This is a genomic window from Cytobacillus sp. (genome assembly GCF_032154635.1).
Lineage (GTDB): Bacteria > Bacillota > Bacilli > Bacillales > Cytobacillaceae > Cytobacillus.
On the sequence record NZ_JALDXW010000026.1, the window covers coordinates 1 to 57,671 of the forward strand.

The window sequence follows — 57,671 nt, forward strand, 5'->3', positions numbered from 1 at the left end:
CAACCTTACAGTTAGAGAAAATTTGGAATTTTTCGCTAAAATTTACGGCTTTCAAAATGAAAATACTTGCATTTACAGAGCGTAATTATAAAGAAATTTTACGTGATTCATTAACCGTTTTATTAGGGATAGGCTTGCCAATTATTATCATGTGGCTATTTTTTACTTTACAAAAAAATATACCCCAAATGCCCTCTGATTTATTTCGGATTGAGAACTTAGTACCTGGTGTAGTCGTTTTTAGTTTTTCATTCATCACGTTATTTTCTGGAGTACTTATCGGGAAAGACAAGAGCAGTTCATTTTTAATGCGCATTTTTGCCTCACCAATGACAGCAAAGGATTATATTGTCGGGTACACACTTCCTCTACTATTCGTTGCGATTCTACAAACATTCATATGTTATATAACTGCCTTTATTTTCGGTTTATCCATTAGTATAAACCTATTTGTTTCCATTTTCGTACTCCTCCTAATTGCGTTTCTTTATATTGGATTTGGCATTTTACTAGGAACATACTTAACAGATAAACAAGTCAGTGGGGTTTCCGCACTATTCGTAAACTTTTCCGCTTTTTTAAGTGGTACATGGTTTGAATTGGATATGATCGGGGACACATTTAAAACAATCGCTTATCTTCTCCCCTTTTCACATGCGGTTGATGCTACAAGAGCAGTGCTAGCTGGTGAGTATGGAAATATGATTGTACCTTTACTTTGGGTCATTGGTTATACCATTTTGATTTTCTTTATAGCCATTATGGGCTTTAAAAAGATAATGAGAGGATAGATGTCGAGACTTGGAAGAGCCTCTTAGCAAGTCAGCAGCCAAATTAGGGGTTAAAGCACTTCTATTCAAACTTACAAATCATAATAAAGTTCAATGATCATTAGATAAGTGAATGAAAAAAAACGATTTTCTTGAGACAAAGAAAATCGGATTTTTTCATTCGTTATTACATCTTCTTAAAATTAATATTTCTTACCAACTAATATTTCCAAATCGACGGTTATTTGAGCTGAATTTGCTTCTAAGAGTAATTTAGCTTGACTCTCCGTTGCCGCCCATGATAAAGGAGTCATTTGAACCAGGGTTTGAATGGATGGATTATTAAGTGTCACTGTATAACATAGTCTTGAATGATCCAATAATTGGAAATTCGCATTAAATCGTTCAACAGTAGTCACATTAGAATAAGATTGTTTATCAGATTCATCAAATATAACTTCTCTTAATTCTTTTAAATAGCCACTTTGGGGAACTACTTTCACTAGTAGTCCATCAGCTTTAATCAGTCTGTTAAATTCTGCATTGTTTGAAGGCGACAAGCAGTTCAGTATAACATCAAATTGCTTATCCTTAAATGGTGTATTGGCAAGGTCAGCAACAGCCCAAATTTTATTGGTGTAGTTCTTCGCAGCTACCAATATGCCTTCTTTAGAAAGATCGATTCCTACTCCTGTAATTGTTTTATTATATTTTGAACTAACAATATCGCAAATAGAGGAGATGTGCGAACCCTCTCCACATCCCATATCAATTAAAGATATTGCTCCTTTTCTAATAATATACTTATTTATAATTTCAGCAATTGCTTCGCTAAGTGGTTTAAAAAATCCAACCTCTATAATCAGTTTCCTTCGTGCTTCGAAAAGATCCTTGCTGTACTTAGTTTTTATCTGGTGAGTCGTCAAGTTTATATATCCTTACTTGGTCAAATCAAATGTATGGTTATTTGAGCAGATTAAACTTTTAAACTCAAAAACCATCATTGAGGAATGACAAACAGGACACTTAAAAATGGATTCAAAATTACTTAAATACTCCGCACTCTTCATTCTTTTATTCATTTTAAACAAAGAAGTTCACCTCATTCATTCGTTTTTAGATAAATGAAAAAGGCATAGACAAATAAACCCTCCTCATATTTTAATAAAAATATGAATCGGATCAGAAAATAGTCTATACCTGATACTATCTATAACGAATGAATTGAATAATCATGGTCATAACTCCTTTGGGTAGGTTTACAGGAACTTAACCCATAAGTTACATTACCATGTTAAACTTTTCGTTGCAAATTTATATTTAGCTTTCTAAATTAACAATAGCTGATGTTATATCCATGTGTTTACAATGCAACAATTTCAGCACAGCCGTCTGAAATTAAATCGATTGTGGCGAATGTAATTGGGTTGGGAATATGGTCTCCCAACGAGTACAGTCCAAATTCCATGCCTTCTGATGGATTGATTCGATATTGTTCCAACAATTAATCCCCCTCAATTGGTTGTAACTTTTCTTCAATTTCAGCACGACGACCTTCTAAAAAAGGCGGTAAATCTAATTTTTCTCCCAGTGTTTCAATATCCCCATCAATTGTAAAACCCGGTCCGTCTGTAGCTATTTCAAATAGAATACCGTTTGATTCGCGGAAGTATAGGCTCTTAAAGTAGAATCGATCCACAATGCCCGATGAATGAAAACCACGTGCTCGTACTTGTTTATCCCAGTAAGCAAGTTCAACCTCATCTTTAACACGAATGGCTAAATGATGAATACTGCCACGTCCTGGCTTTTCAGAAGGACCATCTAAAGATTTCACAACGATTTCTCCTAATACTTGGCCCTGTATCGATTGGAAAATTGCTTCATTTTTCATACGTGATACTTCTGTATAGCCAAAAACTTGAGTAAGTGTATCAGCTAATTTATCCAGTCGGCGAACAGTTATTTCCACGGAGCCCATCCCCTGAATTTGATATTCTATTGGTACGTTTGATTTTTGCCACGTCTCCCAATGCTGGGCTTTTTCACCGTCCGACACAAGTAGCACCAATCGAAGGCCTTCAGAATCTTCAAAGTGAAGAGCTGGTTTATTGGCATACGTTGTGATGTCACTGTGTTGTACGCCGTATTCCTCGAAACGGCCTTTCCAATAGATTAAGCTCTCTTCTGTTGGTACAAGCAAACCAATTAGGGTGATAGCATTTGTGCCACGGTATGTGCGTCCAGCAAGTGGCATCTCAAAGAATGATAGTTCTGTGCCGGCACTTCCTGTTTTATCTCCGTAGAATAAGTGATACATCGACGGATCATCTTGGTTTACCGTTACTTTCACACGCCGTAATCCTAGTACATCGCGATAAAAGTAGTTATTTTGTTTTGCATTTTTTGTAATCATTGAAATATGATGATGTCCTGGAATTGTGTTCATAAGTTTTTCCTCCTGCTAATCATTTGATTAATCAAGTGATAGGGTAAAAAAATTACCTTTTCGGCAATTTCTTTTCTACACTATTTTTTTGGACACGTGACATGAGCGAATACAACATTTTTTGTTCCTTTTCTGATAAACACTCATCAAAGAATGAGGATTGAAATTCAAGCTGATCTTCAAAGGCGTTGTCTAATTTTTCGCGTCCCTTATTCGTTAACAAGATCGTTTTCGTTTTCCACTCTTGCTTGCGTTCAATGAGTCCTTCTTTTTCAAGTCGAGCGAGCATACGCGAAATACCGCCTTGTGTCACTGTGACTTTTTCAGCAAGCTCACTTTGTGTTAATGGTTCATAAGTTGAAATTTGCATTAATACATCAAATTGTGCAGTTGTTAAATCAAATTGCTTTAAAAAGTCATTTGATAGTAAATTACTTTGATGTGTGAATCGAGTAAGCCTCAACCAGATTAAAGACCCGCGAGTATTTTTTCGCATATTGTTTATCACTCCCTTTCAGTATAATCACTTTACCACTCAATTGACAAAATCACAAGAGAAATATCTCGAATTCGAAACACTTTATTGTTTTTCTATCCTCAACAAAACCATCATCCCTCCATCTTGCGTTACGTACACCTGGATGAATTCCTTGCGTAGACAAGTTGATTATTAAGGGGATAAACACTTTGGGATATGCTTCGAGCAATTGCAGATGGCGAAGATGATCCTGAGAAGCTCGCAAACTTCGCTCGTCGAACAATGAAAAAGACAAAAGAGGAACTTGAATTAGCACTTCAGGGCTACGTTAACCCAGATAAACGCTTAGTGCTCAAAACAATATTAATCCACATTGATTTCCTAACTGAGCAAATGGAACTGTTAGATCAAGAGATTGCCCAACGAGGCAGCTCCACATGCGATATCACGGATCGCATAGTACCTGTTTACCAGAAAAGAAATATATGTAGACATAGGTGAAGACTACTTTGATAAACAAAGATAGGTATCTATTGTATGCCATTCGGTTTCGAAGACTAGAAAACTTAGGTTATTCGGTTACAATAACAGAGGCTTCCTAATCCATTACTCTCCTTATTATCATCAACAATCAGACGCTCTCCCCTTTTAAAAATACGAATGAGCTGCGTCTATCTAAGTATTGCCATTTTTCGGATCTTACAGAAGTTAATTTTCATGGTAGTTGAAGAAGAAAAGTTGCTTATTCAACTAACGTTCCCGATTACTATATTTATGAGTGAATTTTTCAGTAAAATCCCTTTGTCTGGAATAAGTGTATTAAAAAAAGAAAAAAACGTTTTTTGTTTCTTTCATTTGAATGCCCCACTAACTTAAAGGGGATTCGCAGTTTAGGGGGCTAGTTAGGCGATAATCCCCTTTAATGTGTTATGCCCCATCTGAAACATTGCTGCAGACATGATAAACAGCACCTCCAATTAATAGTTACAGTTATAATAACACGCCGTTTTCTGAATAGAAGTAATATTTACAATACACCATTCATTTGGCCAAATACATGTAAAAAGGCGTTCCTTCACAATCTTACATAAATACCAGTTTTGTTTAAAGTCTTATTCCATTAAATAGCCCGATTGTGGAATAAGAAAAATCCTGTATATCAACACAGGATTTTTAATCAAACTCTTTTAAAAATTAGTAATCTTTGTTTTAAATGATCAATTGTTAATTTAAAATAAAGATGCGACGAAATAAGGAGCATTCGAAATTTACTTAGAAAGGGAGAAGAATTGAATTGACCGAATATATGAATATGATAGAAACTGCTCTGACAGACAGTCATCCTTTAAAACTTATTTTAAAAGGATGGATGGAAGATGGAGCAGGCATTGTCGCTGTAGTTTATGCAACTACAGATCCTAACAAAGCTAGAAGTCGTATTGAGGAGCTAACTTCTGTAGAGAATGATGAAAATTTCTATATGGTTTATAGTGTTCCTTTTGATGTAGATTTAACTCAAATTGGGCATTACCCCTCAATCGCAATTTCTAAAGAAGATTTTGAATAGATGGTATTCACATGTCAGTTCCTGTAGGTTTAAAATAAAAATGAGATTGTTTATAAAAAAGTCACGATGAATCTAGTTTCAATTTTTATAGAAGTACTGATTTAATAGGTTGCTTAAAGATTTTTAATTAAGCTTATTTATAAAAATATTAGCAAAAAAATTAAAACTCTCGTATTTTCATCAAGCTTTATTTAAATATAGGAGTTTTAAATTTTTTAGTATCAATATATTCAACTTATTATTAATTGAGCTTTATTCTAAAGGGGCAACATTCCTGTAATAAATGAACTTTTAAAGGAAATTTGTGAAGAAATGCACTTAAATTAAACCAGCTAATAGATTTTTATTGACAATCTATTAGCTGGTTTTGTGGAAGATCATAAGTACATGTCTTGTTAAACTAAACGCACTCGTAAGTTGAAGAAGGTTCATTTTATTCTTTTAAATTACCAGTAGTTTTTTTCAAAAAAATTATTTATTTCATCTTTATAATTAAATCTATCATTGAGCTTTTGTAATAATTCAATATCATGGGTATGAGTTTTTCCTGTCTCGAGCATTTCTCGATATAAGTTAATATAAGGAAGTTTATTACTGCTAGCGTTTTTTAATTCCTTTTCTACATCATAGGAAATTTTTTTAAATCTCACCTCAGCAATTCCAGTATCGTCAATTTCAAGAATCGCATATTGAGCACGTAGGTCAGAACATAACTTGTCCCATCTGTAAAAAGGCTGTCCAATAGTTCCTGGGTTAATAATCAATTGATCATTGCTACTATAACGTAACAATTGGTGATGGGTATGAGCATAAATAGCAATATCGTAATCATTCTCAAATAACTGATCAAAATTTCTCTGATTATTAGTAGGCCATAACTCTCCCCCATAATTTTTATTTTGTAGATTATGACTAATACTGATAGATAGATTATTAACTTGTTTTGTTAGGTGTAATGGTAAATTCTTAATAAGATTAATATGGTTTTTATCCAAATTTTCACACTGGTACTGAACTAACCTAGAAACATAGATATCAGTAGCGTTATCAAAATCAATCTTTTTATTGAGTACGTCAAGGAAGCTGTCTTCCCAGTTTCCTTTAACATAAGCAGTAACTTTAATACTATCTAATATTTCAAACAAATCATTTGCTCCGGGCCCGGGCATGATTAAATCTCCTAAAAACCAATAGTCAGTGACATTTTCTTTGACAGAATCTTCGACAACTGCTTTTAAAGCACTTGCATTTCCATGGACATCTGCTAGTAAAGCAATTTTATGTTTCATGTATTTCATTTTCCTCCCCATAAGATTGACCGTACAATCAAAATAGAAATCATATTCCTACTTTATCATTTTGTGGGATTTGTGGAACTTGTTCAACTAAACTCCCTTTCGTTAGTGCCGATAGCAGCTATTTCGGGGTCTTGATTTTTTATTCATTAAAATTGGTGGTTCTTCATAACATTTTTATTTAAGTAGAAAGAATATCTGATAAAAATAAGTGCGAGTATAACGAATAATCCACCAATCCAGCTTAAATTTACTATATTCGTATATTGAATAATGATTCCTCCTAATGCAGAGCCTAGCATCATTCCCACATTCATTAATGCGGTATTAAAACTGAGTACTGTTTCAGAGGATTGTGGTTTTAGTGTTATCAGATAAAACTGCTTTGCTGGTGTCGTTGTCCAAGTTGATACTCCCCAAAAAGCTAGTGTGACAAATACACCAACTGTTGAGTACTGTGTTAATGCTAGTACACATAAAGAAATGATATGAAAACATAAACTTAATGATATCGTTCGATTAGGTCCCCATCTGTCTACCGCATATCCTCCAAAGCGTGAGCCAATAAAAGCAAAAGTGCCTAAAACAAATAAAGCTACACTTGTTATTTCTATAGAAAAACCAGCAGTATGACTTAATAATGGAGCAATGTAGGCAAACACCATAGTATATCCTAAAATCCAAAAGATCGTTGTCATTAAACCAGTAAAGATCCGTTTATCTTTAATAATTTGTAGCTGTTGTTTAAATGACAGCAGTTGGTTTCCTTCTATATCTGGTAATAATTTGTAAAGTCCTATTAATAAAAAAACTGTGCCAAGCGCAATGATTAAGAAAATATAGTGCCAATCAAAATGTCCAGCTAAAAATGTTCCGATAGGCACTCCAAGTACTAATGAAACAGTGAAACCTGTAATGACTGTTGCCATAGCGCTGCCTCTTTTTTCTGGAACCGCAATTTGAGCGGCATAATTGGTGGCAACAACAATATATAGCCCTCCACTCAACGCCATAATGACTCTGGATATCATAAGATTGACAAAATTGTAGCTGAAAAATGCAACTAGATTTCCTAGAATAAATATAGTGATGGCATATAAAAGCACTTTCTTACGGTCAAATTTAGACGTTAGCATGACCAATACCAATGCTCCAATGGCATAAGATAAAGAATAAATTGTAATTAACTGACCAGCTATTGAAATTGAAACATCTAATTCAAAAGAAATCAGTTCTAAAATTCCAGAAACAATAAACTCTGCTGTTCCTGTTACAAAAGCTCCTAAAGCTAAAAGTATAATAATTAGCTGGTTTATATTTTTTTTCATTTTGTACATCTCCTTATACTTGAAACGTTGTATTAATCTTAAGTCTTATGTTAACATGAGTAAAATTGATATTTTTAATATAGGAGATGAGTAATCACTCATGACTATTGTGCGATACGAGGTCATTGCAAAAGTGGTCGAGCTAGGAAGCTTTACAGAAACTGCAGAAAAATTAAATATGACTCAATCGGCTGTGAGTCATGCAGTTGCAAGTTTAGAGTCTGAATGGGGTGTCTCTTTATTAATTCGTGATCGTAAAAAAGGAATAACACTTACAGAGATTGGGCAAAAAATCCTTCCGCATCTTCGAGAGATATTAAAAAGAGTGGAAATCATTAACCAGGAAATTGCGTTAACAAACAATTTGGAAACGGGGATTATTCGTATCGGTACTTTTGCAAGTGCATCTTCCTGTTTATTGCCTAAATTGCTTGCAAAATTTCAGAAAAAACATCCCAAGATCGAATTTAAGTTTTTCGAGGGAACTTATGAAGAGATTTCGGAATGGTTGAGTTCAGGTATTATTGACATTGGGTTTGTAGTAAAAGGAAAATCAAATTCGGATTTTGATTTAGTTCCTCTCATAAGAGACAACATGGTGGTAGCTTTTCATCCAGAACACAGATTTCTGTACAAAGAAACAGTGAATATGGAAGACTTACTGGAAGAATCTTTTATTATGCCAACAGGGATGTATCAATCACATGTCGAGGAATTATTTGAAGAAGCGCAATTGAAACCATCCATTCTTTTTGAAGTGCATGACTGTACAACCATCGCTAATATGGTACAGGAAGGACTTGGCGTTACTATAGGTCCAGAACTATTTTTAAAGACTCAACAAAATATTAAGGTTAGCAAACTAAATATTAAAAATAGCCGTGAAGTTGCACTTGCTTGTCATTCTATTGCAAATGCCTCCCCAGCAGTAAAGGAATTTCTTCATGTTGCGAAAGACGTCTTTCACTGAAATAAAAATGGTGGAAAGGAAGCATGTTAAAAATTAACTATTAAATATTTGCAAAATAACTCTTTATAGAAATTTCAAGTAAACCACAGTTATAGTAACTTGGTATTTCTATCTTTGTACTTTTTTTCAAAAAATAAATATATAATGAATGAACGGGAAAACCTAACCATTTGTTTTCGGGTTTTTAGAAAGGTTCGAAAAATTGCGCTGTTGAAAGCTGAACTCCCTTCTACTAAAAAACGAGATAACATAGGATGTTAAGAAACCACTCCATTTAACAAATCACAGGCTTATCCCTTTCTTTGCAAGAAGTAGCCTGGTTTGCTTATACTTTCCCTTGGCGATTGACTAGCTTAGCTTCTTGCGGGGAAAGATTTGAGTGTCCTACCGGCCGGAAGCTTATTCGGCTTGCCCTGTTTTACGATTCGGAAGGTAAAAGGGAAAATAATTAAAAAGACCTCTCAGATTTCTGAGAGATCTTAGACTGACATTTTTAGATTAATATAGTCATTTACTATGAAAATTAACATAGCATTATTAAAATTTTAAAGATATAAATGTTTGTCAAGCTAACTATTTTTAACCTCTTTTATATATTCCCATGTTTGACCTTTATCTTTTGATTGATAAAGTGCACGACTATTACCATTATAGTCTCCATCGGATCCCTGTCCCATCAACAGATTAAACACTCCATCTTCTTCATAAGGCATGCCTGGAGAATCAAAAGGGCTTATCGATTGTCCATTATCTAATTTCACTTTATGAGGTGTAAAATTTACCTTCTTAAATGAAGTACCTCCATCGTCCGTACGATATAATGCTCCTTCATTGCCTGAAGGATTGACTGCTCCTAAAAATCCAAGTTTGTCATCCAAAAAAACTATTCCTGAGGCACTGCCGATTGTCCCGCTAAATGGGTCATTATTTATAACAGTCCATGTTTTTTCCCCATCCATGGTCTTGCTTAGTGAGTAAAACGTACTTCCTAATGCTTTATCTGTAACATTTAGTTTAAATCCGACTTCTTTAGATAGATAAAATTGTTCCTTAGTATTCTTTAATTCACTTTTCTTCTCATTAGAATTTGCATGATTTTGAGTAGTAGATGGCTTACTCCAATTCGGATCTCCTATTAAGTTATATCTAGCAGGAGTAATCATTTTTTCCTTCCCAGGGATGAATACTGATACCGTATATCCAATTATCTCTGAAGTTGCAACTTCCGGACTATACTCTTTTCCTTCCTTATCAATATTAATGATTCCATTTGTATTATATCCCCAGTTTCTTTTTCCATAATAAACCAACCCATACTGATGTTCGTTCCACTTACTAACTACTTGTTTAATCGGAATAGCACTAACTGTTTTAACTAAAGGCTCTACCAACATATCCACATTATAAGTGGGCCCAGCATAACCATTTAATATTAAAGTAATATTTTTTGATTTATTTTTATCAAAAGTTATTAGGTAACTCTCTTCTTTTCCATCTTCATTTTTCCCATATACAAATGTATCAAATGATGTAATTGTTCCATCTGAATTAAATTTAAGTGAAAAATCATTTACCATATATAATTCTTGGGGCAAAGTATGGTCTTTATTTATATCTTCAAAAATACCTTTTACCCCATATTTATATATATTGTTATGTTCAAATTTAACTGACCTTTCATTTTTTAATCGTTCTATATACCATGCAAGTTTACCTCCGTAATTTGTTGCACTTTTATAAATGTTCAATCCATATAATAATGTAATTGCAACAAAGATGATAATCGAAATATATTTCCATGACTTCAAATTAGTTAAACTTTTTAATTTATGTTCACTTTCTTTTATCATTTTAATTGTAGTAAACAAAATGATCGATAATAATAAGACTATGCTTAATAATAAAATATATAGATTATTATTCATTCTTCCATACTTGCATATTGAAGCTAACTCATGTCCAAAAATCCAGTATCCAATTATGAAGATTGGATTTGTTAATAATGAAATAAGTACTTTTTTTACATTTCCCCTAAATATGTAGATCCCCCCTATTTCATCTTATTTATCTATATTGAGTATACTTTGTTTTATTAGATTTTTGCATGATTCGTGATTATCATGTTATACATGAAGGTCCATAAAGCCCAAAAGAGTATCACGGCTTCACCATGAAGTAGCTCCCAGGAATGTGATACCTTCCACAGTATGTTCAACCTTCACACTGTTTTTATAGGGCATTTTTTTATCCAAGAACATTTGAATCTGACTTTCACCTTTAGCTACATCCAGACCAACAACTGGATTCAAAAATTATCTCCTCCTAGTATAGTGGATTGACCGGTAACCTCTATCTACCTTGTTATTCATATCCTCGCTTGTTATACGGGATCACCATGTCCCAACTAGTTGGATAGACAAATGTTTAAAGAGAGATTATTTAGTAAAGTCTGTCTTAAAAGCTGGTGTGGAGGAAATTGCACAATTTATTGATAAGCATTGTAAAGCACGTTCATTTAATTTGGCGCATGAAAGAGCAGAGGGATTAATCAGTTATTTTCGATTTAAAAGGTTTTTCTTGACAATCTATTAGCAGTTTCTAAATGGAGAATATTGCTGTTCTTTCAGCATCTACAAGCACTACTTTAGTTTAGTCTGGGGAGTGCTTTTTTTATGTGTAGAAATGATTGATCCCCAGTTACTTGCTTCGAATTCCCTATTCAATGCCTCTAAGTGTATCCTTTACTTAGAAAGTTACTTAACAGTCAGCTGTGAGAAAAAATAATTCATTAAGTATGATAGATTTCCGACATTTTTTACGAATATATAGGTGAACCCATCTAGAAAGGAGGGGATATATTGGAAAGGAGGGGATATGTTGGAACTTAATGATAAACGGATGATAAAGTTGCTCAAGAAAAAAGATGAAGCCGGTATAAAGCTCTTGCTTCAAACATATGGAGGCTTAATGAAAAGCGTTGCACGTAGGCATTTATATGATTTAGATAGTCATGTTGACGAGTGCATGAATGATGCTTTGTTAGCAGTTTGGCATAATATTGAAGACTTTGATCATGCACAATCCTCTTTCAAAAACTGGATGTTAACTGTCACTCGCTTTAAAGCCATTGATTTATTACGCAAACATGCAAAAGAACGAGATAACACAACATTTGATGAAGCGCATCAAGTTGTATATGAAGATAAGCATGAAACATTATGGCAAAGTGAGTGGGCGGATTTGATTAAAAACTTAAATGAAAAGGATCAGCAATTGCTGACGCTTATTTATGTGGAAGGCTATTCAGCCGAAGAGGCGGCTCAAATCATGCAGACAAATAGAAACAATGTATATAACCGAATTTCAAAAGCAAAGAAAAGATTAAGGAGGTATAAAAATGAACAAAATATATAAGCACCTAAACCGTATTAATATTGAAGAAGATTATGAAGGCGAGGCACTTAGTAATGATGAAGTGAACGATTATTTTCAGCAGTTTAAATCAAATAATAGGATAAAGAAAAAGCCGAAAAAAGCCCGTAAATCTTTATTTGTCACAGCCGCGGCAATCTTATTTTTCATGACATCTGTTGCACTGAATGATGATATTCAAGCAAGTGTTTCAACATTTTTAGATGATTTCAGCTATAATTTATCCAACATCATTTCTCCAAATGCAACAGAATATGCGACAGAAGTAAATCAAGTAATCAGGTTTGAAAATGCGGATCTTAAGCTCACTGACATCGTCATAGATGACCAATTTGTGACGTACAATGTGTTAATTGATGCCCACGATGATATTAAAGTGAACGGTTTATACTCAAAGCCACTTAAAATTAACGGAAAAACATACACAGGCGGTGGCTCAGGACAACTTGGTTTAATTGATGAAGTAAATAATGTTTACTCTCTGGTTATGACTGAACGATTAGAAGATGCCATACCTGAAGGAGATTTGAATATTAGACTTGCCTTCACTGAGCTATCTTATTTTAAAGAAGGTACAGAGTTAAGAAAAAAGATGAATGCAGTATACGAATTTACAGCATCTAAATCATTACTTGCGCAGAACACAAATCAAGTTGCGTTAAACCAAACATTTAGTATTGGTGATTTTGAGATTACCCTTGAAGAATTTATCATAAACCCAGTGACAGCACGATTTGAATCATACGCTTTCAACGCAAATTTAGTGTATGATATTCTCTTAATCGATCAGGAAGGGATGACATACCTTTTTAATTTAACAAGCAAAAGACCAAGTGAAACAAGCGAAAGGTTTGATGCAATATTGAGTTTTAATCCAGACTTTTCAACCGGTACTATCGATGACTTGAAAAATGCTGAATATTTAATCCCTGAGTTTAAGCTCTCCTATACACCAGAGAAAAGCGGTGAAGTACAAAATTTGGAAAGTCCGTCGGGTGAATACGAAAAAATCATTTTAAAATAATTCTGGTGTCGCTCCCTGAAAAATCTTGTTTCAGATAGAAATGTTCCACGAACTAAAGTGAGATTCAAAATAATATAAAGGTTCGTCCTGTACAGAATTTACGGGACGAATTTTTTCACTTTCTGAAATAAATCTGTTTCTTTACTTTTAAAAGTCAGGATCGGAGGGTTATATGAGTTGTGTTTTTTTGTATAGCATGAAGTTATTTTTGGTTTACGTTCTAAATATAGATAAATGCGGATTTACAACGCTAAGGAAATTTAATGTGAAAAAACCGGATTCCAATGGCTATGGAATCCAGCTTTCATGAGGGCTTCTAATAAAACTCGTTATTCAACTATCGCATGTTCGTTAGCTTAAGGTACTTCCGCGATATGAGTAAACGAAGCAAACGAGGTCATTATTTACTTTTATTTAAAGGTACGACTAATTCTAACTCCTTTATTTCTTCACTAAATCCTTCACTATTTGTTCGACTTGGCTTGAGTGTAAATGATTTTGGTATCGTATTCATTGGAGGCAAAGTCAGTACCATCTGATGACCATAGTTTCCAACACCCATGCCTGCTTGTAGTTTTAGTTTATCATATACATGACCATTATCATCGACTACAGAGAAATCAAACCATGGCCAACTATCGTTTTCATCCATTTCAGTAGGGTAATCAATCGTTAGGTCTATTCTTGTTGATAGAGGTGAAAATGTTACTTTATCGGCTGTTAATGTATATAATTCATCAATTGTTTTAGTTGTAGACTTTGGATAAAACTCAAACACATCGCCTTTTATTTTTTCAAGCGGGAAAGCCACCTTCAATTTGCCCTCATAGCCAAATAAATCTTCTCCATGAACCTCAATCTCAATATTATCACCATATTCATTATACTTAGAAAAGGTAAATTGATGATGTTCAATTATTGTTTTCGAGTTTATGTCATCTTGCCCTATTGAACCAATCGCTGGTTTAACTTCTTGTTGTCCATTAATTGTTATATAGCTAAAGCCGGCCTTTTCTTCTTTCATCGAAAGTTCTTTTTGACCTGTGTAAACAACTGTTACGATTAACCGGCTGCCATCATAAGCTGCTTCTTTTACAGTCATTGTTAAGCCGTTTTTACTATCCTGTTTATCAATTACTGTCGTAAGTTGATCGTGTTCAATTTTATCTGAGGCAATGTCTCTAAAATCCTTATAAATTGGACCGATCAGGGGGATATTTGATAAGGCTTCTGCCATGCCTGTTGAAACAAATCCAGAACCAAGCAAAGTTATACATAACCCACATGCAACCATGATTGACTGTTTTGCAGTTCTTCCTACTTTTCTTTTTTTCTTAGCTTGAAAGATAGCCGTCTTCTCCCTCACCATTAGCTTTTCGACAGGTACATTTATGTTGTCGATAGATCGATTGAATTTGTCTTTATTCATATAGATAGCCCTCCTTTAAAATCGGCCTTAGCTCTTTTTTCGCTCTATTTAAGTGGGATTTCACGGTTCCTTCCGGATAATTCATGATGGTGGCAATTTCCCTAATGGGTAAATCGTGATAATATCTCAACAAAATAATGGTCTTAACAGTAGGATTTAAGAATTTAAATGCTTCTGATAAATCCATCGAATGCATTATAAATTCAACATTTTCAGAAGCGATTAATTCTGTAAAGATTTCCTCATTATCTGTAGTAAAATGGTGGGACTCTTTACGAATAAAATCAATGGATTTAAATACTAGAATTTTTGTAATCCAACTCGAAAAACTTTCAGGCTTTTTTAATGTCTTTATGGAAATATAGGCTGTATAAATTGTTTCCTGATAGACATCAAGAGCATCTTGTTCATTTCTAACATATGCATAGGCTGTTCGGTACAGCTTTTGTCGAACAGAACCAATCAGGTTTTCAAATGCTTCATCATCACCTTTTTTTGCTTTTTTCACTAATTTTACTAGATCCATTTTGGTTCTCCTCTCCGTTACACAATAAAGTCGAATACGGAAGTAGATCGGTTGCAAAATAATTAAATGCATTAAACTTTTTATACATTATTTTTTTCCATTTCCTTTAGCCTACGATAAAATGCCGCCTGACTGATTTCTGTAAGTGCACATATCTCCTTTACTGTTTTATCGGTAGTTTTACGTAATTCAATGGCATGATTCATACCTTGATGCTTATCTGTATATTTTTTAACCCTTCCTCGATATTTCCCCTTTTGCTTGGCTAATTTAATTCCTGAACGTTGCTTCTCTTTAATCATTTCTCGATCTAGATCACTAAAGGCAGCCATTACCGTTAAGAAGAATTTACCGGTTGGTGTTCTTCAAACGATTGAAAAGGGATTAAAAAACATAAAAGTCCCCCTTCAGGTAATTAGTTTGTTCAGTGGGACAGGTATCATGGATAAGGGCTTTGTCGAGGAAGGGTTTGACATTTCATTTGCTCTTGAAATTGGACGAAGATGCAGTTGCTATATAGCGAGCAAACCACGGCTACCATGTGGAACAAGGAGATATAACTACGTTTGATAAAGAGCGTTTTAATCAGATTGGTTCACCAATCATGATCGGGGGATCACCTTGCCAGGGATTTTCTTCTGCTAATAGACATTCTAATTTCTTGAATAATCCTATTCATTTAACGGTGAAAGAATTTATTGAATCGATAAAAGCTAATTCTAATTGTCAGGTCTTTGTCTTAGAAAATGTTCCAAAACTTTTTCGGCTGGAGATGGAAAGGTCAAACAAGAAATTTACGATGAATTAAGTGATTTTGAAATTACTTCAGGAGTTTTAACTGCGACAGACTTTGGAGAAGCCCAGGAACAAAAACGAGCTTTTATTATAGGTTTAAAATCGGAAAAATAGATTTACCTAAACCTACTCATACTCCTGATCATTATGTAACAGTTAGAAAAGCATTAGAAGGGCTTCATGAAGATGTTCCTAATCAAATGGATTTTACAAAGCCAAAACTATCAACTATAGAACGTATGCAAACAGTTCCGGAAGGTGGAAATTGGCTTGATTTTCCTGATGAATTTAAAATCACTGGTAAGACTCATAGCTCTGTTTACAGGCGTTTAGCATGGGACCAACCATCAATAACGATAGCGAATCCGCGTAAAAGCAATCTTACACATCCAGCCGAAAATAGAATATTATCCGTGCGAGAATGCGCTAGATTGTTTGGCCAGAAGGATGATTTTATATTCAAAGGAAGTTTATCCTCAATGCAACAGCAAGTTTGTAATGCGGTTTCATGCGATATAACATTAGGATGCATTCAGATAAATTTGAGTTAGTTTAGGCTCTCGTTACTATAAAATGATAATAAAATTTAATTTAGGCTGTTTTCGCATAAATTGTTGAAAAGCCGTCAATGGACGACTTTTAAAATTTAGATTTGAAATTTAAATGTAAAAATTTAGTTTGCTTTTTTATTCCTGTTGAATAAAAAGAACGATAATGTTCCTAATAAAATATATATTATGACTGGAGTAATCAAACTACCCATATTATACCAAATTGAAATTGGTATAATAATCGCAAAAGATGAGAACAAAAATCCAAGTATCAAATTTCCTTTTAATTTTGAACAAATATATCCTTGAATGATAAACATTAACGGAAAGAATACATATATTCCTAATAAAATATATTTACTTTCAGGAAACATTGAATCTATCCATATAAATATAAAAATTACTATACTTGGAAAAATTACAGAAAACAAATTCTTCATAGACATCAATCCTTTCAGTAAAATTTTTCACAGTCAATTGAAATTAAAAACATTAAAACTATTACTTTCTAAATTATTATGTAAATGGACTAGTCCTTTGTTTATTTTAAAAATCTATCTTTCAGTGTAATTTTACACTAAAAAGTCGAAAAGTCAAATAATGTATTGTTAAATATTTCATATTTAGAAACCACAAACTTTACGAAAACAGCCTTTAAGAAAGATACAACTTCAGATATATGAGTTGGATTTGCTAATGTTTGTTGCATCTTTATCCTCCCTCGTAACACTTTTTAAGAAATAAGGGATTTATATATCTCTCCTATAATCCCCTTTAATTGATGAACGCCTAATTCTGCATTCGTCATGATAACGGCACCTTTTTCTAATTGTGGAAATGCAAACATCATACATTGGAATCCTACTCCCCAATCCTTAGATGAAATTTCTAATTCTTTATCAGAGCCTTCAAGAAATACACCTAGTCCCGTCCAACTTTTTCCTCTTTGAGAAGTTATCATTTCTTTTGCTAAACTTTCTGAAATACCGGTTTTACTTTCTCCTTTAAGAGCATTCATTAACTCAAGAACGAATGAAGCCAAATCTAATGAAGTTGTCCATAGTCCAGAAGCAGCTGGATAAGGATATAAAGGATATTTTCCATCCACTAATTCACCATTTTTGTTATGACCACAAGAGAATTCATTTTTTTCCATCTCTAATGGCTTAAATATGAACTCATTTACCACTTGATAAAATGGGTTTTTCGTTACATCTTCAATTAGTTGTTGAATAACGCAGAAACCTGCATCTGAATAGTGGAATTCACTCTCTGGCTCGCATTTTACTGCAATAGGAACTTTACAATAAGGAGTTTTGAATGGAATATTTTACTGCTAATAATAATGGGATCATAATTTGTGGCAGTAAAATGATTATCTATGTATGAAAAATGCAGATTTACAACGCTAAGCACATTTTCGAGACAATGGTCTTAAAGAAACTAATGAGACCATTGTCTCGGAATTAAAATGGGATTCTCCTAGCAAATTAATATGTTCCCAACCGCAAGATCTTATCCCAATGGTTTCCATAGGTAGTTTCGTTAAAAATGATTTCGATGCTTAACTAAGAATAAGCTGAAGTTTTTGTCGAAAAATTTTATAGTTAATAGCATTTACAAAAAATAGAAAAAGAATTATCATGACAGTAGTGTCATATGACACTACTGTCATTTACTTGGAGGGATGATCAGGATGCCAACACAAACCTTCTTTAATTTATCTGAAGATAAAAAAAAACTAATTATAGATGCCGCAGTGGATGAGTTTTTTGAAAACGGATATGAAAAAATGAGTATAGCTAAGATGATTAATAAAGCTAGAATTCCTCGAGGGAGTTTTTATCAGTACTTTGAGGATAAGCAAGATCTTTATACATTTATTATCATCAATATCGTTGGTAGTAAAAAGCATTCTTATTTTGAAAATAGTAATTTTGATAAGATGAAATTCTTAGACATAATGAAGGAGCTATTCGTAAGTGGAGTCAATTTTTATAAGGATGAACCTAAGCTAGCCTCAATTGCAACAGAATTTCTCAATATCAAGGATCTCGAGTTGAAAAGGAATATTCTTGGAGACAGTCAAAAGTTAGGTCATGAATTTTTTAAAAATCTTATAGAAAATCGAAAAAGTCGCGGGGAAATTTCAAAGGATATTGACACGGAAATGCTAATTTATTTTATTAATACAATCAACTCTTCTTTTGTGGAGTATTTTATTGAACATAAGAATCTAACAATTGAGAACAATGATTTATTAATTTATTTGGATAAAATGCTCTTTCTTTTAAATAATGGACTTCAGTCTAATAAATAGAGAAAGGTTGAATAGAATATGTCTTTAAAGAAGTATGATAAAAAGGTGGCCGTTATATTTGCTATTCTAACTATGCTATTTTTTATAGCTGCAATTACAAGCAGGGATTTTCTTGATTGGTCGTTTACTCGGCACCAAAATCAATTAAGCTGGTATATTAGACCACTTTTTCTAATACCTTTTTGCTTTTTTGCTTTTAAGAAAAGTTGGGCTGGAATCTCGATTACTATTTTCTGTATATTCACTAGTATGTTCTGGTTTCCTGAACCTCAATCGGTGAACAAGCAAGTCGAACAATTTTTGGCATACGAGATTGATTATTTAACTGGTGACTGGAACGTTGCAAAGATTATGATGACTCTTTTAGTCCCAATATCCCTGTTCTTATTAGGTATGGGATTTTGGAGGAAAAGTTTATGGATTGGCTTATCTGTTCTTATTATGATAGCGATTGGAAAAATAATGTGGAGCATTCTGTCTGCGGGTGAATCTGGTAATTCTATTATAATTCCTGCCATAATAGGGCTACTTATTTGTGTGGTATTAATCTATTGGGGTTATAAGAAATTAGGTGAACGGGACAAAACGATTAGTAAATAAATATAAATTATGAAAAATCCTTACTTTTTTGGAGTTTTACACTGTTCACCTTACTTATTTTCAGTAAAAGAATGCTTTTTAGAGTGAAAAATCCCCTTCCTCAGCATTAAGTAAATCGGGTTGAAAAATTCTCCATCGCCATCGTGAAAAGATTGAAACGAAGGAGGGGGTACAGCTTCGAACTCGGGAAAAAGAGGGGAAAATTACCACGAACGAGCTGACTTTTCATGGATTACGGTATAACTACGTCCAAGATCGGGTCCAAAGGGAACTAGATAAGGGATTTTCATTAGATCAAGGAGCAAGTAGGGGGATGCAAAAATAGGGGCAATTTAGTTTAACAAGGAATGATACACTTATGTTTAAAAAAGTAATTAGGGGAGAAAAAAATGGAACCATTTTGGGAAAGGGCGTATTTGGATGATGAAGTTGAGACATTTGGAAAGCCAAGCGAAGAAGTTATAAATGTAAGCAAACATTTAAACAAAAATTCAAAAATACTTGACCTAGGTTGCGGGGATGGTAGGCATGCAATCTATTTGGCAAGACTGGGACACATCGTGGATGCCATAGATATTTCAAAAGCAGGGATAGATAAAATTAACCGTATTAAAGAAAAACTTAATTTAACGAATTTAAAAGGATTTATAGGAGATGCAACAAACTACGAATTTAACTGTACATATGATTTAATTATCTCACATGGATTGTTTCATTTTATCGAAAGGAATAATTGGGCAAATATTATTCATCGTATGAAAACAGGAACTCAAAAAGGTGGATACAATATCGTTACAGTTTTTACGGATGAGGTCGAAATACCAGAAGATTTAAAGCCTTATGTTAAAGGTATATTTCATGAGGGTGAATTAAAAAAGCTATATTTTGATTGGTCAATAGAAATGCACCGTTCTTATCAGTTCGAAGATGAACACGATAATAATATTAGGCACTGTCATGCAGTAAATAAAATTGTTGCAAGAAAGATATAAATAGAGCAATTAATAATAGACTCGGTTTATTATCATATCAACAATGTATAGAACCATTCATAAACAATAAAAAACGAACAAATGCCAAACCATTAATCTATATGGGTTTGGCATTTTTAGTAACTTCATATAGTTTCGATTTGTTTACCTGCTGAATAAGTTATTTTTAATAATTGTCTTTGAAATTATAAGTAGAACCATTAGGTGAAATTTAGGTTTTATTATGATCACAACAAATTTGTTGATCTTTATCTATACCTTTTATCATTGCATACTTATTACCCCATTCACACATTGTGTTTCATACTGGTACAAAGGATCTTCCTAGATCAGTTAGTGCAAGTAAGTCACCTAATGGGAATAATATTCAAGCTACTCGATACTTAATTATTGATGATCCAGACTTAAGAAATTTATTACTGCCTATAGCTTTTAATCAACAACAAGTGATAGAAGCTTCAACGTTAATTTTTATGTTGGGTGATTATCAGGCATTTGACAAAGGTAATATTATTAAGATAGGAAGAAGGCTTTCAACCAGGTAAGAAAAGGGATTCGTTTCAAGAACTATTTGAAACAAATCCCTTTCGCATTTGTATTAATTTTTTCCATCAGATAATTTTATTGCTTCCATATATAATACTTCAATAAATTTTTTGATGTTAACTCTTAGAGGCATCATGTTACCGCTAGACTTACCTTCAATCTCAAGCATCTTCATCCGTATAACGGAATAATCAAAGAATGTTGAGGCATATAATTCAAATTTAGGGTTTGTGTAATCAGTCAATCCTAATGCAGCGACATGCTCTAAGGCACGGTGAATAATTCTCCTGACCCGTTGCTCACAGGCCTTCATTTCCCGCTTTAGAGAACTTACATCATTTTCTTTCTCCAAAAGATTTTCTGCAACCTTTTCAAACAATGTTTTTAATGGTGGAAATGGAGTACCATCATTATGTTTTTCTAATGAATACAAATACTTAATAATGGCTAACAAATCCCGATATCCGCAATCCCCAACGATTCCTAAATCCAATAATATCGATTTTCCAGAAGAAACAACCAGCATAGCTGGATCCTCCTGTTCTTTGTGGACCATGCCCTCTGTTTGAAACCCTGCCAATGATTTTAGTGAATCTTGGATATTAATAATCGATTTCTCCCTTAAATAATGTTCCGTGACTTTTTTAATCACAGTAACCACTTCATATTTATTAATTGGCTTTGTTATGTAATATTCAATTCCAAGTGAATATGCTTCTGCAACCATTTCTTTCGCATCTACTTGAGAAATCATGATCGTTTTCCCTTTAAATAGAGGACCAAGTTCACGAATCGTTTCGATGCCGTCTCGCTCAGGCATTAATAAATCGATTAGCAAAATATCAATTTCTTTGACAGAAAGAAGTTCACTGCTTATCTCAATTCCATCTTCTGCTTCACCTTTGACAGTCCCCAAATCTTCTTCTTCAATAATCTCAGATAGCATGGCACGAATAGAATATGAGTCGTCTGCAATAAAAAATTTCATTTTGTCACCCGCTCTGATTAATATTCCTTATTGGCAGTTGAATAATGAAAGTTGTATTACTCAGTAATTTATCTGTACTTAATCGTATCTCTCCACCTAGATTCTCGATAACTTCCTTAACATGAGACAGCCCAATTCCATTGGATGATTTTCCGCTAGAATCATATTTTGTTGTATATCCTGGCTGAAAAATTAAATTCCTGCATTTCAGCGGTATACCGGGACCGTTGTCACTGACTTGAATTTTGATATTGTCATGTACCCTCTCTATCAAAATGAAGATGGATCCTGTATCTTTAATAGCTTCAACAGAATTAGTTACGAGATTGTTAATAACAGAGAGCACCATAAAGGTGTGATATTGACCGTGTCCTCCTTGAATATCTACTAAAATCTCAATCGTTTTTCCAAGCTTTTGAGCATACTTTTTATTACACTCAACAACTACCTCGATAATTTCTTCTAATCTCATTAAATCAGTCAAATTTTCTTTTACTTTAAGTTTAGATAAGCCAGCATAAATCCTTTGATGATCTTTCTTGATTTCATGAACCTCACCCGCAATCTTCAATGCCGTTTTCGCATGCGATTGGCAGCCTCCTTTTTTTAGTCCCCGATATAGAAAATAGCAGGATTGTGTAATATTCTCTGCATTTTTCATCGATTTCTTTACTTGCACCATTTCAACGAAAAGATTCGAGACTAGCAGCAGCATCTCTTCGTTCCGTTTTCTTTGTATTCCTTCTGCTATCTTCGCTTCCCGTAAGATAAAAAGATTAATAAAACCTAAAACAAAAAAGCTGCGAATAAACGCAATCAGACTGATCGTAGCAAAGGTTGACAAAGTAAATGGCGCATTTGAAAAGATCACTCTGAAGGATATTTCAATAATACTTGCGATAATTTCATTTACGATTCCAAATAAACCTATAAGAAGCGGTTGAGTGTAATATTTTCTTAAACCGAACAGTTGAAAAAACAACCCGTACCCTACATAGTAAAAAAACACTGGAAAAATGTGAGTGAACGATTCCCCCCATATATCTCCTGTTCCATGAAGTGTTAACAGCAGCATACGAAAGAAAACCACTGAAATCCCGACTGATAAACCAGCGCTAATCGGATTGATTTTTTTACATATCAATAGAAAAAAGAAAAACATTGGTGTTCCAAGACTAACTCGGATATCAGCTTCAACTGGGTAAAACTTCAACTCTCCACCTAATGACACAGCAAATATCAGCAATAAATAAGTAAGTAGTTTGTCCTTCATCTTATTTTCTTCCTTCTAGGAAAAATAGTGTTGTAGTCACCCTTATTGTAATGGATTGATTTTTTTTTACCGGATGTAAATATGACAAATTTTTGTATAGAAGAACATTTTTTAATAAAAAATAAAAAAATAAGATAGTTAGATTCTGTAGATTTCAGTAGGGCGCAATTTATGATGAATTCAACATAAACGTTACTAAGAATACAGAATGGGATTTGCATTATACGTTTATGTTCAGTATTTCACAAATTTAATTATAAAGGGTGGTGACTAATAAATAACAGTCATTTTTATAAATCTTCATCAATTTTTATAAATTGAGCAAACCTGCAATGAGTTCTATTAAATTGGAGGAAATCAAAATGACATTTTGGATTCAATTCCTAATTTTGCTGGCGTGTATTTTTATTGGTGCACGACTTGGTGGTGTTGGTCTTGGAGTAATGGGTGGCGTTGGCCTTGCCATTTTAGTATTCATATTTGGCCTACAGCCTACAACTGCACCTATTGATGTAATGCTGATGATTTTAGCCGTTATCACTGCAGCTGGCGCGCTCCAAGCAGCTGGTGGGATGGAATATTTAGTTTATCTTGCTGAAAAGTCTCTTCGTAAAAATCCAAAGCGTATTACGTTTGTTGCTCCAATCGTTACTTATTTATTCACGCTTTGTGCAGGAACTGGCCATGTTGCTTATTCTGTTCTGCCTGTTATTGCGGAAGTAGCACGTGAGTCAGGGGTAAGACCTGAAAGACCAATGTCGATTGCTGTTATTGCTTCACAGCAGGCGATTACGGCAAGCCCAATTTCAGCTGCAACCGTAGCACTGGTTGCACTATTAGCTGATTTTAAAATTGATTTAATTGATATTTTGATGATTTGTATCCCTTCTACGTTTATCGCATGTATGATTGCAGCATTTGTTTCTAGCAAAATGGGGAAAGAGCTAAATGAAGACCCAGAATATTTGAGACGCCTTGAGCAAGGGCTAGCACCAATTAAGAAAGATAAAAAAGAGTATATAGCTACAAAAGGGTCAAAATTATCTGTTGCGCTTTTCCTATTAGGAACTTTACTAGTCGTATTATTAGGGTCATTTGAAAAGTTACGTCCAGGCTGGACGATTGATGGCGTGTTCACACGGATGTCAATGCCTGCATCGATTGAGATCATTATGCTAACGATCGCAGCTTTAGTTATTATTTTTTGCAAACCGAATATTGAAGAAATTGTTTCGGGCAGCATTTTCAAAGCGGGAGCAACTGCAGTTGTGGCTATTTTTGGTATAGCCTGGATGGGTGATACCTTCTTTAACGGTAATATTGAAATAATTTCTGGCTCTATTTCTAGCCTTGTGACTCAAGCACCATGGCTTTTCGCTATAGCATTATTCGCTTTATCTATCTTGCTTTATAGCCAAGCAGCAACAGTACGGACACTAATGCCACTTGGAATTTCATTAGGGATAAATCCAGCTTTATTAATTGCAATGTTCCCTGCAGTGAATGGATACTTTTTTATCCCTAACTATCCTACAGTCGTTGCTGCCATTAACTTCGACCGAACAGGCACGACAAGAATCGGTAAATATATTTTGAATCACAGCTTCATGGTACCTGGATTAGTCGCGACTGTTTTAGCTGTTGGTATTGGAATTCTACTAAGCATGATTGTTTTATAAGAAAATACATGGACTCTTTGTCCAAATGAAACAAGGCGTTAAGAGAAGCTAGCAATACATGTTCAATAAATTATACTTTCGCATCAATTTAAATAAGCCATAAAATCGGCAAAAAACAGTGGAGATGATTATTGTGATAAACACAGATCAGTTTCGTATTGAGAAAGACTTTTTAGGTGAAAAGCAAGTTCCTGCAAATGCATACTATGGAATTCAAACATTGAGAGCAATTGAAAACTTCCCGATCACTGGATACCGAATGGATGAGGCACTGATTAAAGCGATGGGAATCGTAAAAAAATGTTCAGCCCTTGCAAATGCGGAAATTGGACAGTTGAATGGTGAAATTGCTGAAGCTATTGTAAAAGCGGCTGACGAAGTTATAGAAGGGAAGTTATCAGATCAGTTTATTGTCGACCCGATTCAGGGAGGTGCCGGCACTTCCATTAATATGAACGCAAATGAAGTCATTGCAAACCGCGCTTTGGAAATATTAGGAGAGAATAAAGGCTCATATAGCATTATAAGCCCTAACTCTCATGTGAATATGGCTCAATCAACTAACGATGCTTTCCCGACTGCTATTCATCTTTCTACATTGGCATCTTTAGAGGGACTTCTTGAGGTAATGGAAGGGCTGCATGAAGAATTCTTACATAAAGCTCAAGAATTCGACGGTTTTATCAAAATGGGACGCACACATCTACAAGATGCTGTACCTATTCGACTAGGGCAGGAATTTGCAGCGTATGCCCAAGTTCTAAAAAGAGATATTAAACGCATTCAAGCATCAAAAGAAAATTTACATGCAATAAATATGGGGGCAACAGCAGTTGGAACCGGTTTAAACGCTGATCCGAATTATATAGAGAAAGTAGTACGAAAAATAGCATACTATAGCAACCTCCCTATTACTGGAGTAGAAGACCTGGTAGACGGAACCCAAAATACAGATTGCTATATAGAAGTGTCTTCCGCTTTAAAAATATGCATGTTAAACATGTCAAAAATAGCAAATGATTTAAGGCTGATGGCTTCTGGCCCTCGCTGCGGACTAGGGGAAATTAACCTCCCAGCTCGTCAGCCAGGATCATCTATTATGCCTGGTAAAGTAAATCCTGTTATGGCTGAAGTGTTGAATCAAAGTGCCTTCCAAGTAATAGGGAATGATACAACAATAAGTATGGCGACTGAAGCTGGTCAATTTGACCTAAACGTTATGGAGCCTGTCATTGTATTTAACTTATTACAATCAATTAAGATCATGAAAAATGTCTTTCATGTCTTCCGTGAATATTGTTTAAGCGGGATTACAGCAAATATTAATCAGATGGAAGCTTACGTGAATAATAGTGTGGGTATCATTACAGCTATTAATCCGCACGTTGGTTATGAGACTGCTGCATCTATTGCTAAAGAAGCCATTATGGAAAAAAGAGCAGTGAGAGACATCGTACTTGAAAGAGGAATATTAACAGAAATAGAGTTAGATACAATTCTAAATCCATTCGAAATGACTCATCCGGGCATTTCTGGAAGAGAATTGCTGAAGACAAAAGAAAAAGCGAAAGATGCAGTTTTAGTTTAACTGATTAAATGTATAACGGGGTGAGGTTCACCTGCCTCCTCCCCGTTTCTATTAATTAATATGAAATAACAATCTATGAAAATTTTTATAAGTTTTGGCTATGTTAGTATACAGTGCTTTTTTAAAAAGTTTTATAGATATGGAGGCATTCTTCATGTTCAAATATGATGTTGTTGTAGTTGGTGCTGGTGGAGCTGGAATGATGGCAGCTCTTTATGCCAGTAAAGATCCAAGCTTAAAAGTAGCAGTCCTTAGTAAAATATTCCCCACCCGTTCCCATACAGGGGCAGCTCAAGGCGGAATCAATGCAGCTATGGGTAATCGTGATAATAGCGATTCTGCTGAAAAGCATTTTAGAGATACAGTAAAGGGCAGCGATTTCCTTGCAGATCAAGATGCTGTCGAGTTTTTCACCACTCATATGCCGGAACTTATATCTGAGCTTGATTATATGGGGGTTCCGTTCTCTCGCGATATAAATGGAAAGGTTGCACAACGTCCTTTCGGCGGTGCATCAAGCCCAAGAACCTGTTATTCCGCAGATAAAACAGGACATGTCATTCTCCACGCTTTATATGAACAATGTTTAAAGAATCATGTTCGCTTTCATAATGACTGGTATTTACTATCACTAGCAGTTGATAACGGTCATTTTGAAGGGTTAGTTGCAATGGATATCCGTACAGGAAATGTCCATGCTATCCAAGCTAAGGCAGTAGTTATTGCAACAGGAGGCTATGGCCGTGTGTACTGGAGCAGAACAACGAATGCGATTAATATGACAGGAGATGGAACAGCAGCATGCTTTGACATTGGAATTCCATTAAAGGATCCAGAATTTGTTCAATTCCACCCAACCGGTCTTGCTTCTACAGGCGTTCTTTTATCTGAAGCATGTCGAGGTGAAGGCGGATATTTAATCAATAAAGACGGCGAACGATTTATGGCACGCTACGCACCAGATAAAATGGAGCTCGGGCCGCGTGATCTCGTTTCACGTTCGATTGAAACAGAAATTAAAGAGGGGAGAGGTTTTGGTGATGGGATGGGTTCTTACGTATTAATGGATTTACGGCACCTAGGCGAGGAAAAAATTATGGAACGTCTGCCGCAAGTTCGTGAATTAGCAATGGACTTTGAAGGTGTCGACCTCGTTAAAGAACCTGTGCCAATACGACCTAGCTGCCACTACATGATGGGCGGTATCCATATAGTAGATCACAAAACTTGCGCTACACCTATCGAAGGAATTCATGCAGCTGGTGAATGCTGTGCAGTTTCCATTCACGGTGCTAATCGATTGGGGGGCAATTCAGTTGCCGACGTCGTTTTATTTGGAAAATATGCTGGACAAGGTGCGCAGCAATCAGCAAAAAAACGATCATTTACTTCGACAGCGAAACTGGAGCTAGAGAAAATAAAGTGGACTGAAAAATTCGATTTAATCCGCAAGAAAAAAACAGGAATCAATATGTTTGAAATTCGTGACAAGATGGCTGAAACCATGTGGTACCATGTAGGAATTTTCCGTACAGAAGACGAGATGAAACAAGCTTACCTCACGATTGAAGACCTGCTCGAGCGGTTCAAGGATGCTTATATTGGCGATTCCTCCGAATCCTACAATATGGCATTCATAAACTATGTTGAAATCAGCAACCTGTTAAAACTCGCAAAAGCAGTAACATTGGGGGCAATCAATCGAAAAGAGAGCCGCGGTTCTCATTCGAGAGGAGATTATCCAACTAGGGATGATGAAAATTTCTTAAAGCATACGCTGATTTATAACGAAGGAGAATATTATCGCCTAGAATATAGCCCGGTCACCATTACGAAATATCAACCGGAGGAGCGAAAATACTAATGAGAACGATACATTATAAAATCAAACGATTCGACGGGAAAAGAGAATGGTATCAAGACTATCAATTACAATACGAAAAAGGCAAAACGATTCTGTGGGCCCTAACAGCAATACGTGAACAATTAGATCCAACGCTTGTTTTTACATCCGCTTGTCGCCACGCGATTTGTGGCAGCTGTGCAATTAAAGTCAATGGAAAGTCATTTTTGGCTTGTAAAACATCACTTGATGAAGTATTAGAAACCTTCAAATCCGACAATCTTGTATTTGAACCATTAAGTAATTTTGAGGTTATAAAAGATCTCGCCATTGCTTGGGAGCCAAAGATGGAAAAAATGAAGCAGGTGAAACCTTGGATAATTCCGTCAAACAAAGGCAATGCCGAAAGAGGATTTATCCAAAGTGAAGATGATTTTCACGAAATATCCTCTCCAACAGACTGTATTCTTTGTGGGGTATGTACATCAGAATGTAACCAATTAGCTGTTAATGACGGTGCTTATTTAGATCCATTCATTTTAAATCGAGCCTATCGTTTTTCCGTAGATTCAAGAGACTGTGCTCCAGAAGAGCATATTCGCCCAGTATATGAAAATGAGCTTTGGAAATGCATACACTGTATGCAATGTATATCAAGCTGTCCGAAAGGAATACCATTAACAGACGAGATTGCCTATTTGAGACAGGAATCCATCAAAATTGGCGAGGTCAATAATCAAGGTGCAAAACATGCTTTTGCCTTCTATGATGACATTCGGAATAAAGGTCGTTTAAATGAAACAATGCTTCCAATTAAGACGGACGGATTGATAAAAACAGCCACAACTAAAATTCCTTTTGCCCTACGTATGATCAAAAAAGGAAAAATTAATCCATTTCATATGCCAAAAGCTATTGAAGGTATTAAAGGCGTAAAGGAAATTTACAAATATGCCGAGGAGGTCAAACACCCATGAGATACGCTTTTTTCCCAGGATGCACATTAGAATCAGCTGCAGAGGAACTCATGATTTCGACAATGAAGGTTGCAGAGGCCTTAGGAATTGAATTAATTGAGCTAAAAGGCTGGACATGCTGCGGAGCAAGCCATATTCAAGATGTAGATGATTTTTTAGCCACCTCCATCAATGCTCGTAATATTGCTCTAGGAGAGAAACTGGGTGTTTCGAAAATTATCACGGTTTGTAATACATGTACACTAATGCTTCGTACTGCAAAGGCTAAGCTTGATCAAAATAAAAATCTGCGTGCTATGGTGAACGAAGGCTTAAGAAGTACTGGTATGCAATATAAAGGCAACGTCGAAGTAACCCATCTGCTGTGGGCATTAATTGAAGATTACGGCCTTGACCGCTTGAAAGAAAAAGTAAAGCGTCCGCTAACAGGCTTGAAGGTAGCAAATTTTTATGGCTGTCATATCCTAATGCCACCGAAAATTATGGGGTTCGAAAATCACATGAACCCTCAATCAATGGAAATGATTGCTGAAGTACTTGGAGCTGAAAGTGTAAAGTTTGACCAACGTCTAGCATGCTGCGGATTTCATGCTGTCTTTCCAGCAGAAAAAGAGGTAATGAAATTAACAGGAATGAACTGTTTGTCACCAAAAGCTTCTGGTGCTGATTGTTTAATTACTCCATGCCCATTATGCCAGATGCAGTTAGATGCTTATCAGCCAGATGCACAAAAAGGTTTCTCTAAAGATATTACAATGCCTGTACTCCATCTGCCACAATTAATCGGTCTCGCTCTTGGATTTTCACCACAGGAGCTTGCAATCCAACGCCATGTGGTCGATGCTATTCCTGTATTAACCGAAAATGTATTAGTTTAAAAATTGTATGTTTAATTTCGTAGATTGAAATTAGTAATATCACTGCACTACCGAGTAGATTCCTCCTGTGCTATTTTCGATCAATCTATTACTGGAGACGAATGGCATGAAATATATTTATCAAAAAAATGCAAAACTTGTTGGTCATATTGAAGAAAAAATCCTTTGTCTATTAAATAGTAAGGATGACTGGATTCATGACCAATATCGTGAAAGCTTCATTATCCATGGTACTATTTATTCATCCAATATGCCTTTTCACCCACAGTCTATTTCGGTTACAGGCTATTTCCAAGATGAAGAGACAGGAAAATGGATTAAAGTTAAAAATGGGGTTGCAATTCTCAACTCTGAAGACCCTTCTATTAGTTGGAAGATGAGTTTTGAAGACCTTGTCTCGATCCATTTTAAAACAGGTAAATATATAAAGCTAAAGCATCCTATTAACCCTAATTTAAAGCGAATACGGAACTTTAATTAAACTTGCCCCCCACCTATTCTGATCTAAACTATCAGTTTTATATCTATATACATTCAAAAACCAGACTCCCATACGCTAAAGGAATCTGGTTTTCATATGTAAAGAGATATATTATTTCTTCATTCATTTTCCACGAGTTACTATCGAGTACCAAATGAATGTCCTGTTTTGAAAATCCGGCTATTTTTATCATAAATTTTTTAAAATCTCTGTTCGCCGAAATTACTTTAGTTCTTCGTTTAATAAAATCAACACTGGACAATATATAAAAAACACATTTAAAAACTTTCTTCTGTCATTTGAATCCGGTTAGGAAGCTTTTTTTCCTTTACTGCTTGCAAAAATAAAATATACAGGAGTGGGAAAAGTGGTTAGAGATAAAAGTACAATCATTCATATTTTATTGCTGCTGCTTGTTGTTTCAGTTTTTATATGGTCAGTTATTCGGCCAGCCGGATACTTAATATGGACAATGGAAGTGCTTCCTGCCGTTGTAGTACTTGTTATTGTAATTGTTACCTATAATAAGTTTCGTCTTACCACGCTATCTTATGTCATTATTGCCATACTATTAATTACTATGTTCATTGGCGGACATTATACGTACTCAAAGGTTCCTCTTTTCAATTGGATAAAAGATTATTTTGATCTAAATCGTAATCACTATGACAGGTTCGGGCATTTCTTGAAGGGGTTATTTGCAATTGTGATAAGAGAAATTTTAATAAGAAAAACACCGCTAGTAAGAGATCCATGGTTATCTGCAGTTACATTAAGTTTTTTACTTTCTATTGCAGCTTTATATGAAATTATTGAATGGCTTGCTTCAAAAATGACAAAAGGCAAAAAAGCATCAACAGAATTTTTAGGGACACAGGGTGATGTTTGGGATTCACAGTGGGATATGTCATTAACATTGGTGGGTTCTATATTAGCACTAATCATCTTTTCAAAGTTACAAGACAAGCTGTTAGAAAAAAAACGATAATGGCTGGCATTATTCACGAGTCCATCCAGCCATCCTCTTTTTAACTCGTTTTATCGTCTAGTAGACTTGATAAATATAAATATCAAGTGTCTTCCAAGCATAAGGTCGTCACTTAGGGTAAGAATCCATTTTGAAAAAAACTTAATCAAGATGGATTCTTTTTTAGCTTATTTAAATAAATACATAAGAGATCGTTCACCCATTACTTATGAATTGAATGAAACCCCATTAAATCTTTTATTTTCACTGTGTTTTCCTTTGACGTTAACATTTCGAGCAGCATAAATGCAACTTCAAAAGCTGTACCAGGATTAGATGAGGTAATAATATTTTCGTCACAGACAATTCGTTGATTCACAACCTGCACTCCGTATTGTTTTAATTGTTCTAACCGCTTGCTAGTTGGATGATTATAAGTAGTCGCCTTTCGATTTTGTAAAACACCGCTATGCGCAACCATTAAAGAGGCTACACAAATCGAGGCAATCGGCTTTTTACGAGAATCGAAATACTGGATTACTTTCTGAAAAGACTCACTAAATGCGTCTTCGTAAAATCCAGCTTCTTCAAATCCGCCAGGAATCGCCAGTGCATCAAATTCATCTAAAATGATATCATCTAATTGCTTTTCAGGTGTTACTTGAAAATTCCATGTACATTGCAGTTGAGGATGTAGCCCTACAGTAGTTACTTCCGTAGAACCGTCGCCTTCCCACTTGTTCCAGCCTAGTACATCTGTGAAGACACTCGCTTCTACAGCTTCAAACCCATTTGCTAATAGTAATAATATTTTTTTCAATTTGAACGCCTCCTTTACACTAAATTTTAAATAAGCAAGTCTTACAAATACAGAATGCAAAAAAGGGAATTTCATATATTTACTTTTATTTTCCTTGAAAAATCGTTTATATTATTAATAAAAAAAGGTGATACCATGGATCACGTTGATTATGAAATATTAAAATTGCTTCAGCAAAAAGCGAAGATGTCGATGAAGGAAATTGCTTCTCATGTTCACTTATCGGCACCTGCTGCAGCAGAACGAGTGAAAAAATTAGAGGACAGGCAAGTCATTGAAGGATATCAAGCTAAAATAAATTTGAATAAGCTTGATCGGCCAATCGTTGCACTGATTCTATTTAAATCGGCGGATTGTAAAAATCTTGCTCAATTTTGTCATTCACATCCAGATGTGATCGAGTGTTATCGGGTAGCTGGAGAAATTAGTTATATCGCTAAGGTAGCGACGAAATCAGTTGAAACATTAGAACAATTTATTGATCAGGCGATGCCCTTTGCCACCCCATCAACGAATATAGTGTTATCTACTCATGAAAATAATATATTATAACGAAATGATACAGAGGCTTAAAATCAAGAAATGATTCCTGTTCATTACGGAAATGATCTTCTTGAAGCAGCCATTTTAATTATAACGATCTCTCATAAGTTGTCTACGTTCTTTTGCTGACCCATTTTGACGGTCAGCTTTTTGGATTTTCTCTAAGGCTTCATTGGCTAATTTAACGACATGGAATTTATCAATAACGATTTTGGCATGTGGTATCACTGTGGTAACAGCACTCTTATATGGATTCCACATCCATTGCTACAAGTTCAATTTTATCAATGTCTTGGAGCTTTGAAAGGTAACTGATAACAGTATCCTTATTACGTTTCCAGAAGATTGAGCAGTAGTCTCAACTAAGAGTCTATCATCGTATTCATTTTCTTTCATATCCAGAATTTTAAAGTTTGGTAGATTGAGCATATAGTTGTCATTATTTCATTTCCTTTGATGTAATGATCCATTTACTTGTAGGAGTACCGTCAAAAAATGTGGATTTACTACGCTAAGATCATTTTTCTAACGTTTCTCATGTTAAAGTCTCGCAATCATCGTATTTATATTTGATGATCCACGAGACTTATGTGTTTATAATTAACTTACAGGATATGCGAATTCATTCAGAAAATAAGGCACAATACTCCCATGATAGGCTTTTCTTTCCTCTACAAAATGCCTTATCTCTGTAAAAAACACCTCATCTAGCAATGGATATTGCACTGTTCGAACTTGGTCTAAGATTGAGTTATGTTCAATTACTGCATCAACACTTGCAATTAATTGGCCAACAAGTTCTTTGCTTGGTATGATTCCCATAATGTCTTTATATATTTGTGCATCTTCATTTACATCCAACACATGGTAAGGCAATTTCATGTCGATATGGATTCCATCGACAAGGTTCTCCTCATATAACGCTTGTAACTTTTGGAAGTAAATTCCGCTAGTTGTTACAATTATTTTCCCTTCAAAAAATTCTCTTACTCGTTGCAGTAAGTCACGCACTTCATTTAATGGATTAATCAGAAATTCACCACCGCTAAACATTACGGCATCAAATAAAAAACCACTTTTCTTCAAATAGTCATATAAATCATCTGTGGTCTTATATTCCTTTGGTGTGTTAGCAATGATCTCATCATAATTATGGCAGCCAACACAGTGAAGTGGACAGCCTGAGAGCGAATGAATCAATAATGTCGTATGATTAGGTAGATCAGTAAATGTGCGAATAAAGTTATTGTAAAATTTCATTTTGTACACACCATTAATTAGCGGTGAGCTACCTCCTTCAACACATCTTCTTTTAACCGTTTTCTAATCGTCCAATCATTTCTTCTTGCTTTCGACCAAAAGTTATATTTCCCTTCATAATATCCCTTATCATCGACATGTATGCTGTTTCTGGAAATCATTTTCAAATAACCAATAACCCTGCTGAAAGTTGCAATATCTTTTGATTCACAGACTGGGCAATGATGAATGTTCTTGGCATCTTCAGCAATAATTTTCTGACCACAACTCATACAAGCTGTAATAGTTGGTGTCAATGTAATATAATTAATCGGCTTTTCAAATATTTTATCCAAGTATTTTGCTAGGGCTTCCGGTTTTACCTTTGCTTCAAGAAAATGGTGTAAAACACTGCCAGATGTGGCGTACCCTTGGAATTCAGCACTATTTTCCAATTGTTCAAGGAATTCCTCTTCAGAAAATGGAGTCATACAACCACTAGTTAAAAAAGGATTATCTCCTTCACCTTGTACAAAGATTTCTCGATTATTTGCTTTAGCCCATTTAAGGTCATGGCGTGCAAGTTTGATGGCTGCATTTTCTGCAGGAGCATACTCAATTCCACATGCCACTTTATCTCTCACAATAAATTTATTTACAATTTCTGTCATGTATTGCATAATTTTGTGAGCAATCATTTTGCCATCTTTATCTTTAATTCCATCCTTATAACCCAAATTTATGAGACCTTCATTCATGCCAGTAAGAGCGAACACATTAAAATAGTTTTTCAAATCCTTATTAAAGGCAAAAAAGGTTGGGTATAATTCCTTGTTTTGTTCAATCCATTTTCTCTTTTCCATGTGGGCTTCCTGCATGACTTCCATGTATTCACGTATCTTCTCTTTTACGAGGCCTATGTCATGTCCGAATTCTAAAAGTACTCTGTTCATGTTTAAATTAAGCACCTGTACCGCACCTGTGGAACCAGTAGATGATCCAAAAACACCTCCACCGGCTTTAGATAGTGTCTCTAAGTTGATTTGTAATCTGCAACAGAGGCTTCTACTTACTTCTGGATCTTTTGCTTGAATGAGTGGATTTAAAGCTTTGTAATAAGGATCTTCAAACGGCTTTGTTTTAAAGTTCTCAAAATATACACCACCCCAATGATACATTTTATCCAAGAGTTCGATAAATAATGGGTTTTGGTAATCAAAATGATCATCAATTTGTACGGTTAATAACGGGAAAGTAAACGGAATCCCATTGCTACCTGTCCCATTTTTCATCACATCAATAACAGCTCGGTTTATACGGTCAAAGTAAGTTGCTGGTATATCCTTATACTGTATATCCCTTCCCTCACCACCGATTACGATATATTGATCTTTTATTTCTTCAGAGGGTTTCCCAAATTCTAATGTAATATTGGAGAAACTACTTTGTGCTCCAGATCTAAGTGGCATATTTAGTTCCCATATCAGGCTTTGAAACAGTTCTATGAGTTCTTCATTCGTGTATGTAATGCCATGACTTTCCTCATCAAACAAATATGAGGCTGCAATGGTTGATAATTGTGCAAGCATTACTGCACCTGAGACTTGCTGTGATACTAATGTAACAATATTACTAAAATGCCGTAATAGTGTTGATACCCGCTTTGCTGGTTTGGAAGAGATCATATTTTTTGCAAGTGATGGAATACCTTTTGAAGCAATGTCCATGCAGCTAATGGATACACAATATGGTGCAAGCTGCTTATCGTGTACATAGACAATTCCCTCATCATATAACTCTTTTATTTTCGGTGGGAGAATATGATTAAAAAGAAACTCTTCCTCAGCATGATTTGTTAAATTATGCCTTAACAGTGGTAAGGAATAAACATAATTACTGTTTTCATGCCTAAGATAATCTGTTTGCTTGCTTTCTTGTTGCGATGTAAACTTGTCGATAATATCAATCGTATGTTGGAACATGCACAAACCTCTCCTTTAGACTTTTAAATGATGTATCTTGTTCATTCTTTACCACCTTAACACAATATATAGTATTATCAGGTGATAAAAATCACTACATATCGTTTTGTTTAAGAAAAAGGTTTGATGCCGTACCCCGGAGAGGGCAGTCTAACAGGATGAAAATATACTCTGACTACTCTTACCTTCAGAAAAAAATAGCACCATTATTATATTCTGATAAAGGCAAAAAAATGTTGAAGAACTATAAACAAAATCTAGGAGTCATAAATTTTGGATGGTTTTCAACTAGAAAATGGGCATATTGTTATTAATTTACGGCACCCCTATAGCCATAATCGGGGTTTTTTTGAAGTCAAGAATCCAGTCTGAACATATTGATGAACAAAAGGAAATACATGGATGGATTATACTTAATAAGATGATTAAAATAAAATGCAAATGTTGCAGGGGGTAAATTAGGGCATCATTGTGCGTTTTATATTTAGAGTATTTCATACCAACCAGCCTGAAACATGCTTATACAAGTAGGAAGTGAACAGTTTGCGGACGGGATCAAGTCCCACGGGCGCTATTCTGAAATAAGGATAGCGTCTTTCTTAATCAAAAGGGCCATTTAATTGAACAACCGCTCTAAAGAAATCTAGATATTCATGTTAAAATATGGATAGAGTTTTGAAGTAATGTACCTAAAATCTTGGGCAGGTTAGTTCCATAATAGGAGTGGAAAGAGTGAATAAGAAAACACTTAAATACACAATAATCGGGATTATTTCTTTTTTTTTGATTTTGTTCGGATTTTACTACTTAATTATAAGGGTTGGGCAAGGAGAATTTTATAAGTATGAGAATGGTGTGACAATAGAAATTGATAATTTAAGCAAACAAGAAATAACGGATTTAAATTTCTTTTTTTCATTTGATCCTACCTATGATGTGCATCAGGGTTTAGGTAGTGTCAATAAATTAGAACCTGGAGAAACCACTAGAATATATAGCCGTCATATAAATGGCGCTGGTAGTGATCGGAGTTTATATTTGCAATATCCCATTAACAAGATTGAGACACATGTTGAAACCCTTGCTTATTTACCTTCTTATAGACCTAGTAAGGTAGTAGTTTTATTAGATGTAACTGGAATTGATAATAAGGGGAAACTTTTGTTTAGAGTAAGAGGGTTTGAAGATCTCTTTGGCCAATATGAATTTGATTTGACATCCAATTAAAGAAGGAGTTTTAAAGGGGGAGCTTTAGTTAAATCCCTATCTTCAACAATCCATTTTGATCAACTAATTTTCAAAATGGATTGTTTTTATTTATCATAAAATGTAGTTTACGAAGGCATTTTAATCAAACTTTATTTTAAAACGACAATATTCGTCATGCATACTTTGCATAACTCCTTATTTTTTATGACGTTTCTTGATTTAGGTCTTGATAAGGTAGTTTCTATAATGTACTTCCTGAATATGAACAAATGATTATAAAAGGGGGGATGCAAACCAATAGGTTGATTTGCAGGGTCTTATATGACACAAATAAAAAATAATACTAACTTACAGGCAATTCAACAACAAAGGTAGTTCCTTCATTTTCCTTACTATTCACATGAATCAGACCGCTATGCAGTTTAACAATCGCAGCAACAATTGATAGTCCCAATCCTGTTCCCTCAACTGAACGCGTCCGTGCGGTATCTACTCGATAAAAACGATCAAAAATTCTTTCCTTCTCTTTATCATCCAATCCAATCCCCGTATCTTCAAAAGTTACCAATACCGATTTTTCTTTCTCTTCAATCGATATTTCAATACTGCCATTCGATTTATTATATTTGATGGCGTTAGTTAACAGATTGTCCCAAACCGTATGAAGTAAAGACGAGTCCCCAGTGATTTCTACATCCGGTAATGTAAACCCGAGCGTAATCCCATTTTGCCCTATTTGCCACTGATAGTTTCGTACCAGTTCCTTAATTTGCTTCCCAACATTAAATGGCTTTCTTTTCATAATATCCTCATCACTATCTAACGAAGCAAGAAGTAATAATTGTTTCGTTAATGTAGAGAGCCTATTAATTTCCCCATTAATGATAGAAATGTAATTTCTTTTTTCTTCTGTACTTATTGATTCATTTTCCAACAGGTTTGTATACCCTTTTATATTGGATAGAGGCGACTGTATATCATGAGAAATATTCGAGATGAACTCTTTCCTCATATCATCCATTTGCTCCAGTTTACTGGCCATTCGTAAAAAACTATATGAAAGTTCTCCTAACTCATCATGACGGGTAATATCAAGATCAACATTGAAATTACCATAAGAGAGTGATTTTGTGGCTGTTGTAAGTTTTGAGATTGGATTAACTAAATATTTTGTACTAAAAATAACCATAACGATACTCAGAATAATCGTTAATGCTAGTAGCCACCCAAATAAAATATGCATCTCGTTAAAAAGGAGTTTAATGTCCGGTCTAAGGAAAAGAGCATACTTTTCCTCGTTATGTGTTAACGGTACACCTATCGTATTCTTCAATTCATTTGCAAAAAAACCTGTGACAAATGTTTCCTGTGGGAAATTTAGAATACCATGAAAAATATCACCGTTTAATACTTGCTCCTTAGTGGAAGTAGACAGAGTATTTTCCCTAAAAGGTGCACCAAAATAAATTTCCTTTCCAGAATTGTCAACCAAGAAAATTTGGTACCCCATGGAGGAGATATTATCCAAATACTCTTTAAGATTTATATTGGGATGGTTTTTGGTAAATTCAGCAATATCTAATGCAATTTTTGTGTTTTTTTGATCATTATAAGGTTTTAACTTTTGCTGATAATACGTATTGGAGATTAAAAAAGCAAAGATCCCACTAAAAATCATAATTCCAATGGTAATCACTACAAACTTTACATACAAAGATCTCATCTGCGCTTTGCCTCCAGCGAATATCCAACCCCACGCACTGTCTTAATTTGAAAATCATCCGTCAATTTAGAAAAACGTTTCCTTAATCGTTTCACATGAACATCTACAGTTCGTTCATCCCCTTCATAATCCAAACCCCAAATATGTACTATTAGGTGATCGCGAGAAAATACTTGTATAGGATTTAAAGCCAGAAAATACAGTAGTTCGAATTCTTTTAAGGGTAAAAGGATAGTTCGATCCCCAATTTGAACCTCATAGTTTTTTTTATTTATAGTTGTACTCCCTAAGCGAATAATAGACTCATCTGATTGTTTATCATATCGTCGCAATAAAGCTTCTATTCTAAAGTTTAATTCTCTTGGTTCAAATGGCTTGACCAGATAATCATCCGTCCCTGATCTGAATCCTTCTTCTTTATCCTCAATTTGATTCTTAGCTGTTAAAAGGATAACTGGAATATCATATTTCTTTCGAATCTCCCTTGTTAATGCATAACCATCCATAAAAGGCATCATCACATCCACTACTGCTAAATCACATGCTTCTCTATTAAGAACTCTTAATGCTTCAGTGCCGTCTTGTGCTTGAATTACTTTATACCCAGCTTCGGATAAGTGGATATTTACTAGCTGTAAAATATTGATATCGTCATCTACAATTAGAATAGTTGTCATTTTGTATTCTCCTATTAAGCAAAATATTAGTTTTCTGTTTCAATTAAAAATACATTTAATAAATCATAACAAATAAACAGCCCCGTAAACATGTGTAGGCTGTTCATTTACATTTTACTAATATTCATACATTATCTAGTATTTGTAGAAATTTAATCTCTACTTTGCAAAACCATTCCATCACTCATTTTGATGACATGGTCAGCATATGAAAGCATTTCTTCATCATGGGTAACCATTAATGTAGTAATATTCAACGCTTTAGTTAAACCTCGAATTAATGACATAACATCTTTAGACCTTTTTGAATCTAGACTTGCAGTCGGTTCATCAGCAAATAGAACTTTAGGTTTATGGATTATTGCACGAGCGATTGCAACTCTTTGTTTCTCCCCACCTGATAATGAAGAGGGGTAAGCATTTTTCCTATGGTCCATTTCAACTAATTGTAGAATTTTATTAACTTCTGCTTTTCTTGCTTGTTTGCTTAATGCTGATTCAGACACATCTAGCATTAGCATTAGTTGTTCTTCTACTGTGAGAAAAGGAACAAGGTGTGCAAATTGAAATACAAAACCAAATTTACTTGCTCGTACTTTTCGAACTTCCTCGGAACTCATGGCAGCCATATTTTTGCCTTCAAATAGTATGTGTCCGTTTGATGCTGGCTGAAGTCCGGCAGCTATTGTAAGGAGTGTACTTTTACCAGAGCCTGATGCACCCACTAATGCTGTTACCTCTCCTTCTTTAAGAGAAAGGTTAATTCCTTTTAGTATTTCTTCCTCTACTTCACCATTAGTAAATGTTTTTCTTACTTCATCAAGTGTAAAAATTGTCATATCAAGCCTCTCCTTGTTGGATTGCTTGTAATGGTTCTATTTTTTTGATTTGTATACCTGAGAGTGTAGCTCCAATAAAACCGATAATTAGGAATACTATAGATAATTGTGATGTTGTTTCAATGGTTAAATGGAAAGGCATTCCTTTAGGTGCAATCATATTAAAAACTTGGCTAAGTGAAATAGACATAATAAGGGCAATTATTGTAATATAGAGCATTTGTGTCCACATCATTTTGAATAGTCTGCTTGTTTTTATGCCAATTGCTTTTAAAATACCGTATAAACCAATTTTTTGAACGTTCATCATGTAGAAAAAAATAGCAAATAACATTCCACTAATGACAACTAAAAACCAAACAATCATATTTAAAGACATTTGTTCTGCGTTATAACTTGGAATTGAATGGAGAAAATCTTTATTTGAAAATGATTGTAATCCCATAAATTCTTTAGAAGAATCTTCTCCTGGGATGAAAATTAATTGCATTTCCATAACTCGATAAATTTCTTGATAATTCTTTATGTTTATATAAGCAACAGGGGCATGACTATATTTCTTTTGATCAACAAAGCCCTTTACTATAAACTCACCACTAAATTGATTATTAGTTAAGGTATCTCCAACCTTTATACCTTTATCCTCCAATGAGCGATCTAATATAATTTCCCCCTCTTTCACATTTTTAAATAACTTTGAATCAGTGGATGTAACAAAGGCGACGCTTTGCTGTTTGTCAGCTTCATCATTTAAGAAACCCATTTGAATCGAGAATGCTACAGCATCTTTTTGTTTGTTTAATATTTTATCTTGTATACTGCTATCTATTCTTGACAGATTATAAGTTTTATCTGCATCTTTATTCATATAAAATTGTCCTTCTGGTAAATCTTTAATTAAGGCAGCATTGTCTTGTGATAGACCATTTGCTAAACCAGAAATAATAAAAGTAAGTAAACTAACAAGAAAAACAATTGAACCTAAAATCAAAAATCTTACTTTATTTTTCTTGATTTCTTGCCAAGCCATGTTCATCTTTAATTTCCTCCAATCCCTTCTTGACATCCATAGTTTATAAATCAAATATGAACGGAAGATGAACAGTAATTTACATTTAAAGTGAATTTGAAATGATTTTGAATGAACAATGAGTAGTTGTTACTTTATTGGAGAACCGAGATTATTATATATGTGAACAAAAGCGCCTATTTCTGTTACATGGTTTGAAAATGATTGTGAATAAATATACTTAAACAAACGGTTAGCTTTACTTCAATAGCGATCTTCAATCGAAAATTAAACTACTATATTTATAACCCCATCCTAAATTAGAACGGGGTTATGCTTGTTTAAGCTTTTAAAATTAATGAACTTTTTTCATTTTATCGATAAAAGGGAATGCGGTTCAACTAGCTAGATGTTTAAAAGCCCTTGATTATTCTTTAGCTTTTATACACTTAATCGGTATACCAGAAGTAGCTATTTAGTTAATACTATTAGAAATCACAACTAACTTCCACGCCTCTGGTTGGTCAGTGTTTCTTAAGGCAAGTACAGCAGTGCCTCTTATTGAAGCAACGAAGCTCGATAAAAGATATTAACTCAACTTATTTTTTAAAGCATAAGTCTGCTGCCTAATAAATAAAGCATAAGCTTTCCAAACGGAAAACTTATGCTCTACGTCACAACAAAAAATAAAAAACCACCAAATATGTATTTGGTGGAGACGGAGGGAGTCGAACCCTCGTCCAGAAATATCGGCACTTAAGCTTCTACGAGTGTAGTCGACATATTCGTATTTCGCTGAACCCTTCTGCCTATCGACAGGCGTCCAGTCAGCTAGTCTGGTTGTTCTCTTCCATCTTCCTCAGACGGTGGAATCCGGCGTAGCCCACTTAAAGTGAGTCCGTTACCCTACCACATGGGCAATGGAGGGACGAACCGCTAAGCGCTATTAAGCAGCTAAAGCGAAGTTGTTTTGTTGTTTGCCAGTTATAGGCTTTGACGTTTTAACGAGGCCGATCCCCTCGACTCGCAACCTAAGCTCGAACTATCCCTGTCGAATCCGTAGCGTCCCCATTGTAAAAAAATCGGCGGCGAATCTCTTCGTCAACGAAAGTCGTCAGCATCCTCACGTACAAATTACGTACGCTCCGGTGCTTCCTCAATCGTTTCCTCGCCCTTCTTGCCGCTTTTTTCCAATGATGTGTAGCGAATTTTTCACGCTGACGACATCCGGAATGTTCAAGTAGCTGAGCCTGTTACTGTCACTCGCTGTGACATTTATTATTATAGCATAGATAGTGATAAATTCAATTGTAAGTTTTTGTAATTACATTTTCTGTCTTTCTCTGAAAGCACGCTCTACTTCACGTTTGGCTTCTTTCTTTTTCAAATCCTCACGCTTGTCGTATTTCTTTTTCCCTTTTGCAAGACCGATTAACACCTTCGCATACCCATTTTTCAAATAAAGCTTTAATGGGACAAGAGAATAGCCAATTTCTTTCGTTTCTCCAATTAGCTTGCTAATTTCTTTATTATGCAGAAGCAGTTTTCTTTCTCGGAGTGGATCATGGTTATAGCGGTTGCCCTGTTCATAAGGACTAATGTGCATCCCTATTAAAAAAACTTCCCCTTTTTCAATCCGAGCATAGGAATCTTTCAAATTAACCTTTCCTTGGCGGATTGATTTAATTTCCGTCCCTTGCAAGACTATCCCGGCTTCGTATGTCTCTTCTATAGAATAGTCATGATAGGCCTTTTTATTTTGCGCGATCATTTTCCCTGCGCCTTTTGGCATTGCCATTCCCCCTTGCCTCTTCTAATCTGTCAGTTCGTTTTTGGGGGCTGTCAGATAGAATAAAGTTTTTTATATTGTACCAAAAAAATAGAGGTCACTCAATGAATAGCCTTTCCAATCTAAGGTAAAGCCTTACTAGTATTGGCTCTTTTTAGTTAACGGTTTCTTTTCTTGTGATCCTATTTTCTATTTTTTCTTTTGAAGGGTACAAGTCGACTTCTCCTTTTACCACCTTCTCGCTTTTTTACTCTTCACGGACACAAGACAACTTCTCTTGTTACCGTTGCTCACCTTTTTCTCTCTTCACGGGCACAAGACAACCTCCCTTGTTACCGCGGTCTCACCTTTTTCTCTCTTCACGGGCACAAGACAACCTCTCTTGTTACCGCGGTCTCACCTTTTTCTCTCTTCACGGGCACAAGACAACCTCCCTTGTTACCGTAGTCTCAACTTTTTCTCTCTTCACGGACACAAGACAACCTCTCTTGTTACCGTATCTCACCTTTCTTCACTCTTCACGGGCACATGGTTACTACATTTTCAACCATGTGCCCTCATTTTCTATTCTCATAGCGACTTATCTTTGCCCAAATACCTGCGGACTAGCGTTTCTTATTTTTCCGCTTTGCTATTGGTGCATTTTCGTAGTATTTTCTCGACTTTTTCGGCTTTTTCTTTCCATCGCTAGACCCTGTGCCTGTGCGATTGCGACTTCCAGCGGCTTGGTCAGATTTGCCTTTACGCGGTTTGCGTTCGCTGCTTCCAGTTCGGAAAATCTTCGGCTTTTCCTTTGTTTCCAGTCTGCGCGTCCCTTTCATGCCGACAATTTCAAAATCGATTGAACGCTCTTCCTTATTCACTTTTACAACACGGACGGTAATTTCATCACCTATGCGGAACACATTGCCAGTCCGCTCGCCGATCATTGCTAAATGGCGCTCATCGTAGCGGTAATAATCATCCGTCATATAGCTAACGTGAATGAGGCCTTCAATTGTATTCGGAAGCTCAACAAACATTCCAAAGTTTGTGACTGAACTAATAATCCCGTCATACTCTACGCCAATTTTATCTTCCATGTATTCCGCTTTTTTCAGTTCATCCGTTTCCCGTTCTGCTTCGACTGCTCTCCGCTCCATATTTGAAGAGTGCTCGGCAATATCAGGAAGCTGTGCATTCCATTTTTCTCTTGTTGCTTGATCGAGCTTGCCTTCAATTAAATACGTACGGATCAATCGGTGGACAATTAAATCCGGGTATCTGCGAATCGGTGATGTGAAATGGGTGTAAAATTCTGTTGATAACCCAAAGTGACCCAAGCTTTCTGGATCGTATTTTGCTTGTTGCATCGAGCGAAGCATGACCGTTGAAACAACCATTTCCTCTGGTTTTCCTTGGACTTCCTCGATAATTTCCTGCAGGGCACGAGGATGGACTGAATTGGCTGTTCCTCTCACGATATAACCGAAATTGATGATAAACTCAAAGAACCTTCTTAGCTTATCTTCCTTCGGGTCCTCGTGGATTCGATAGATGAATGGTACCTCCATCCAATGAAAATGCTCAGCTACAGTTTCATTTGCTGCTAGCATGAATTCTTCAATTAGTCTTTCAGCAACCGAACGTTCACGAATAACAACATCATTTGGCTTGCCTTCTTCATCAACAATGACTTTTGCTTCTTTGAAATCAAAGTCAATAGCCCCACGCTTCATTCGCTTGCTTCGTAAAATTTGTGCAAGTTCTTCCATAAGCTGAAACATAGGGACAAGCGGCTCATACCGTTGCATAAGCTCTTCATCTTGATCCTCTAGAATTTTATTCACATCCGAATAAGTCATTCTCTCCGTTGTTTTAATCACACTTTGGAAGATTTCATGCGAAACGACCTCTCCACCAGGAGCAATCTCCATCTCACATGATAGTGTTAACCGGTCTACCTTTGGATTCAATGAGCATATTCCATTTGATAAGCGGTGAGGAATCATTGGAATGACGCGATCAACTAAATATATACTTGTTGCACGATCTGCTGCTTCACGGTCAATCGCTGAATCCTCACGAACATAATGGGTAACATCTGCGATATGTACACCCAGCTTATAGTTGCCATTTTCAAGCTTCGTAACAGTGACCGCATCATCTAAATCCTTCGCATCTGCCCCATCAATCGTGACAATCGTTTGATCTCTTAAATCCCGCCGATTTGCCAGTTCACTTGGATCAATGGTTTCAGACGTATTGGTTGCTTGCTCGAGCACTTCATCTGGAAACTCCATTGGAAGACTATGCTTATGGATAACAGAAAGAATATCAACACCCGGATCATTTTTATGACCAAGGATTTGTACGACTTCCCCTTCTGCACTTTTTCTGCCTTCTGGATAGGTTGTTAACTTAACAACTACCTTATGGCCTTCGACTGCGCCAAGAGAAGCTGATTTCGGGATAAATATATCACTGGTGAACTTCTTATCATCAGGGAGAACGAACCCAAAATTTTTACTTTCTGTATACGTTCCGACAATTTGCGTAATCCCGCGCTCTAGAACACGTACAATCGTGCCTTCTCTTCTTTGACCTGAGGTTTCTGAACTAACACGTGCTAGAACAATATCTCCATGCATTGCATTATTCGTTTCATTTGGCGGGATAAATATATCGTCCATTCCCGGCTCATCTGGAATCACAAAAGCAAAGCCTTTTGCATGTCCTGTCAGCTTCCCGCGGATGAGATTCATCTTTTCTGGCAAGCCGTAGCGATTGCTTCTTGTTCGTACGACAAGGCCTTTCTCCTCCATCATCACAAGCGCTTTAACAAAATCTTTAAAATCAGAAGAATCCTCGATTCCAAATGCGGATTCCATTTCCTGTACAGTAAGCGGCTTGTATGCCTCATCCTTCATGTAGTACAGGAGCTTATCTATTATCTTTTGGATATTATTTTCCATTCAATATCCCCTCCTTTTCTTTTATTCTTCCCAATCTAGCTTTTCTAAAAACTGATACACATCCTCATGAAGCTGGTCCCGTTCTTTATCAAGTGTAATCACGTGTCCTGATTCCTCAAACCATTTGATTTCTTTCAAATCCGCTTCCACTTCATTAAAAATAATGTTCGCACTTTCCGTATTGATCATATGATCATCTCTCGCTTGAACAACGAAAGTAGGAGAATAAATCATATCCACGTGATTGCGAACATCTGCAATTAACTCCTGAAGCGCTTTTAAGGTGTTCATCGGCGTTTTTTGAAAGTCTGCCATCTCTTGTTCAATTTGCGCCTCAGATTTCCCCTCCAGCTGCTTATATTGTCGGGCATATTGCAGAATTCCTTCATACATTACTTCTTCGCTCTTTATATGCATGGGTGCACACATAGGGATAATTCCCTTAACAGGTACAGTGTAACCTAATTTCAAGGAAAATACGCCTCCTAATGATAGCCCTGCAACAGCAATTTCCTGATGCCCGCTATTTTTCAAGAATTCATATCCATCCATAACGTCTTTCCACCAGTCTTCAGGTCCGGTATGAACAAGCTCCTCAGGAGGTACCCCATGTCCCTTGTATTGAGGCGCATGGCATGTGTAGCCCTTTCCCTCTAAAAAACGTCCCATCATTCGTACATCCGCTGTATTCCCCGTAAATCCATGCAGCAGCAGTACCGCCCTTTTTCCATTTCCAAAAGTAAACGGCTTTGGTGTAACAATTTTCATCTATTTAATACTCCTTTATGTAAAATTCATTATCTACTATTTTTAACAAAACCAACGAAAAAAACCTGACCTAATGAAGGCCAGGCAATTTTTTATAACGCGAAATAGGATACTCCAATAGTTAAAAGAAAAAATAAGACTGCAAGAACCAGCGTAATGCGGTGAAGAATTAGATCCAGCCCGCGTGCTTTTTGTTTTCCAAAAAGCTGCTCTGCTCCCCCAGAAATGGCACCGGATAGACCAGCACTTTTACCTGATTGCAGAAGTACGACAACAATAAGTCCGACAGATACAATAACCAATAGTGTGATTAATAGTGCATGCATAAAAGCCCACCTCCTGAAAACGAACCTTTTACAGTATTTTTAATTTTATCATAGTTGTGTTTTATTGGCAATAGAATTCAGAATTTGGTCATATTGCACTGAAGGAATGCTTTACTTAGTATCGAAATCTATTTGGAAAAGGAGTGATTATTTTGATTTTAAAAGAGATATCGAAACCAAGCAGTATTTTAAAGTTGGAGGCATTGATACGGCGCATACCTGCAGATCATGCTAGGAATACTGAAATAAAGGAAGATCTAAGAAAAAGGCAAGCTGGCTATAATGGGGAACGAGCAATATCCTATTACTTAGATTTTCTGCCTGAAAAAGATTATTTTGTTTTTCATGATCTTCGTCTTCCCAGCGGTCATCACTATTTTCAAATCGATTACCTCATTCTCAGCCGCCGTCTAGCGTTTATCCTCGAATGCAAGAATTTCTACGGTACTTTACTTCTTGAAGATTCGTTTAACCAACTTATTCGAACAGCAAATGATAAAGAAGAAGGTTTTCATAATCCCCTTGTTCAAGCCAGGTGGCATCAGCAGCAACTAACCACATTTCTTAGCAGTCATGGCTACTCTCAGATTCCCATCGATTATTTAGTTGCCTTCAGCAGCCCCTCAACGATTATAAAATCCAATTCTCGTAATCCATCCATTTTGAAAAAGATCGTACATGGGTATTATCTGCTGGAACGTCTGAATGAAATGGAAAGAGTGTATAAAAATGATGTAATAGATAGGAAGGGCATGAGGAAATTATGTAAGCTGCTGCTTAAAAGTCATGTTCCAAGTAATCAGGATATTCTGCTGAAATATGGGTTAGCAAAATCAGAGGTGATAAAGGGGGTACAATGTCCAAGTTGCCTATCATTTGGAATGGTTCGCTTACGGAGAAAGTGGTTTTGCGAAAAATGTGGGTGCTTTGATAAAAATGCACATGTTGAAGCAGTAAAAGATTTCTTTCTCTTGATGAATTCAACGATGTCTAACAAGCAATTTCGCGAATTTACACATTTAACATCCGTAGATATGGCATCCAAGCTGCTTATGCGAATGAATCTGCCAAGTTCGGGAGCAAACAAAGGGAGAGTATACCATCCTCAGTAAGATATTCGCTGTCATGCAGCTTTTATTGGACAAAAAAATGATATATTCGCCGTCCACCTCGATATATTGGACAAAAATGAATTATATTCGCCGTCACAACAATTATATTCGCCAAACAACAAAAAGGCGGCCACAATGGCCGCCCTCTTCATTTACTTCTTCAAATTATAGAAAGACTTCAATCCATCATATACTGCTAAATCGCCAAGCTCGTCTTCGATGCGAAGAAGCTGATTGTATTTCGCAATACGATCTGTACGGGACATCGATCCTGTCTTGATTTGGCCTGCATTTGTTGCAACAGCGATGTCAGCAATTGTTGCATCTTCTGTTTCACCAGAACGGTGAGAAACGACAGCTGTGTAGCCTGCACGCTTCGCCATTTCAATCGCATCAAAAGTTTCAGTTAATGTACCGATTTGGTTTACTTTAATTAGAATGGAGTTGCCTACGCCTTGCTCAATGCCTTGAGCTAATTTCTTCGTATTTGTAACGAATAGGTCATCCCCTACAAGCTGTACTTTTCCGCCGATGCGTTCAGTAAGAAGCTTGTGGCCTTCCCAGTCGTTTTCATCTAATCCATCTTCAATAGAGATGATTGGGAATTCGTTTACGAGCTCTTCATAGAAGTTGACCATGTCTTCTGAAGTTAAGCCTGTGCGGCCTTCGCCTGCAAGATCATATTTGCCTGTTTCTTTGTTAAAGAACTCAGATGAAGCAACGTCCATTGCAAGATAAATATCTTTGCCTGCTTCGTATCCAGCATTCTTGATTGCTTCAATAATTACTTCTAATGCTTCACGGTTTGAACCAAGGTTTGGAGCGAATCCGCCTTCATCACCTACAGCTGTATTCAAGCCTTTGCCAGATAAAACTTTCTTCAAAGAATGGAATACTTCCGCACCCATGCGGATGGCTTCTTTAAAAGTAGGTGCGCCAACAGGCATGATCATGAATTCTTGGAAATCCACATTGTTATCTGCATGAGATCCGCCGTTGATGATGTTCATCATTGGAGTCGGGAGCTGCTTCGCATTGAATCCGCCAAGGTAGCGGTATAATGGAAGACCTACTGATTCTGCCGCTGCATGTGCGCAAGCCATTGATACACCAAGGATCGCATTTGCACCAAGTTTGCCCTTGTTCTCTGTTCCATCTAGTTCGATCATGGTGCGGTCGATGCCTACCTGATCTGTTACATCCATGCCAATTACAGCATCAGCAATCAAATTGTTCACATTGTCTACTGCTTTTTGCACACCTTTTCCAAGGTAGCGTGACTTGTCTCCGTCACGAAGCTCCACTGCTTCATATTCACCAGTTGATGCACCAGATGGGACCATTGCGCGGCCAAAGAATCCTGATTCTGTTAAAACTTCTACTTCAACTGTCGGATTTCCGCGAGAATCTAAAACTTCACGAGCATATACATGTTGGATAAATGGCATATTCATTCTCTCCTTTAATTTCAGCTTTTATTTTTTTATTAACGTAGTCCCTGTCATTTCAGTTGGTTTTTCAAGCCCAAGAAGGTCTAGCATCGTTGGAGCAAGATCTCCAAGAATGCCGTTATCTCGAAGCTGTACACCATTTTGCGTAATAATCACGGGTACTGGATTCGTTGTATGTGCGGTCATCGGCTGTCCTTCTAATGTAATCACTTCATCCGCGTTCCCGTGGTCTGCAGTAATAATCACTTTTCCGCCTTTTTCTACAATAAGATCAACAATTCTTCCAAGGCATTCATCAACTGTTTCTACTGCCTTAATTGTTGGTTCAAGCATCCCAGAATGCCCAACCATATCAGGGTTAGCGAAGTTTAGAATAATTGCATCCTGCTGATCTGCCTCTATCTCTTTTATCAAGGCATCTGTTACCTCGTAAGCACTCATTTCCGGCTTTAAATCATATGTAGCAACCTTAGGTGAGTTGATTAAAATCCGTTTTTCACCCGGAAATTCCGCTTCACGCCCGCCGCTCATAAAAAAGGTAACATGCGGGTATTTCTCTGTTTCTGCAATTCGCAGCTGTTTCAAGCCATTTTGTGACAATACCTCTCCAAGCGTATTATCTAGGTTACTTGGTTCAAATGCAACATAGCCATCAACTGTTTCACTAAAATGCGTTAAGCAAACGAAAAACAGATGATCCGGATGCTTCGGACCTCTATCAAACGAACGGAAATCTTTATTCGTGAACGTGTTCGAAATTTGAATCGCCCGATCTGGTCGGAAATTATAGAATATCACTGCATCATTGTCTTGAATTGTTGCCACTGGTTCCCCATTTTCTCTAGTAATAACCGAAGGGATGACGAATTCATCAAAGATTCCATGCCGATAATTATCCTCAACTAAATCAATCGCATTCGAGTAGCTCGGACCTTCGCCGTAAACCATCGAGCGGTATGACTTTTCTACACGTTCCCAGCGCTTATCCCGGTCCATAGAGTAATAGCGGCCAGAGATTGTGGCGAATTCACCGACACCGTATTCCTTCATTTTTTCCTCAGCCGCATGTATAAAGCTTTCTGCTGTTTGGGGACCTACATCCCGTCCATCTAAAAATCCATGAACATAGACGTTTTCAACACCTTCTTCTGCAGCTAAATGCAGAAGCGCATAAAGGTGATTAATATGACTGTGCACACCACCGTCTGAAAGCAAGCCCATTAAATGGAGACTTGTTCCATTTTTCTTTACATGGTTAATGGCTTTTAAAAAGGTTTCATTTTTATCAAACTTGCCTTCACGAATCGCTACATTTACTCTTGTAAGGCTTTGATAAACCACACGGCCTGCGCCAATGTTTAAATGTCCTACCTCTGAATTTCCCATTTGTCCTTCTGGCAAACCGACTGCTTCCCCGCAAGCAGTTAAGGTTGCATGGGGATAGGTATTCCAATAGCGGTCAAAGTTTGGCTTTTTTGCATGTGAAACGGCATTTCCTTTTTCTTCATCTCTTAGCCCAAAGCCATCCAGGATGATTAATGCAACAGGTGACTTACTCATATTGCCCTGCCTCCAATAATTGCAGGAACGATTGTGCTTCTAAGCTAGCGCCTCCTACTAAAGCGCCATCGATATCAGGCTGGGACATATATTCTTTAATGTTACCAGGCTTTACACTGCCGCCATACTGAATTCGTACAGCATCTGCAGCCGCTTCTGAAAATTGCTCTTTCACCACTTGGCGAATATGGGCACATACTTCATTCGCATCTTCAGCAGTAGAAGATTTCCCTGTTCCAATCGCCCAGATTGGTTCATAAGCAATAACTGTTTGTTTTACTTGTTCTTCAGTCAAGCCTTGCAATGCCTTTTCTATTTGTGAGCCGACAAACGCCATGGTTTCGCCATTCTCCCGTTGTTCAAGCGTTTCTCCACAGCATACAATTGGAGTTAGATTGTGCTTGAAAGCAGCCAATGTTTTTTTATTTACTGCTTCATCTGTTTCATTAAACATTTCACGGCGTTCAGAATGACCGAGAATGACATATCTTACACCGATTTCTTCTAACGCCACCGGGCTAATTTCCCCCGTAAAAGCACCGCTTTCTTCAAAATGCATATTTTGTGCACCAATGCCCACATTTGAGCCTACTAAGCGCCCCAAAAATAAAGCTGGCGCACAAATAACCGTTTCTACTTTATCCTTATCTGGGATAGAGCCAGTGATTTCATCTAAGAAAGCTTTCGCCTCCGGTAAAGTTTTATGCATTTTCCAGTTACCTGCAATGATTGGTTTACGCATATGGTACATCCTTTCATGCAAAATTTTTTGTTAAACAGAGGTAAGCCGCTTCCGCTTTTCTTTGTCCAGCTCCTGCGGCTAGGGGCTCGAGGTCATAAGTCATTCCATCAAGAAGGGTAAAGTACAACCTTCCTGCTGGACTGCCTTATGCTTGTCGCCCCTGGTCCAGCCGCTTCCGCTTTTCTTTGTCCAGCTCCTGCGGCTAGGGGCTCGAGGTCATAAGTCATTCCATCAAGAAGGGTAAAGTACAACCTTCCTGCTGGACTGCCTTATGCTTGTCGCCCCTGGTCCAGCCGCTTCCGCTTTTCTATTTATCATTTAGCGCGACTACACCAGGTAAAGCTTTGCCTTCCATAAACTCTAAGGAGGCACCGCCGCCAGTGGAAATATGGCTCATACGGTCAGCAAGATAGAATTTTTCTACAGCTGCTGCTGAGTCTCCACCGCCAATGACAGAATATGTATCGTTTGCTTCTGCTAAAGCTTCCGCCACAGCTCGTGTTCCGCCAGCAAATTTATCCCATTCAAACACACCCATCGGTCCATTCCAAATGACTAGCTTGGAATTTTGGATCACATCACTGTAGATTTCAGCCGTTTTTGGTCCGATATCTAGCGCTTGCCAATCAGCTGGAATGTCTTCAATTGCCACCGTTTCTGTGTTTGCTTCCGTAGAGAAATCGTCAGCAATGACAGCGTCAACAGGCATATAAAAGTTAACTCCCTTTTCTTGCGCTTTTTTCATAAATGATTTTGCTAAATCTATTTTATCTTCTTCTAAAAGTGATTTTCCTATTTCATGGCCATTTGCCTTTACGAACGTATAAGCCAAGCCGCCGCCAATGATTAAGTTATCTACCTTATCAAGCAGATTTTCAATCACGCCAATTTTATCCTTTACTTTTGCCCCACCGATAATCGCTGTAAATGGGCGCTCAGGATTAGATAAAGCCTTACCTAACACATCTAGCTCTTTCTCCATTAGAAGTCCTGATACAGCCGGAAGATGATGAGCTATTCCTTCTGTTGAAGCATGTGCACGGTGTGCAGCACCGAACGCATCATTCACATAAATGTCAGCTAAATCAGCAAAGGCTTTTGCTAGCTCTGGATCATTTTTTTCCTCGCCTGGATAGAAACGAACATTTTCAAGAAGCATCACATCTCCTTCATTCATTGTTTCTATCGTTTCTTTAACCGTATCTCCATATGCCTCATCTGCTTTTTTTACCTCTTTCCCAAGAAGCTCAGATAAACGAGCAGCGACCGGTGTCAGGCGCAGTTCCTCGACAACCTGTCCCTTTGGACGCCCAAGATGGCTGGCTAAAATTACTTTTGCTCCCTGGTCTGTTAAGTATTGAATCGTTGGCAGTGCAGCGCGGATTCGTGTTTCATCAGTCACTTTGCCATCTTTCATCGGTACATTGAAATCCACACGGCAAAATACCTTTTTCCCTTTTAAATCCACATCTTTAACGCTTTTTTTGTTCATCGCAAAATGACCCCCACATTTTTTTACAAATAAGTAGTACTTGCTTTGTTCTTCACTAAGCAAAAAAAATTGCGAAAACTCATCATAGAAAAAGGAGAGGGGGTTGTTCCCCGCTCCCCTTTACCATATATCATTATAGACGTTTGCACTTTCAATTTCCAATATGTTTAAAACATTCCAGGGGAATTTTATAAGCCTTTTTCTGCGATGTATTCTACAAGGTCTACTACACGGTTAGAATAGCCGCTTTCATTGTCATACCAAGAAATGACCTTCACCATGCTTCCTTCCATTACCATTGTAGATAGGGCATCAATGGTTGATGAAGCAGCGTCTCCATTGTAATCCGAAGATACAAGCGGTTCTTCACTGTATGCTAAGATGCCTTTTAATTCACCTTCAGCCGCCTCTTTAAATGCTGCGTTTACTTCTTCAGCTGTCACTTCTTTTTCTAATTCAGCAACTAAATCAACTAATGAAACGTTTGGCGTTGGGACACGTACAGCTCCGCCATTTAATTTGCCCTTTAATTCAGGCAATACAAGGGAAACAGCTTTGGCAGCCCCAGTTGTTGTTGGAATGATATTTTCAGCTGCCGCACGGGCACGACGGTAATCTTTATGCGGCAAATCAAGAATTTGCTGGTCATTTGTATAAGAGTGAATCGTTGTCATCATTCCACGCTTAATGCCAAATTTATCATTCAGCACTTTAGCAAAAGGTGCAAGACAGTTTGTTGTACATGATGCATTGGAAATTACATGATGGTTTGCTGGGTCATAGCTATCATGGTTTACACCCATAACGACTGTAATATCTTCATTCGTTGCAGGTGCAGAAATAATGACTTTCTTTGCTCCCGCCTCTAAATGCTTCGCTGCGTCCTCACGCTTCGTAAAACGACCAGTTGATTCAATAACTACTTCAACACCTAAGTCTCCCCATCCAAGCTGAGCAGGATCACGTTCTGCAATAACTTTTACTTTACGTCCGCCTACTACAAGATAATCTCCATCAACAGATACATCTTCGTTTAATGTTCCGTGAACAGAATCATATTTTAGAAGATGTGCCAGCATATTTGCATCTGTTAAATCATTTACTGCGACAATCTCTATATTAGGGTTCTTTAATGCTGCCCGAAAAACGACACGACCAATTCTTCCAAATCCATTTATTCCAACTTTTACTGCCATTTTAACTTCCTCCCTTGTAGGATAAATTATATTGAAAAAGGGTAATTACCCTTCTAATAAACATTTCGCAGCGCCTTCATCCGTAACTAGCACTGTTGATTGCGGTGCTTGTTTCATATAAGCGGCAATTGCTTTTGCCTTTGTTTTGCCTCCTGCAACTGCAATAACATGCGGAATAGCAGAAAGATCCTGAAGCTGGAGTCCAATCGTTTGAACTTTATGAACGACCTCGCCATTTCTATTGAAATAATAGCCGAAAGCCTCCCCTTCCGCCTGTGCACTTTTAATTTTTGCTAGATCTTCGCTGCTTGATTTTCGGCGCTCTGCCATTGTAATAGCGTCTCCAATCCCATGTAAAACCATGCTTGCTGACTTTATTAGTTTCAGAACTTCGCTAATTTCCCGTTCTTTACTAATGGATTCATACATTTCCTGACTCACTTGATCCGGGATATATAAGACACGATGCTTAGAATCCGTTTTGTCAGCCATTGCTGCACAAATGGAGTTGGCTTGATTTTTTACATCCTCACCTATTCCTCCTCTAGCAGGGACAAAAAGACAGCTTTGCGAAGCTTCTACAGGTGTTAACATTTCCGCCACGGCTGCAATGGTTGAGCCTCCTGTTACAGCAATAATATTTTCCCCTGTAAGATTGGATTTCATCCGATTGGCAGCAGCTCTGCCTAGTTCTGGTTTCACCCACGGCGATTCATCGCAATCACCAGAGACAATGATAACCTTCTGAATGCCCAGCTTACGCTGCAAATTCTCCTCCATCTCACTAATTCCTGAGATTTCTCTAATAACACTGCTTAGCTTATCAAGCAAATCCTTGCCATCAGAAGTTAGGCTCATCCCTGAGGTTGAAGAGGTAATCAGCTTTTGGTCTTTTAAAAATTCAACCTCACTTCTTAATACCCTTTCTGTTAAGCCTAAACTCAGACTCAAGCTTCTTCTGCCTACAGGTTCCATTAGTCCAATGTAATGTAGAATATGATAGCGTTTTTGCATAATGGTTAATAAATCAGGCAATAATCTTTTTTGAACATCAATTAATGAGTACATTGATTTTATCCTCCTGGACACTTTTAGTCCCTCGTAGACATATTATGTCCCGATTGAAGCAAAAAAAATCACTCCTGCTATACATTCATTTTAACAGGAGGAATGATTGAATTCAATTAAAAAGATTTACTTTTTTCTGAAAACGCTTCACTAATGGTTAGATAATCAACTTGTCCATATTGAATTTCTTCCCCATCAATTTCAACAACCGGAATCATAATTCCATACTTTTCCGTCAATTCATCACTCGTATCAATATCTATTTCTTCAAGGATAAACTCCCATTCTTCCTTTAATTCCAAAATGATTTTTTTTGCCTTATCACATAATGAGCAGCGGCTGCGTGTATAGAGCACAAGTGTACGTTTTTTCACGGCTATTCTCCCTTCATTCATAGCGTTTCCTTTTCGATGAAGAAGGAATTCCGAGCTGATCCCGGTATTTCGCAATCGTTCTTCGCGAAACAACCATCCCTTCTTGTTCTTCTAGTAAACGAACGATTTCCTGATCAGATAATGGCTTCTGCTTATTCTCACCCTCCACTAATTGGCTGATAATCGTCTTCACTTGCTTCGATGAGGTATTCTCATCTGATGTAGTCTTTATCGTGCTTGAGAAGAAAGATCTTAATTCATACGTACCAAAAGGAGTTTGTGCATACTTTTCTCTAACCGCTCGACTGACTGTTGACTCATGAATTTCAAGTTCATCTGCAATCTCCTTCATTGTCATCGGGCGTAAGTATGCAGGCCCATTCATAAAAAAGTCCCGCTGTTTTTCTACTATTTTCAAGGAAACCTTTGTTAATGTTTCTTTTCTTTGCTCAATGCTCTTCATGATCCATTGATAATCCTGCTGATTTTCCTGAATAAAGCGATTGACTTGTTTATCTTGATTGGAAGAGAACTTTTTATAATACTCGCTGTTAAAACTAATTTTCGGCAGCGCCTCATCAAATATGCTTACAGTAAAGGATTCCCCATCCCATTTAATCACAACATCTGGCACTATGTAAGCAGACTTTTCGTGTTGAAAGAAGGAAGCTGGTCTAGGATTTAACGTTTGAATAAAATCGAATACCTCTTGTATCTCATTTAATTTTACGCTGAGCGCTTTTGATATGTCCTTCCATTTCTTTTCAGCAAAAGGAAGGAAGTGCTTTTCCACGATTTCTTCTGCGAGTACATTTCTTTTTTCACATCGCTGTAATTGCAATAAGAGGCATTCCTGTAAATTCCGGGCACCTATCCCAGCGGGTTCTAATCCTTGCAGTAGTTTAAGATGTTCATATACTTCTTCTTCCGATATATTAAAATGAGCGGCTACCTCACTTACCTCCGCACGGAAGTAACCGTTTTCATCAATACACTCAATTAAATAATCAAATACTTTTTTTCCATTTATAGTTAATCGATTGAGATCAATC

Annotated in this window: 53 protein-coding genes, 1 other RNA gene and 3 pseudogenes (1 of these 57 running past the window's edge); 21 read left to right on the top strand and 36 right to left on the bottom strand. The window is 36.4% G+C overall.

Features of this window, described 5'->3' with window-relative positions; all coding sequences use genetic code 11:
- Positions 1 to 56 precede the first annotated feature (56 nt).
- The gene (locus RUH74_RS16670) at positions 57 to 791 is read left to right on the top strand and encodes an ABC transporter permease (RefSeq protein ID WP_313802096.1); all 735 of its coding nucleotides are present in this window, start codon (positions 57 to 59) and stop codon (positions 789 to 791) included.
- Positions 792 to 973: 182 nt separating this feature from the next.
- Here the strand turns inward: RUH74_RS16670 and RUH74_RS16675 are convergent.
- The 4 genes and pseudogenes from RUH74_RS16675 to RUH74_RS16690 all read right to left on the bottom strand — a co-directional run bounded on the left by RUH74_RS16675 (position 974) and on the right by RUH74_RS16690 (position 3,715).
- A pseudogene (locus tag RUH74_RS16675) lies at positions 974 to 1,852 on the bottom strand (putative RNA methyltransferase).
- Between the two features lie 281 nt (positions 1,853 to 2,133).
- On the bottom strand, positions 2,134 to 2,271 hold the full coding sequence (locus RUH74_RS16680) for a hypothetical protein (protein ID WP_313802102.1): 138 nt from the start codon (positions 2,269 to 2,271) through the stop codon (positions 2,134 to 2,136).
- Between the two features lie 3 nt (positions 2,272 to 2,274).
- Positions 2,275 to 3,219, bottom strand: a complete 945-nt coding sequence (locus RUH74_RS16685; protein WP_313801999.1) for a ring-cleaving dioxygenase — start codon at positions 3,217 to 3,219, stop codon at positions 2,275 to 2,277.
- Between the two features lie 52 nt (positions 3,220 to 3,271).
- Positions 3,272 to 3,715: a MarR family winged helix-turn-helix transcriptional regulator gene (locus RUH74_RS16690; protein WP_313802001.1), complete on the bottom strand. Its 444-nt coding sequence runs from the start codon at positions 3,713 to 3,715 to the stop codon at positions 3,272 to 3,274.
- A 198-nt stretch (positions 3,716 to 3,913) separates the two neighbouring features.
- On the opposite strand from RUH74_RS16690, the gene RUH74_RS16695 reads away from it, so the two are divergent.
- On the top strand, positions 3,914 to 4,198 hold the full coding sequence (locus RUH74_RS16695; RefSeq protein WP_313802003.1) for a hypothetical protein: 285 nt from the start codon (positions 3,914 to 3,916) through the stop codon (positions 4,196 to 4,198).
- 793 nt (positions 4,199 to 4,991) lie between these two features.
- On the top strand, positions 4,992 to 5,264 hold the full coding sequence (locus RUH74_RS16700; RefSeq protein ID WP_313802005.1) for a hypothetical protein: 273 nt from the start codon (positions 4,992 to 4,994) through the stop codon (positions 5,262 to 5,264).
- A 446-nt stretch (positions 5,265 to 5,710) separates the two neighbouring features.
- On the opposite strand, the gene RUH74_RS16705 is transcribed toward RUH74_RS16700, so the two are convergent.
- Together RUH74_RS16705 and RUH74_RS16710 are read right to left on the bottom strand one after the other, a co-directional pair.
- Positions 5,711 to 6,553 carry a metallophosphoesterase family protein gene (locus RUH74_RS16705; RefSeq protein WP_313802007.1) on the bottom strand — a complete coding sequence of 281 codons (843 nt, stop codon included), beginning with the start codon at positions 6,551 to 6,553 and terminating at the stop codon, positions 5,711 to 5,713.
- Between the two features lie 155 nt (positions 6,554 to 6,708).
- The gene (locus RUH74_RS16710) at positions 6,709 to 7,896 is read right to left on the bottom strand and encodes an MFS transporter (protein WP_313802009.1); all 1,188 of its coding nucleotides are present in this window, start codon (positions 7,894 to 7,896) and stop codon (positions 6,709 to 6,711) included.
- 91 nt (positions 7,897 to 7,987) lie between these two features.
- On the opposite strand from RUH74_RS16710, the gene RUH74_RS16715 reads away from it, so the two are divergent.
- The gene (locus RUH74_RS16715) at positions 7,988 to 8,857 is read left to right on the top strand and encodes a LysR family transcriptional regulator (RefSeq protein WP_313802011.1); all 870 of its coding nucleotides are present in this window, start codon (positions 7,988 to 7,990) and stop codon (positions 8,855 to 8,857) included.
- Positions 8,858 to 9,426: 569 nt separating this feature from the next.
- Here the strand turns inward: RUH74_RS16715 and RUH74_RS16720 are convergent.
- Together RUH74_RS16720 and RUH74_RS16725 are read right to left on the bottom strand one after the other, a co-directional pair.
- Positions 9,427 to 10,782: a WD40/YVTN/BNR-like repeat-containing protein gene (locus RUH74_RS16720; RefSeq protein ID WP_313802013.1), complete on the bottom strand. Its 1,356-nt coding sequence runs from the start codon at positions 10,780 to 10,782 to the stop codon at positions 9,427 to 9,429.
- A 240-nt stretch (positions 10,783 to 11,022) separates the two neighbouring features.
- Positions 11,023 to 11,166 carry a hypothetical protein gene (locus RUH74_RS16725; RefSeq protein ID WP_313802104.1) on the bottom strand — a complete coding sequence of 48 codons (144 nt, stop codon included), beginning with the start codon at positions 11,164 to 11,166 and terminating at the stop codon, positions 11,023 to 11,025.
- Between the two features lie 565 nt (positions 11,167 to 11,731).
- On the opposite strand from RUH74_RS16725, the gene RUH74_RS16730 reads away from it, so the two are divergent.
- Positions 11,732 to 12,271, top strand: a complete 540-nt coding sequence (locus RUH74_RS16730) for a sigma-70 family RNA polymerase sigma factor (protein WP_313802015.1) — start codon at positions 11,732 to 11,734, stop codon at positions 12,269 to 12,271.
- Positions 12,255 to 13,313: a hypothetical protein gene (locus RUH74_RS16735; RefSeq protein WP_313802017.1), complete on the top strand. Its 1,059-nt coding sequence runs from the start codon at positions 12,255 to 12,257 to the stop codon at positions 13,311 to 13,313. The genes RUH74_RS16730 and RUH74_RS16735 overlap by 17 nt, the downstream gene beginning before the upstream one ends.
- A gap of 400 nt (positions 13,314 to 13,713) precedes the next feature.
- Here RUH74_RS16735 and RUH74_RS16740 read toward each other — a convergent pair whose 3' ends face one another.
- From RUH74_RS16740 to RUH74_RS16750, 3 genes and pseudogenes are all read right to left on the bottom strand, one after another.
- On the bottom strand, positions 13,714 to 14,742 hold the full coding sequence (locus RUH74_RS16740) for a DUF4179 domain-containing protein (protein WP_313802019.1): 1,029 nt from the start codon (positions 14,740 to 14,742) through the stop codon (positions 13,714 to 13,716).
- A complete protein-coding gene (locus RUH74_RS16745; RefSeq protein ID WP_313802021.1) occupies positions 14,735 to 15,268 on the bottom strand; it encodes a sigma-70 family RNA polymerase sigma factor in 534 nt (177 codons plus the stop codon). The genes RUH74_RS16740 and RUH74_RS16745 overlap by 8 nt, the downstream gene beginning before the upstream one ends.
- Positions 15,269 to 15,348: 80 nt before the next feature.
- Positions 15,349 to 15,633 (bottom strand): annotated as a pseudogene (locus RUH74_RS16750) (recombinase family protein); the annotation flags it as partial.
- Between the two features lie 170 nt (positions 15,634 to 15,803).
- Here RUH74_RS16750 and RUH74_RS24185 point away from each other — a divergent pair.
- Together RUH74_RS24185 and RUH74_RS24190 are read left to right on the top strand one after the other, a co-directional pair.
- Positions 15,804 to 16,076 (top strand): annotated as a pseudogene (locus RUH74_RS24185) (DNA cytosine methyltransferase); the annotation flags it as partial.
- Positions 16,077 to 16,173: 97 nt separating this feature from the next.
- Positions 16,174 to 16,614: a DNA cytosine methyltransferase gene (locus tag RUH74_RS24190; protein ID WP_396230080.1), complete on the top strand. Its 441-nt coding sequence runs from the start codon at positions 16,174 to 16,176 to the stop codon at positions 16,612 to 16,614.
- 577 nt (positions 16,615 to 17,191) lie between these two features.
- Here the strand turns inward: RUH74_RS24190 and RUH74_RS16755 are convergent.
- Positions 17,192 to 17,323: a hypothetical protein gene (locus RUH74_RS16755; RefSeq protein WP_313802023.1), complete on the bottom strand. Its 132-nt coding sequence runs from the start codon at positions 17,321 to 17,323 to the stop codon at positions 17,192 to 17,194.
- Between the two features lie 24 nt (positions 17,324 to 17,347).
- Positions 17,348 to 17,941 (bottom strand): serine hydrolase domain-containing protein, encoded by a 594-nt coding sequence (locus RUH74_RS16760; protein WP_313802098.1) that lies wholly within the window; start codon positions 17,939 to 17,941, stop codon positions 17,348 to 17,350.
- Between the two features lie 369 nt (positions 17,942 to 18,310).
- Here RUH74_RS16760 and RUH74_RS16765 point away from each other — a divergent pair, with 369 nt between their 5' ends.
- From RUH74_RS16765 to RUH74_RS16775, 3 genes are all read left to right on the top strand, one after another.
- On the top strand, positions 18,311 to 18,934 hold the full coding sequence (locus RUH74_RS16765) for a TetR/AcrR family transcriptional regulator (RefSeq protein WP_313802025.1): 624 nt from the start codon (positions 18,311 to 18,313) through the stop codon (positions 18,932 to 18,934).
- An 18-nt stretch (positions 18,935 to 18,952) separates the two neighbouring features.
- Entirely contained in the window at positions 18,953 to 19,534 is a 582-nt protein-coding gene (locus RUH74_RS16770) for a hypothetical protein (protein WP_313802027.1), read from the top strand.
- Positions 19,535 to 19,923: 389 nt separating this feature from the next.
- Complete coding sequence (locus RUH74_RS16775; RefSeq protein ID WP_313802029.1) at positions 19,924 to 20,526, top strand: methyltransferase domain-containing protein; 603 nt, start codon at positions 19,924 to 19,926, stop codon at positions 20,524 to 20,526.
- A 598-nt stretch (positions 20,527 to 21,124) separates the two neighbouring features.
- Here the strand turns inward: RUH74_RS16775 and RUH74_RS16780 are convergent.
- The gene (locus RUH74_RS16780; RefSeq protein WP_313802031.1) at positions 21,125 to 22,060 is read right to left on the bottom strand and encodes a response regulator; all 936 of its coding nucleotides are present in this window, start codon (positions 22,058 to 22,060) and stop codon (positions 21,125 to 21,127) included.
- Between the two features lie 4 nt (positions 22,061 to 22,064).
- Positions 22,065 to 23,333 (bottom strand): sensor histidine kinase, encoded by a 1,269-nt coding sequence (locus tag RUH74_RS16785; protein WP_313802033.1) that lies wholly within the window; start codon positions 23,331 to 23,333, stop codon positions 22,065 to 22,067.
- A gap of 362 nt (positions 23,334 to 23,695) precedes the next feature.
- Between RUH74_RS16785 and RUH74_RS16790 the strand changes: the two genes are divergently transcribed.
- From RUH74_RS16790 to RUH74_RS16820, 7 genes are all read left to right on the top strand, one after another.
- On the top strand, positions 23,696 to 25,012 hold the full coding sequence (locus tag RUH74_RS16790) for an anaerobic C4-dicarboxylate transporter family protein (RefSeq protein WP_313802035.1): 1,317 nt from the start codon (positions 23,696 to 23,698) through the stop codon (positions 25,010 to 25,012).
- 124 nt (positions 25,013 to 25,136) lie between these two features.
- Positions 25,137 to 26,600 (top strand): aspartate ammonia-lyase, encoded by a 1,464-nt coding sequence (aspA, locus tag RUH74_RS16795; protein ID WP_313802100.1) that lies wholly within the window; start codon positions 25,137 to 25,139, stop codon positions 26,598 to 26,600.
- Between the two features lie 154 nt (positions 26,601 to 26,754).
- A complete protein-coding gene (locus RUH74_RS16800) occupies positions 26,755 to 28,464 on the top strand; it encodes an FAD-dependent oxidoreductase (protein ID WP_313802037.1) in 1,710 nt (569 codons plus the stop codon).
- Positions 28,464 to 29,420 (top strand): succinate dehydrogenase/fumarate reductase iron-sulfur subunit, encoded by a 957-nt coding sequence (locus RUH74_RS16805; RefSeq protein ID WP_313802039.1) that lies wholly within the window; start codon positions 28,464 to 28,466, stop codon positions 29,418 to 29,420. The genes RUH74_RS16800 and RUH74_RS16805 overlap by 1 nt, the downstream gene beginning before the upstream one ends.
- Positions 29,417 to 30,298 carry a CoB--CoM heterodisulfide reductase iron-sulfur subunit B family protein gene (locus tag RUH74_RS16810; RefSeq protein WP_313802041.1) on the top strand — a complete coding sequence of 294 codons (882 nt, stop codon included), beginning with the start codon at positions 29,417 to 29,419 and terminating at the stop codon, positions 30,296 to 30,298. Before RUH74_RS16805 ends, RUH74_RS16810 begins: the two co-directional genes overlap by 4 nt.
- A 106-nt stretch (positions 30,299 to 30,404) precedes the next feature.
- Positions 30,405 to 30,779, top strand: coding sequence for a molecular chaperone GrpE (locus RUH74_RS16815; protein WP_313802043.1), 375 nt, complete (start codon positions 30,405 to 30,407; stop codon positions 30,777 to 30,779).
- Between the two features lie 367 nt (positions 30,780 to 31,146).
- Positions 31,147 to 31,767 carry a DUF2238 domain-containing protein gene (locus tag RUH74_RS16820; RefSeq protein ID WP_313802045.1) on the top strand — a complete coding sequence of 207 codons (621 nt, stop codon included), beginning with the start codon at positions 31,147 to 31,149 and terminating at the stop codon, positions 31,765 to 31,767.
- A 202-nt stretch (positions 31,768 to 31,969) separates the two neighbouring features.
- Here RUH74_RS16820 and RUH74_RS16825 read toward each other — a convergent pair whose 3' ends face one another.
- Positions 31,970 to 32,566 carry a DJ-1/PfpI family protein gene (locus RUH74_RS16825; RefSeq protein WP_313802047.1) on the bottom strand — a complete coding sequence of 199 codons (597 nt, stop codon included), beginning with the start codon at positions 32,564 to 32,566 and terminating at the stop codon, positions 31,970 to 31,972.
- Positions 32,567 to 32,701: 135 nt separating this feature from the next.
- Here RUH74_RS16825 and RUH74_RS16830 point away from each other — a divergent pair, with 135 nt between their 5' ends.
- Positions 32,702 to 33,118 carry an Lrp/AsnC family transcriptional regulator gene (locus tag RUH74_RS16830; RefSeq protein ID WP_313802049.1) on the top strand — a complete coding sequence of 139 codons (417 nt, stop codon included), beginning with the start codon at positions 32,702 to 32,704 and terminating at the stop codon, positions 33,116 to 33,118.
- A gap of 75 nt (positions 33,119 to 33,193) precedes the next feature.
- Here RUH74_RS16830 and RUH74_RS16835 read toward each other — a convergent pair whose 3' ends face one another.
- The 3 genes from RUH74_RS16835 to nrdD all read right to left on the bottom strand — a co-directional run bounded on the left by RUH74_RS16835 (position 33,194) and on the right by nrdD (position 36,330).
- The gene (locus tag RUH74_RS16835) at positions 33,194 to 33,370 is read right to left on the bottom strand and encodes a transposase (RefSeq protein ID WP_396230079.1); all 177 of its coding nucleotides are present in this window, start codon (positions 33,368 to 33,370) and stop codon (positions 33,194 to 33,196) included.
- Positions 33,371 to 33,709: 339 nt separating this feature from the next.
- Positions 33,710 to 34,369 (bottom strand): 4Fe-4S cluster-binding domain-containing protein, encoded by a 660-nt coding sequence (locus tag RUH74_RS16840; protein ID WP_313802051.1) that lies wholly within the window; start codon positions 34,367 to 34,369, stop codon positions 33,710 to 33,712.
- 17 nt (positions 34,370 to 34,386) lie between these two features.
- The gene (gene nrdD, locus RUH74_RS16845) at positions 34,387 to 36,330 is read right to left on the bottom strand and encodes an anaerobic ribonucleoside-triphosphate reductase (RefSeq protein ID WP_313802053.1); all 1,944 of its coding nucleotides are present in this window, start codon (positions 36,328 to 36,330) and stop codon (positions 34,387 to 34,389) included.
- Positions 36,331 to 37,062: 732 nt separating this feature from the next.
- On the opposite strand from nrdD, the gene RUH74_RS16850 reads away from it, so the two are divergent.
- Positions 37,063 to 37,557, top strand: coding sequence for a hypothetical protein (locus RUH74_RS16850; RefSeq protein WP_313802055.1), 495 nt, complete (start codon positions 37,063 to 37,065; stop codon positions 37,555 to 37,557).
- A 325-nt stretch (positions 37,558 to 37,882) separates the two neighbouring features.
- Here the strand turns inward: RUH74_RS16850 and RUH74_RS16855 are convergent, their stop codons facing one another.
- From RUH74_RS16855 to secG, 9 genes are all read right to left on the bottom strand, one after another.
- Positions 37,883 to 39,262 (bottom strand): sensor histidine kinase, encoded by a 1,380-nt coding sequence (locus RUH74_RS16855; RefSeq protein WP_313802057.1) that lies wholly within the window; start codon positions 39,260 to 39,262, stop codon positions 37,883 to 37,885.
- Positions 39,259 to 39,939, bottom strand: a complete 681-nt coding sequence (locus RUH74_RS16860) for a response regulator transcription factor (protein WP_313802059.1) — start codon at positions 39,937 to 39,939, stop codon at positions 39,259 to 39,261. The genes RUH74_RS16855 and RUH74_RS16860 overlap by 4 nt, the downstream gene beginning before the upstream one ends.
- Before the next feature lie 152 nt (positions 39,940 to 40,091).
- On the bottom strand, positions 40,092 to 40,778 hold the full coding sequence (locus RUH74_RS16865) for an ABC transporter ATP-binding protein (RefSeq protein WP_313802061.1): 687 nt from the start codon (positions 40,776 to 40,778) through the stop codon (positions 40,092 to 40,094).
- Between the two features lies 1 nt (position 40,779).
- A complete protein-coding gene (locus tag RUH74_RS16870; RefSeq protein WP_313802063.1) occupies positions 40,780 to 41,814 on the bottom strand; it encodes an ABC transporter permease in 1,035 nt (344 codons plus the stop codon).
- A 683-nt stretch (positions 41,815 to 42,497) separates the two neighbouring features.
- Positions 42,498 to 42,857: a transfer-messenger RNA gene (gene ssrA / locus RUH74_RS16875) on the bottom strand.
- A 254-nt stretch (positions 42,858 to 43,111) separates the two neighbouring features.
- A complete protein-coding gene (gene smpB, locus RUH74_RS16880) occupies positions 43,112 to 43,579 on the bottom strand; it encodes an SsrA-binding protein SmpB (RefSeq protein WP_313802065.1) in 468 nt (155 codons plus the stop codon).
- 602 nt (positions 43,580 to 44,181) lie between these two features.
- A complete protein-coding gene (rnr, locus tag RUH74_RS16885) occupies positions 44,182 to 46,530 on the bottom strand; it encodes a ribonuclease R (protein WP_313802067.1) in 2,349 nt (782 codons plus the stop codon).
- A 21-nt stretch (positions 46,531 to 46,551) separates the two neighbouring features.
- Positions 46,552 to 47,298, bottom strand: a complete 747-nt coding sequence (locus RUH74_RS16890; RefSeq protein WP_313802069.1) for an alpha/beta hydrolase — start codon at positions 47,296 to 47,298, stop codon at positions 46,552 to 46,554.
- A 92-nt stretch (positions 47,299 to 47,390) separates the two neighbouring features.
- Entirely contained in the window at positions 47,391 to 47,624 is a 234-nt protein-coding gene (gene secG, locus RUH74_RS16895; RefSeq protein WP_313802071.1) for a preprotein translocase subunit SecG, read from the bottom strand.
- A 152-nt stretch (positions 47,625 to 47,776) separates the two neighbouring features.
- Here secG and RUH74_RS16900 point away from each other — a divergent pair, with 152 nt between their 5' ends.
- On the top strand, positions 47,777 to 48,736 hold the full coding sequence (locus RUH74_RS16900) for a nuclease-related domain-containing protein (RefSeq protein WP_313802073.1): 960 nt from the start codon (positions 47,777 to 47,779) through the stop codon (positions 48,734 to 48,736).
- Between the two features lie 152 nt (positions 48,737 to 48,888).
- Here RUH74_RS16900 and eno read toward each other — a convergent pair whose 3' ends face one another.
- The 8 genes from eno to rpoN all read right to left on the bottom strand — a co-directional run.
- Complete coding sequence (eno, locus tag RUH74_RS16905; protein WP_313802075.1) at positions 48,889 to 50,184, bottom strand: phosphopyruvate hydratase; 1,296 nt, start codon at positions 50,182 to 50,184, stop codon at positions 48,889 to 48,891.
- Positions 50,185 to 50,211: 27 nt separating this feature from the next.
- Positions 50,212 to 51,747 carry a 2,3-bisphosphoglycerate-independent phosphoglycerate mutase gene (gpmI, locus tag RUH74_RS16910; protein ID WP_313802077.1) on the bottom strand — a complete coding sequence of 512 codons (1,536 nt, stop codon included), beginning with the start codon at positions 51,745 to 51,747 and terminating at the stop codon, positions 50,212 to 50,214.
- Entirely contained in the window at positions 51,740 to 52,489 is a 750-nt protein-coding gene (gene tpiA / locus RUH74_RS16915) for a triose-phosphate isomerase (protein WP_313802079.1), read from the bottom strand. Before tpiA ends, gpmI begins: the two co-directional genes overlap by 8 nt.
- Positions 52,490 to 52,796: 307 nt before the next feature.
- Positions 52,797 to 53,981, bottom strand: coding sequence for a phosphoglycerate kinase (locus RUH74_RS16920; protein ID WP_313802081.1), 1,185 nt, complete (start codon positions 53,979 to 53,981; stop codon positions 52,797 to 52,799).
- 188 nt (positions 53,982 to 54,169) lie between these two features.
- Positions 54,170 to 55,177, bottom strand: coding sequence for a type I glyceraldehyde-3-phosphate dehydrogenase (gene gap, locus RUH74_RS16925; protein WP_313802083.1), 1,008 nt, complete (start codon positions 55,175 to 55,177; stop codon positions 54,170 to 54,172).
- A gap of 45 nt (positions 55,178 to 55,222) precedes the next feature.
- Positions 55,223 to 56,245, bottom strand: a complete 1,023-nt coding sequence (locus tag RUH74_RS16930; protein WP_313802085.1) for a sugar-binding transcriptional regulator — start codon at positions 56,243 to 56,245, stop codon at positions 55,223 to 55,225.
- Positions 56,246 to 56,361: 116 nt separating this feature from the next.
- Positions 56,362 to 56,619 carry a glutaredoxin family protein gene (locus RUH74_RS16935; protein WP_313802087.1) on the bottom strand — a complete coding sequence of 86 codons (258 nt, stop codon included), beginning with the start codon at positions 56,617 to 56,619 and terminating at the stop codon, positions 56,362 to 56,364.
- Positions 56,620 to 56,632: 13 nt separating this feature from the next.
- Positions 56,633 to 57,671, bottom strand: the 3' portion of a protein-coding gene (rpoN, locus tag RUH74_RS16940; RefSeq protein WP_313802088.1) for an RNA polymerase factor sigma-54. Its footprint extends 293 nt past the window's final position; the window shows 1,039 of its 1,332 coding nt (coding positions 294-1,332); the start codon falls outside the window, past its right edge; its stop codon occupies positions 56,633 to 56,635.

Excerpts from the sequence above, each read along its gene's own strand:
- RUH74_RS16670 (WP_313802096.1), top strand. The coding sequence starts at position 57 with ATGAAAATACTTGCATTTACAGAGCGTAATTATAAAGAAATTTTACGT.
- RUH74_RS16685 (WP_313801999.1), bottom strand. The coding sequence starts at position 3,219 with ATGAACACAATTCCAGGACATCATCATATTTCAATGATTACAAAAAAT.
- RUH74_RS16690 (WP_313802001.1), bottom strand. The coding sequence starts at position 3,715 with ATGCGAAAAAATACTCGCGGGTCTTTAATCTGGTTGAGGCTTACTCGA.
- RUH74_RS16695 (WP_313802003.1), top strand. The coding sequence starts at position 3,914 with ATGCTTCGAGCAATTGCAGATGGCGAAGATGATCCTGAGAAGCTCGCA.
- RUH74_RS16705 (WP_313802007.1), bottom strand. The coding sequence starts at position 6,553 with ATGAAACATAAAATTGCTTTACTAGCAGATGTCCATGGAAATGCAAGT.
- RUH74_RS16710 (WP_313802009.1), bottom strand. The coding sequence starts at position 7,896 with ATGTACAAAATGAAAAAAAATATAAACCAGCTAATTATTATACTTTTA.
- RUH74_RS16715 (WP_313802011.1), top strand. The coding sequence starts at position 7,988 with ATGACTATTGTGCGATACGAGGTCATTGCAAAAGTGGTCGAGCTAGGA.
- RUH74_RS16720 (WP_313802013.1), bottom strand. The coding sequence starts at position 10,782 with ATGAATAATAATCTATATATTTTATTATTAAGCATAGTCTTATTATTA.
- RUH74_RS16730 (WP_313802015.1), top strand. The coding sequence starts at position 11,732 with ATGTTGGAACTTAATGATAAACGGATGATAAAGTTGCTCAAGAAAAAA.
- RUH74_RS16735 (WP_313802017.1), top strand. The coding sequence starts at position 12,255 with ATGAACAAAATATATAAGCACCTAAACCGTATTAATATTGAAGAAGAT.
- RUH74_RS16740 (WP_313802019.1), bottom strand. The coding sequence starts at position 14,742 with ATGAATAAAGACAAATTCAATCGATCTATCGACAACATAAATGTACCT.
- RUH74_RS16745 (WP_313802021.1), bottom strand. The coding sequence starts at position 15,268 with ATGGATCTAGTAAAATTAGTGAAAAAAGCAAAAAAAGGTGATGATGAA.
- RUH74_RS16755 (WP_313802023.1), bottom strand. The coding sequence starts at position 17,323 with ATGCAACAAACATTAGCAAATCCAACTCATATATCTGAAGTTGTATCT.
- RUH74_RS16765 (WP_313802025.1), top strand. The coding sequence starts at position 18,311 with ATGCCAACACAAACCTTCTTTAATTTATCTGAAGATAAAAAAAAACTA.
- RUH74_RS16770 (WP_313802027.1), top strand. The coding sequence starts at position 18,953 with ATGTCTTTAAAGAAGTATGATAAAAAGGTGGCCGTTATATTTGCTATT.
- RUH74_RS16775 (WP_313802029.1), top strand. The coding sequence starts at position 19,924 with ATGGAACCATTTTGGGAAAGGGCGTATTTGGATGATGAAGTTGAGACA.
- RUH74_RS16780 (WP_313802031.1), bottom strand. The coding sequence starts at position 22,060 with ATGAAATTTTTTATTGCAGACGACTCATATTCTATTCGTGCCATGCTA.
- RUH74_RS16785 (WP_313802033.1), bottom strand. The coding sequence starts at position 23,333 with ATGAAGGACAAACTACTTACTTATTTATTGCTGATATTTGCTGTGTCA.
- RUH74_RS16790 (WP_313802035.1), top strand. The coding sequence starts at position 23,696 with ATGACATTTTGGATTCAATTCCTAATTTTGCTGGCGTGTATTTTTATT.
- aspA (WP_313802100.1), top strand. The coding sequence starts at position 25,137 with ATGATTATTGTGATAAACACAGATCAGTTTCGTATTGAGAAAGACTTT.
- RUH74_RS16800 (WP_313802037.1), top strand. The coding sequence starts at position 26,755 with ATGTTCAAATATGATGTTGTTGTAGTTGGTGCTGGTGGAGCTGGAATG.
- RUH74_RS16805 (WP_313802039.1), top strand. The coding sequence starts at position 28,464 with ATGAGAACGATACATTATAAAATCAAACGATTCGACGGGAAAAGAGAA.
- RUH74_RS16810 (WP_313802041.1), top strand. The coding sequence starts at position 29,417 with ATGAGATACGCTTTTTTCCCAGGATGCACATTAGAATCAGCTGCAGAG.
- RUH74_RS16815 (WP_313802043.1), top strand. The coding sequence starts at position 30,405 with ATGAAATATATTTATCAAAAAAATGCAAAACTTGTTGGTCATATTGAA.
- RUH74_RS16830 (WP_313802049.1), top strand. The coding sequence starts at position 32,702 with ATGGATCACGTTGATTATGAAATATTAAAATTGCTTCAGCAAAAAGCG.
- RUH74_RS16835 (WP_396230079.1), bottom strand. The coding sequence starts at position 33,370 with ATGTGGAATCCATATAAGAGTGCTGTTACCACAGTGATACCACATGCC.
- RUH74_RS16840 (WP_313802051.1), bottom strand. The coding sequence starts at position 34,369 with ATGAAATTTTACAATAACTTTATTCGCACATTTACTGATCTACCTAAT.
- nrdD (WP_313802053.1), bottom strand. The coding sequence starts at position 36,330 with ATGTTCCAACATACGATTGATATTATCGACAAGTTTACATCGCAACAA.
- RUH74_RS16855 (WP_313802057.1), bottom strand. The coding sequence starts at position 39,262 with ATGAGATCTTTGTATGTAAAGTTTGTAGTGATTACCATTGGAATTATG.
- RUH74_RS16860 (WP_313802059.1), bottom strand. The coding sequence starts at position 39,939 with ATGACAACTATTCTAATTGTAGATGACGATATCAATATTTTACAGCTA.
- RUH74_RS16865 (WP_313802061.1), bottom strand. The coding sequence starts at position 40,778 with ATGACAATTTTTACACTTGATGAAGTAAGAAAAACATTTACTAATGGT.
- RUH74_RS16870 (WP_313802063.1), bottom strand. The coding sequence starts at position 41,814 with ATGAACATGGCTTGGCAAGAAATCAAGAAAAATAAAGTAAGATTTTTG.
- smpB (WP_313802065.1), bottom strand. The coding sequence starts at position 43,579 with ATGCCAAAAGGCGCAGGGAAAATGATCGCGCAAAATAAAAAGGCCTAT.
- rnr (WP_313802067.1), bottom strand. The coding sequence starts at position 46,530 with ATGGAAAATAATATCCAAAAGATAATAGATAAGCTCCTGTACTACATG.
- RUH74_RS16890 (WP_313802069.1), bottom strand. The coding sequence starts at position 47,298 with ATGAAAATTGTTACACCAAAGCCGTTTACTTTTGGAAATGGAAAAAGG.
- secG (WP_313802071.1), bottom strand. The coding sequence starts at position 47,624 with ATGCATGCACTATTAATCACACTATTGGTTATTGTATCTGTCGGACTT.
- eno (WP_313802075.1), bottom strand. The coding sequence starts at position 50,184 with ATGCCATTTATCCAACATGTATATGCTCGTGAAGTTTTAGATTCTCGC.
- gpmI (WP_313802077.1), bottom strand. The coding sequence starts at position 51,747 with ATGAGTAAGTCACCTGTTGCATTAATCATCCTGGATGGCTTTGGGCTA.
- tpiA (WP_313802079.1), bottom strand. The coding sequence starts at position 52,489 with ATGCGTAAACCAATCATTGCAGGTAACTGGAAAATGCATAAAACTTTA.
- RUH74_RS16920 (WP_313802081.1), bottom strand. The coding sequence starts at position 53,981 with ATGAACAAAAAAAGCGTTAAAGATGTGGATTTAAAAGGGAAAAAGGTA.
- gap (WP_313802083.1), bottom strand. The coding sequence starts at position 55,177 with ATGGCAGTAAAAGTTGGAATAAATGGATTTGGAAGAATTGGTCGTGTC.
- RUH74_RS16930 (WP_313802085.1), bottom strand. The coding sequence starts at position 56,245 with ATGTACTCATTAATTGATGTTCAAAAAAGATTATTGCCTGATTTATTA.